The sequence below is a fragment of the Williamsia herbipolensis genome (assembly GCF_000964005.1).
GTDB lineage: Bacteria > Actinomycetota > Actinomycetes > Mycobacteriales > Mycobacteriaceae > Williamsia_A > Williamsia_A herbipolensis.
The window spans coordinates 1-55,530 of record NZ_JXYP01000042.1 but is presented as its reverse complement, the minus strand read 5'-3'; the positions used below and the strand labels follow the sequence as shown (position 1 = coordinate 55,530).

62 protein-coding genes (1 of these 62 only partly in view) are annotated in these 55,530 nt (G+C 65.2%); 32 read left to right on the top strand and 30 right to left on the bottom strand.

Annotated features, from left to right (window positions below; genetic code table 11):
• Together TU34_RS21745 and TU34_RS21740 are read left to right on the top strand one after the other, a co-directional pair.
• Positions 1 to 513, top strand: the 3' portion of a protein-coding gene (locus tag TU34_RS21745; protein ID WP_150116662.1) for a hypothetical protein. It extends 1,104 nt beyond the left edge of the window; only the last 513 of its 1,617 coding nucleotides appear in the window; the start codon falls outside the window, past its left edge; the stop codon is at positions 511 to 513.
• A 340-nt stretch (positions 514 to 853) separates the two neighbouring features.
• Complete coding sequence (locus TU34_RS21740; RefSeq protein ID WP_052689184.1) at positions 854 to 1,711, top strand: hypothetical protein; 858 nt, start codon at positions 854 to 856, stop codon at positions 1,709 to 1,711.
• A gap of 222 nt (positions 1,712 to 1,933) precedes the next feature.
• On the opposite strand, the gene TU34_RS21735 is transcribed toward TU34_RS21740, so the two are convergent.
• Genes TU34_RS21735 through TU34_RS22605 form a run of 3 tightly spaced genes read right to left on the bottom strand, consistent with a single transcriptional unit; the run spans position 1,934 to position 3,130 of the window.
• Positions 1,934 to 2,248, bottom strand: a complete 315-nt coding sequence (locus TU34_RS21735) for a hypothetical protein (protein ID WP_045825010.1) — start codon at positions 2,246 to 2,248, stop codon at positions 1,934 to 1,936.
• A gap of 28 nt (positions 2,249 to 2,276) precedes the next feature.
• Positions 2,277 to 2,633, bottom strand: a complete 357-nt coding sequence (locus TU34_RS21730) for a hypothetical protein (RefSeq protein ID WP_045825009.1) — start codon at positions 2,631 to 2,633, stop codon at positions 2,277 to 2,279.
• Entirely contained in the window at positions 2,630 to 3,130 is a 501-nt protein-coding gene (locus TU34_RS22605) for a lysozyme family protein (protein WP_150116661.1), read from the bottom strand. The genes TU34_RS21730 and TU34_RS22605 overlap by 4 nt, the downstream gene beginning before the upstream one ends.
• A gap of 277 nt (positions 3,131 to 3,407) precedes the next feature.
• Between TU34_RS22605 and TU34_RS21720 the strand changes: the two genes are divergently transcribed.
• The 4 genes from TU34_RS21720 to TU34_RS21705 all read left to right on the top strand — a co-directional run bounded on the left by TU34_RS21720 (position 3,408) and on the right by TU34_RS21705 (position 9,577).
• Positions 3,408 to 6,347: a Tn3 family transposase gene (locus tag TU34_RS21720; RefSeq protein WP_203225514.1), complete on the top strand. Its 2,940-nt coding sequence runs from the start codon at positions 3,408 to 3,410 to the stop codon at positions 6,345 to 6,347.
• Between the two features lie 342 nt (positions 6,348 to 6,689).
• Positions 6,690 to 7,091, top strand: a complete 402-nt coding sequence (locus TU34_RS24710; RefSeq protein ID WP_476756166.1) for a hypothetical protein — start codon at positions 6,690 to 6,692, stop codon at positions 7,089 to 7,091.
• 90 nt (positions 7,092 to 7,181) lie between these two features.
• Positions 7,182 to 8,309 carry a PLP-dependent cysteine synthase family protein gene (locus TU34_RS21710; protein ID WP_045825006.1) on the top strand — a complete coding sequence of 376 codons (1,128 nt, stop codon included), beginning with the start codon at positions 7,182 to 7,184 and terminating at the stop codon, positions 8,307 to 8,309.
• Entirely contained in the window at positions 8,306 to 9,577 is a 1,272-nt protein-coding gene (locus TU34_RS21705; protein WP_045825005.1) for an MFS transporter, read from the top strand. Before TU34_RS21710 ends, TU34_RS21705 begins: the two co-directional genes overlap by 4 nt.
• A gap of 63 nt (positions 9,578 to 9,640) precedes the next feature.
• Here TU34_RS21705 and TU34_RS21700 read toward each other — a convergent pair whose 3' ends face one another.
• The 4 genes from TU34_RS21700 to TU34_RS21685 form a co-directional block, all read right to left on the bottom strand.
• Positions 9,641 to 10,243, bottom strand: coding sequence for a methyltransferase family protein (locus TU34_RS21700; RefSeq protein WP_045825004.1), 603 nt, complete (start codon positions 10,241 to 10,243; stop codon positions 9,641 to 9,643).
• Between the two features lie 43 nt (positions 10,244 to 10,286).
• Complete coding sequence (locus TU34_RS21695; protein ID WP_045825003.1) at positions 10,287 to 11,285, bottom strand: cation diffusion facilitator family transporter; 999 nt, start codon at positions 11,283 to 11,285, stop codon at positions 10,287 to 10,289.
• Positions 11,286 to 11,391: 106 nt separating this feature from the next.
• Positions 11,392 to 12,105 carry a cation diffusion facilitator family transporter gene (locus TU34_RS21690; protein ID WP_045825046.1) on the bottom strand — a complete coding sequence of 238 codons (714 nt, stop codon included), beginning with the start codon at positions 12,103 to 12,105 and terminating at the stop codon, positions 11,392 to 11,394.
• The gene (locus TU34_RS21685; RefSeq protein WP_045825002.1) at positions 12,105 to 12,434 is read right to left on the bottom strand and encodes an ArsR/SmtB family transcription factor; all 330 of its coding nucleotides are present in this window, start codon (positions 12,432 to 12,434) and stop codon (positions 12,105 to 12,107) included. The genes TU34_RS21690 and TU34_RS21685 overlap by 1 nt, the downstream gene beginning before the upstream one ends.
• A gap of 190 nt (positions 12,435 to 12,624) precedes the next feature.
• Between TU34_RS21685 and TU34_RS21680 the strand changes: the two genes are divergently transcribed.
• Positions 12,625 to 13,242, top strand: coding sequence for a recombinase family protein (locus TU34_RS21680; protein ID WP_045825001.1), 618 nt, complete (start codon positions 12,625 to 12,627; stop codon positions 13,240 to 13,242).
• A 222-nt stretch (positions 13,243 to 13,464) separates the two neighbouring features.
• Here TU34_RS21680 and TU34_RS22600 read toward each other — a convergent pair whose 3' ends face one another.
• The 15 genes from TU34_RS22600 to TU34_RS21605 form a co-directional block, all read right to left on the bottom strand.
• On the bottom strand, positions 13,465 to 14,067 hold the full coding sequence (locus TU34_RS22600; RefSeq protein ID WP_160298574.1) for a DUF4913 domain-containing protein: 603 nt from the start codon (positions 14,065 to 14,067) through the stop codon (positions 13,465 to 13,467).
• A gap of 32 nt (positions 14,068 to 14,099) precedes the next feature.
• The gene (locus tag TU34_RS21670; protein ID WP_238981430.1) at positions 14,100 to 15,854 is read right to left on the bottom strand and encodes a type IV secretory system conjugative DNA transfer family protein; all 1,755 of its coding nucleotides are present in this window, start codon (positions 15,852 to 15,854) and stop codon (positions 14,100 to 14,102) included.
• Positions 15,851 to 16,534: a hypothetical protein gene (locus tag TU34_RS21665; RefSeq protein ID WP_150116659.1), complete on the bottom strand. Its 684-nt coding sequence runs from the start codon at positions 16,532 to 16,534 to the stop codon at positions 15,851 to 15,853. The genes TU34_RS21670 and TU34_RS21665 overlap by 4 nt, the downstream gene beginning before the upstream one ends.
• Positions 16,512 to 18,212, bottom strand: coding sequence for an ATP-binding protein (locus TU34_RS21660; protein ID WP_045824998.1), 1,701 nt, complete (start codon positions 18,210 to 18,212; stop codon positions 16,512 to 16,514). The genes TU34_RS21665 and TU34_RS21660 overlap by 23 nt, the downstream gene beginning before the upstream one ends.
• A gap of 2 nt (positions 18,213 to 18,214) precedes the next feature.
• Positions 18,215 to 19,699 carry an SCO6880 family protein gene (locus TU34_RS21655; RefSeq protein WP_045825044.1) on the bottom strand — a complete coding sequence of 495 codons (1,485 nt, stop codon included), beginning with the start codon at positions 19,697 to 19,699 and terminating at the stop codon, positions 18,215 to 18,217.
• Complete coding sequence (locus TU34_RS21650; protein ID WP_045824997.1) at positions 19,699 to 20,091, bottom strand: hypothetical protein; 393 nt, start codon at positions 20,089 to 20,091, stop codon at positions 19,699 to 19,701. Before TU34_RS21650 ends, TU34_RS21655 begins: the two co-directional genes overlap by 1 nt.
• Positions 20,088 to 21,983 carry a hypothetical protein gene (locus TU34_RS21645; protein ID WP_052689178.1) on the bottom strand — a complete coding sequence of 632 codons (1,896 nt, stop codon included), beginning with the start codon at positions 21,981 to 21,983 and terminating at the stop codon, positions 20,088 to 20,090. The genes TU34_RS21650 and TU34_RS21645 overlap by 4 nt, the downstream gene beginning before the upstream one ends.
• Positions 21,980 to 22,702 carry a DUF8175 domain-containg protein gene (locus TU34_RS21640; protein ID WP_045824996.1) on the bottom strand — a complete coding sequence of 241 codons (723 nt, stop codon included), beginning with the start codon at positions 22,700 to 22,702 and terminating at the stop codon, positions 21,980 to 21,982. The genes TU34_RS21645 and TU34_RS21640 overlap by 4 nt, the downstream gene beginning before the upstream one ends.
• A 16-nt stretch (positions 22,703 to 22,718) precedes the next feature.
• Positions 22,719 to 23,459 carry a DUF8175 domain-containg protein gene (locus TU34_RS21635; RefSeq protein WP_045824995.1) on the bottom strand — a complete coding sequence of 247 codons (741 nt, stop codon included), beginning with the start codon at positions 23,457 to 23,459 and terminating at the stop codon, positions 22,719 to 22,721.
• A 31-nt stretch (positions 23,460 to 23,490) separates the two neighbouring features.
• On the bottom strand, positions 23,491 to 24,000 hold the full coding sequence (locus TU34_RS22595; protein ID WP_052689177.1) for a hypothetical protein: 510 nt from the start codon (positions 23,998 to 24,000) through the stop codon (positions 23,491 to 23,493).
• A complete protein-coding gene (locus TU34_RS21625; RefSeq protein ID WP_052689175.1) occupies positions 24,000 to 24,335 on the bottom strand; it encodes a hypothetical protein in 336 nt (111 codons plus the stop codon). Before TU34_RS21625 ends, TU34_RS22595 begins: the two co-directional genes overlap by 1 nt.
• Positions 24,336 to 24,354: 19 nt before the next feature.
• The gene (locus TU34_RS22590; protein WP_150116657.1) at positions 24,355 to 25,086 is read right to left on the bottom strand and encodes a hypothetical protein; all 732 of its coding nucleotides are present in this window, start codon (positions 25,084 to 25,086) and stop codon (positions 24,355 to 24,357) included.
• On the bottom strand, positions 25,083 to 25,748 hold the full coding sequence (locus tag TU34_RS21615) for a hypothetical protein (RefSeq protein ID WP_150116656.1): 666 nt from the start codon (positions 25,746 to 25,748) through the stop codon (positions 25,083 to 25,085). The genes TU34_RS22590 and TU34_RS21615 overlap by 4 nt, the downstream gene beginning before the upstream one ends.
• Positions 25,726 to 26,793 carry a C40 family peptidase gene (locus tag TU34_RS21610; RefSeq protein WP_045824994.1) on the bottom strand — a complete coding sequence of 356 codons (1,068 nt, stop codon included), beginning with the start codon at positions 26,791 to 26,793 and terminating at the stop codon, positions 25,726 to 25,728. Before TU34_RS21610 ends, TU34_RS21615 begins: the two co-directional genes overlap by 23 nt.
• Before the next feature lie 157 nt (positions 26,794 to 26,950).
• Positions 26,951 to 28,438, bottom strand: a complete 1,488-nt coding sequence (locus TU34_RS21605) for a cutinase family protein (RefSeq protein ID WP_238981429.1) — start codon at positions 28,436 to 28,438, stop codon at positions 26,951 to 26,953.
• Positions 28,439 to 28,868: 430 nt separating this feature from the next.
• On the opposite strand from TU34_RS21605, the gene TU34_RS21600 reads away from it, so the two are divergent.
• On the top strand, positions 28,869 to 29,315 hold the full coding sequence (locus TU34_RS21600; RefSeq protein ID WP_052689190.1) for a helix-turn-helix domain-containing protein: 447 nt from the start codon (positions 28,869 to 28,871) through the stop codon (positions 29,313 to 29,315).
• A 389-nt stretch (positions 29,316 to 29,704) separates the two neighbouring features.
• Positions 29,705 to 30,277 carry a methyltransferase domain-containing protein gene (locus TU34_RS24690; RefSeq protein WP_082080522.1) on the top strand — a complete coding sequence of 191 codons (573 nt, stop codon included), beginning with the start codon at positions 29,705 to 29,707 and terminating at the stop codon, positions 30,275 to 30,277.
• Here the strand turns inward: TU34_RS24690 and pgfA are convergent.
• Entirely contained in the window at positions 30,218 to 31,219 is a 1,002-nt protein-coding gene (gene pgfA / locus TU34_RS21595; protein WP_082080521.1) for a cell envelope lipid trafficking protein PgfA, read from the bottom strand. The two genes, TU34_RS24690 and pgfA, sit on opposite strands and share 60 nt — an antisense overlap.
• A 38-nt stretch (positions 31,220 to 31,257) precedes the next feature.
• Between pgfA and TU34_RS21590 the strand changes: the two genes are divergently transcribed.
• From TU34_RS21590 to TU34_RS21570, 6 genes are all read left to right on the top strand, one after another.
• Positions 31,258 to 32,262 (top strand): hypothetical protein, encoded by a 1,005-nt coding sequence (locus TU34_RS21590; protein WP_045824992.1) that lies wholly within the window; start codon positions 31,258 to 31,260, stop codon positions 32,260 to 32,262.
• A gap of 163 nt (positions 32,263 to 32,425) precedes the next feature.
• Positions 32,426 to 32,623 (top strand): hypothetical protein, encoded by a 198-nt coding sequence (locus tag TU34_RS21585; protein ID WP_045824991.1) that lies wholly within the window; start codon positions 32,426 to 32,428, stop codon positions 32,621 to 32,623.
• 217 nt (positions 32,624 to 32,840) lie between these two features.
• Positions 32,841 to 34,952 (top strand): hypothetical protein, encoded by a 2,112-nt coding sequence (locus TU34_RS23765; RefSeq protein ID WP_160298573.1) that lies wholly within the window; start codon positions 32,841 to 32,843, stop codon positions 34,950 to 34,952.
• Positions 34,840 to 35,655 carry an NRDE family protein gene (locus tag TU34_RS22745; protein WP_045824990.1) on the top strand — a complete coding sequence of 272 codons (816 nt, stop codon included), beginning with the start codon at positions 34,840 to 34,842 and terminating at the stop codon, positions 35,653 to 35,655. The genes TU34_RS23765 and TU34_RS22745 overlap by 113 nt, the downstream gene beginning before the upstream one ends.
• Positions 35,656 to 36,007: 352 nt before the next feature.
• Positions 36,008 to 36,595 (top strand): ParA family protein, encoded by a 588-nt coding sequence (locus TU34_RS21575; RefSeq protein ID WP_045824989.1) that lies wholly within the window; start codon positions 36,008 to 36,010, stop codon positions 36,593 to 36,595.
• Complete coding sequence (locus TU34_RS21570; RefSeq protein WP_045824988.1) at positions 36,592 to 36,819, top strand: plasmid partition protein ParG; 228 nt, start codon at positions 36,592 to 36,594, stop codon at positions 36,817 to 36,819. Before TU34_RS21575 ends, TU34_RS21570 begins: the two co-directional genes overlap by 4 nt.
• Before the next feature lie 254 nt (positions 36,820 to 37,073).
• On the opposite strand, the gene TU34_RS21565 is transcribed toward TU34_RS21570, so the two are convergent.
• A protein-coding gene (locus TU34_RS21565) for an IS3 family transposase (protein WP_150116669.1) occupies positions 37,074 to 38,494 on the bottom strand; the annotation gives its coding sequence in 2 pieces (ribosomal slippage) (positions 37,074 to 38,150 and positions 38,153 to 38,494; 1,419 coding nt in all).
• 195 nt (positions 38,495 to 38,689) lie between these two features.
• On the opposite strand from TU34_RS21565, the gene TU34_RS22575 reads away from it, so the two are divergent.
• Positions 38,690 to 39,289, top strand: coding sequence for a hypothetical protein (locus TU34_RS22575; protein WP_052689168.1), 600 nt, complete (start codon positions 38,690 to 38,692; stop codon positions 39,287 to 39,289).
• 492 nt (positions 39,290 to 39,781) lie between these two features.
• The gene (locus tag TU34_RS22570; protein WP_052689166.1) at positions 39,782 to 40,372 is read left to right on the top strand and encodes a TetR/AcrR family transcriptional regulator; all 591 of its coding nucleotides are present in this window, start codon (positions 39,782 to 39,784) and stop codon (positions 40,370 to 40,372) included.
• Positions 40,373 to 40,505: 133 nt separating this feature from the next.
• Here the strand turns inward: TU34_RS22570 and TU34_RS21545 are convergent, their stop codons facing one another.
• Positions 40,506 to 40,715 carry a hypothetical protein gene (locus TU34_RS21545; protein ID WP_045824985.1) on the bottom strand — a complete coding sequence of 70 codons (210 nt, stop codon included), beginning with the start codon at positions 40,713 to 40,715 and terminating at the stop codon, positions 40,506 to 40,508.
• Positions 40,716 to 40,864: 149 nt separating this feature from the next.
• Here TU34_RS21545 and TU34_RS24005 point away from each other — a divergent pair, with 149 nt between their 5' ends.
• A complete protein-coding gene (locus tag TU34_RS24005) occupies positions 40,865 to 41,026 on the top strand; it encodes a hypothetical protein (protein WP_160298572.1) in 162 nt (53 codons plus the stop codon).
• 107 nt (positions 41,027 to 41,133) lie between these two features.
• On the opposite strand, the gene TU34_RS21540 is transcribed toward TU34_RS24005, so the two are convergent.
• Positions 41,134 to 41,691, bottom strand: a complete 558-nt coding sequence (locus TU34_RS21540) for a TetR/AcrR family transcriptional regulator (RefSeq protein WP_045824984.1) — start codon at positions 41,689 to 41,691, stop codon at positions 41,134 to 41,136.
• A gap of 77 nt (positions 41,692 to 41,768) precedes the next feature.
• Here TU34_RS21540 and TU34_RS21535 point away from each other — a divergent pair, with 77 nt between their 5' ends.
• On the top strand, positions 41,769 to 42,941 hold the full coding sequence (locus TU34_RS21535; protein ID WP_045824983.1) for an MFS transporter: 1,173 nt from the start codon (positions 41,769 to 41,771) through the stop codon (positions 42,939 to 42,941).
• Between the two features lie 26 nt (positions 42,942 to 42,967).
• Entirely contained in the window at positions 42,968 to 43,411 is a 444-nt protein-coding gene (locus TU34_RS21530) for a GNAT family N-acetyltransferase (RefSeq protein WP_045824982.1), read from the top strand.
• A gap of 223 nt (positions 43,412 to 43,634) precedes the next feature.
• On the opposite strand, the gene TU34_RS21525 is transcribed toward TU34_RS21530, so the two are convergent.
• Positions 43,635 to 44,369 carry an SDR family oxidoreductase gene (locus TU34_RS21525; protein WP_045824981.1) on the bottom strand — a complete coding sequence of 245 codons (735 nt, stop codon included), beginning with the start codon at positions 44,367 to 44,369 and terminating at the stop codon, positions 43,635 to 43,637.
• Between the two features lie 55 nt (positions 44,370 to 44,424).
• Between TU34_RS21525 and TU34_RS21520 the strand changes: the two genes are divergently transcribed.
• Complete coding sequence (locus TU34_RS21520) at positions 44,425 to 44,808, top strand: winged helix-turn-helix transcriptional regulator (RefSeq protein ID WP_045824980.1); 384 nt, start codon at positions 44,425 to 44,427, stop codon at positions 44,806 to 44,808.
• 264 nt (positions 44,809 to 45,072) lie between these two features.
• Here the strand turns inward: TU34_RS21520 and TU34_RS23300 are convergent, their stop codons facing one another.
• Positions 45,073 to 45,987 carry an Abi family protein gene (locus tag TU34_RS23300; protein WP_082080518.1) on the bottom strand — a complete coding sequence of 305 codons (915 nt, stop codon included), beginning with the start codon at positions 45,985 to 45,987 and terminating at the stop codon, positions 45,073 to 45,075.
• A gap of 282 nt (positions 45,988 to 46,269) precedes the next feature.
• The gene (locus TU34_RS21515) at positions 46,270 to 46,473 is read right to left on the bottom strand and encodes a hypothetical protein (RefSeq protein ID WP_150116654.1); all 204 of its coding nucleotides are present in this window, start codon (positions 46,471 to 46,473) and stop codon (positions 46,270 to 46,272) included.
• 120 nt (positions 46,474 to 46,593) lie between these two features.
• On the opposite strand from TU34_RS21515, the gene TU34_RS21510 reads away from it, so the two are divergent.
• The 11 genes from TU34_RS21510 (at position 46,594) to TU34_RS21490 (ending at position 54,827) form a co-directional block, all read left to right on the top strand.
• On the top strand, positions 46,594 to 47,061 hold the full coding sequence (locus TU34_RS21510; protein WP_150116653.1) for a multiubiquitin domain-containing protein: 468 nt from the start codon (positions 46,594 to 46,596) through the stop codon (positions 47,059 to 47,061).
• On the top strand, positions 47,058 to 47,441 hold the full coding sequence (locus TU34_RS21505) for an E2/UBC family protein (protein ID WP_052689163.1): 384 nt from the start codon (positions 47,058 to 47,060) through the stop codon (positions 47,439 to 47,441). The genes TU34_RS21510 and TU34_RS21505 overlap by 4 nt, the downstream gene beginning before the upstream one ends.
• Positions 47,438 to 48,889, top strand: coding sequence for a ThiF family adenylyltransferase (locus TU34_RS21500; protein WP_045824977.1), 1,452 nt, complete (start codon positions 47,438 to 47,440; stop codon positions 48,887 to 48,889). Before TU34_RS21505 ends, TU34_RS21500 begins: the two co-directional genes overlap by 4 nt.
• Positions 48,886 to 49,236, top strand: a complete 351-nt coding sequence (locus tag TU34_RS24705; protein WP_476756165.1) for a ubiquitination-like system serine protease family protein — start codon at positions 48,886 to 48,888, stop codon at positions 49,234 to 49,236. The genes TU34_RS21500 and TU34_RS24705 overlap by 4 nt, the downstream gene beginning before the upstream one ends.
• A complete protein-coding gene (locus TU34_RS21495) occupies positions 49,233 to 50,192 on the top strand; it encodes an SDH family Clp fold serine proteinase (RefSeq protein WP_160298571.1) in 960 nt (319 codons plus the stop codon). Before TU34_RS24705 ends, TU34_RS21495 begins: the two co-directional genes overlap by 4 nt.
• Positions 50,193 to 50,694: 502 nt before the next feature.
• On the top strand, positions 50,695 to 51,573 hold the full coding sequence (locus TU34_RS23295; RefSeq protein ID WP_203225513.1) for a glycoside hydrolase family 25 domain-containing protein: 879 nt from the start codon (positions 50,695 to 50,697) through the stop codon (positions 51,571 to 51,573).
• Positions 51,574 to 51,629: 56 nt separating this feature from the next.
• A complete protein-coding gene (locus TU34_RS23290; protein ID WP_082080516.1) occupies positions 51,630 to 51,851 on the top strand; it encodes a hypothetical protein in 222 nt (73 codons plus the stop codon).
• Positions 51,749 to 52,534 (top strand): DUF4232 domain-containing protein, encoded by a 786-nt coding sequence (locus TU34_RS24680; protein ID WP_082080515.1) that lies wholly within the window; start codon positions 51,749 to 51,751, stop codon positions 52,532 to 52,534. The genes TU34_RS23290 and TU34_RS24680 overlap by 103 nt, the downstream gene beginning before the upstream one ends.
• A gap of 56 nt (positions 52,535 to 52,590) precedes the next feature.
• Positions 52,591 to 53,949, top strand: a complete 1,359-nt coding sequence (locus tag TU34_RS23280; protein ID WP_160298569.1) for a DUF4185 domain-containing protein — start codon at positions 52,591 to 52,593, stop codon at positions 53,947 to 53,949.
• A gap of 81 nt (positions 53,950 to 54,030) precedes the next feature.
• Positions 54,031 to 54,177, top strand: coding sequence for a hypothetical protein (locus TU34_RS24000; protein ID WP_160298568.1), 147 nt, complete (start codon positions 54,031 to 54,033; stop codon positions 54,175 to 54,177).
• Between the two features lie 44 nt (positions 54,178 to 54,221).
• Entirely contained in the window at positions 54,222 to 54,827 is a 606-nt protein-coding gene (locus tag TU34_RS21490) for a hypothetical protein (RefSeq protein ID WP_045824975.1), read from the top strand.
• A gap of 2 nt (positions 54,828 to 54,829) precedes the next feature.
• On the opposite strand, the gene TU34_RS23755 is transcribed toward TU34_RS21490, so the two are convergent.
• Entirely contained in the window at positions 54,830 to 55,111 is a 282-nt protein-coding gene (locus TU34_RS23755) for a hypothetical protein (protein ID WP_150116652.1), read from the bottom strand.
• Positions 55,112 to 55,530: the final 419 nt, after the last annotated feature.

The window sequence follows — 55,530 nt, the reverse complement described above, 5'->3', positions numbered from 1 at the left end:
GCAGCCGACGAGACCGAAAACCTACTGCTCGCGATCGCGGTCGACCACATGGTCGACGCGCTGCGCGCTCGCTACACCAGTGTTCGTGACACAGCCGGACAACACCAAGCCTTCTCGCCGAAACAGCTGTCCGACCTGCGTCAGGACATGCTCAGCCTGAGCCTCGACCTCGCAACGACCGCCAGGGAGATGGCGGCGTGGTGGAACGCACCGGGCGTCGGCGTCCCACGATTCAAGTTCCGCTACCTCGACGAGGACGAAGCACGGTTCGACTTCACTGAGGAGCTTCGCGACTCGCAACTCGCAACCCTCACCGACCTCGTCGCTGCGGAGACGTCGTTGCGCGGCATCCTGTCTACCGTCGCGACGCTGGGTGCAGCACGAGCCGCACACCGAACCGGCCGCCTCGCTCTAGGCGTGTCGGCCCTCAGCCTGTCGACAACCCTGCTGCTCAGCAGTCCCGGCCCGCACGCCGTCATCGCGGTCATCGTTCGCTGGTTCATCGACAACTAGTGGGCCTCTCGGTCGCGGGCTACTCCTGTTCCCCCACCCTTCGGCAGTCTGTGGGCGATGCTCGCGACAAGCACGACGCCCCCTGGCTCAGGGTTCGGCCGAAGCGCCCCCAGGACGCGCCAGGGGCGCTGGTGGAAAAACGTATCGAGAAGCCCCAACTCCTCCTTAGAACCCGCCAGCGACGACGCCGGGGGTGAAATCGGCAGTTCACGTGTCGCATCGTTGATCTGATATGAGTCGCACGTGTATCGCACCGGCGTCTCACAGTGAGGCCTGGGCCCGCAATTGAGGCCGATTGCGCCGGAGACTGACGACGACCGGTGGTGGCACGCTTGTGCCCATGAGTGACGACACAGACACCGCCGACCCGGGCGATGACAGCACCCCCGCGACGCCGGAAGAGACCCGGCGTATCGGCTTCACCGAGTGGTCCCCCCGCCTGTACAGCGTCTATCGCCACGTGCTAGTCCAGCGTCCCGGTACAGGCATCCGTGAAGCTGTTCTCGGCACGATGGTGACCGCCCGACAGCACCGCGCCTTGGTTCTCTATCTCCTGCTGGTGGGGTGGTGGCCCTGGCTCCAGAAGTACGAGACCCCGCTGTCGGCCGACACGTGGCTCCGCGCGCTTCGGGCCACCGGGAAACACGCGGCCACCGGGCTCACCTGGTCGGCGTCGTCGCTGTCGCGGACGTTCAAGGACCTCGAGGATCTCAAGCTCATCGAACCCCGCGTCCGAACCAAGCGCTATGTCCGCGTCGTGCCCCGCCGCGAAGACGGCGCGGCCGCGTACACGATCCCGAGCGGGGCCAGCGACGATCCCTACTTCACCCTGCCGCACGTGTTCTGGACGAGCCAGATGTTCGCGACACTGGGCCTCCCCGGTCTCGCGGTGTTGCTGATCATCCTCAAGGAAACCAACGGCCAGGACGACGTGTGGCTCTCGCGCACGGACATGACCGCCTGGTACGGGATCTCCGACCGCTCGGTCACTCGTGGCCTCGCCGAGCTCCGCAACAACAAACTCCTCGGCGAGCGGCTGGTCACGGTCAAGGCCCCGATGGCTCCCGGTGGCGTCACCGTGCGCACCCACTATTCGCTGCTTGGCGACTACAGCCGCGCATCCCGCGACGCACAGCGCGCGGCGGCCAAGGCCGTCCGCGACGCCGCCGCATCCACGACCACGAGTGCTGCCGAGTGACACGGGAGGAGGTGATGACGATGTTCCGTGGACCGAAAAAGACCCTGGACCCCTGGGGGCCGGTGAGTGCCTTTGCCCAGGTTGCCAGGGTCCTGATCGAGCTGTGTCGCTATCTGACAGATCGCTGATCTGTTCGGCGAGAGCGTCGTTGCCCCGACGTCCTCGCGCCATCGACGGTAGCGCCGGTATCGGCCTACCTCAAGTGTCGACTGCCCGCCCGGACTACAGATCCGGGCGGGCAGTTGCACTGATCTGGCAGCGCACACGGTTGAGTGCGGCCCAGTTGGGGGTGTTGACGTCGAGGTCGCGCATGACCAGCGACAGGCTGGCGTTGATCTGGTCGGCGACGTCGCGGCCGGAGAGTTCGCGGACGTGGTTGCACCAGTTGGCCGGGTTGCAGCGGGCGAGGACGTCGCCGATCTCTTCTAACGTTGCGGCGGTCCCCGGCCGCGTCTCAGCGACTGCGGCGTATTCGTAGTAGCCGCGGGTCAGGTTCTGGAGCGCGGCGAGGATGGCCGCGGCGGGGGCGTAGTTCATCGCCGGACCTCACTCTCGATGCTGTTCGTCATCGTTGTTCTCCTTCATCGGTTGTCGACGGCCGACCGTCCTCGGGCGCGGTGGTCTCCGGGAGCTCGTCTCGGCACAGCGCTGCCCCGGCCGCGTAGGCACCACCGATACCGCTCACATGCCAGCCGCACGTGGGCTGAGGTGGGTGCGTGAACTGCCACGTTGCGGCCACGACGACCGCGACCGAGATCAGCAGGGTCGTCACCGAACCGCCGGCCGAGCGGGCGCCAGTAGCCCACTGCACCGCGGCGGTGACATCGGTGGCCACCACCAGCAGAGCCCCTGCACCCACCAACGTGGCGATGCGTCGCCGTCGGCGTCGCTCGTAGATCTCGTCGTTGAGGTAGTTCGTCATCGAAGGACCTCCCGCGCCATCGCCCGCACAGTCGGGTCGTCGACGCTGTGCAGCCCTCCGACGTAGGCGGCGGTGATCGACTCCCTGTCGGCCGCGTGGCCGCGGTCGAGAAGGTGGGTGGCCAGTGCACAGTCGGCCCGCACCAGAGCAGATACGGCGTCGCCGATGTCGAACGGCGATGCAACACCGTTGTGGTCGTCGTCGGCTCCGTACACCGCGAACGCTGCGGGGGTGAGCTGCGCAGGGCCCTGCGCGCCGGCCGCGGACGCCGCGAGACGGTCGAACCCGGACTCTCCGCGAAGCTGCGCGGTGATGAGGCCGGAGTCGACGACGTCGTGCCCGCACAGCCTCAGTGGCGCCGTGGCCACCGCCCTCGCGTAGTCGGCCGGGACCGGGTCGGCCGGGTGAGCGGCCGCGACGGGCGCGGCGAGGCACAGGGACACCGCCATGGCGCACACAGCAGCGGGTAGGGGTGGGATGCGGCGAAGGGCGGTCATGGGATGCCTCTCGGTGTGATGGGTTGCGCTGTCGACGGTGTGGGTGGCGGGTGTGGCCGGAAACTCGGAAGGTGCTGTGGGGCTGGGGAGCCCACTCACCTCTCGTGCCCTTGGTTCCGGCCACACCCACCTCGCCATCGCGTGGTCCGGTCGAGACTGGGAGTGGGACGCACTCGATGGCGGGTTCATGGGGTGCCGTTAAGGATCGTGTCATCAGGTACATGAAGGCCGCGAAAACCCAGTTGCCAAGGGGCAGTGCGGTGTAGCTTTCGCCGTGATGAGGGAGCTCGACCAAGATGAGTTGATCGATCGGTGGACGCTGGTCGATGAGGAACTGGGGCTGGTTGCGTCGAAACGCGGCCCGGCGAAACTCGGGTTCGCCCTGATGCTGCGGTTCTACACCGAGACGGGCCGTTTCCCGCGAGGCCGGAGCGAAATCGGTGACGACGCGGTCGAGTACGTGGCTCGTCAAGTCGGGACCATGCGCACCGACATCGCGTTCTACGACTTCACTGGGCGGACGAGTAAGGCCCATCGTGCCCAGGTTCGCCACGCGCTGGGCTTTCATGAGTGTTCGGTGGCCGACGCCGACGCGCTGACCGACTGGCTGGTGGACAACCTCACCCAGGTTGCGCGGGGCGCCGATGTGGTGCGTGAGGCTCTGTTGGCGCGCTGCCGGGGCGAGCGGATCGAGCCGCCGACGGCCGGGCGGGTCGATCGTATCGTGCGTTCGGCGTTGAGCCGGGGCGAGGAGCTGTTGTTCGCGCGTGTCTCATCCCGGCTGCCCGATGATGCAGCCGACCGGATGTTCGCGTTGATCGGTATCGGGGACAGCGACGCCGAGATCGAGGACGGGCCAACGGTGTTCGCGGCGATCCGCTCGGACCCGGGTGCGGTCAGCTTGAACACGATGCTGACCGAGATCGCGAAGCTGGAGGCGGTGCGGGCGATCGGTGTGCCCGGTGACGTGTTCGCCGATGTCGCGCCGAAGATCGTGATGGGCTGGCGGGCCCGGGCGTCGGGCGAGTCGCCGAGCCACCTGCGCGAACACGCCCCGGAGGTGGCGTTGACGTTGTTGGCGGCGCTGTTGCACTGCCGGGCGCGGGAACTGACCGACACCCTTGTCGAATTGCTGAATTCCACGGTGCATCGGATCAACGCCCGCGCCGAGGTGCGGGTCACCGAGCAGCTGATCAAGGAGTTCAAGCGGGTCACTGGCAAGGAGAACCTGCTGTTCAAGGTCGCTGAGGCGACCGTGGATGCCGGGGATGCGCTGGTGCGCGACACGGTGTTCCCGGTCGCCCCGCAGCAGGTGCTGCGCGATCTGGTGGCCGAGTTCAAAACCTCGGGCCCGACGTATCAGCGGACGGTGAAGGCGACGCTGAAGGGCTCCTACACCAACCACTACCGGACCGGGATGATCAAACTGCTGTCGGTGTTGGAGTTCCGCAGTAACAACACCGCCCACCGCCCGGTGCTGGATGCGCTGGAGCTGATCGGCCGCCATGCCTCGGGTGCCCTGCGCTACTACCCGGTCGAGGAAACCGTCCCGGCGCATCGGGGGGTGAGCGCGGACTGGCTCGAGCTGGTCTATCACACCGACAGGCGCGGCACACAGCGTGTGGTGCGGATGGTGTATGAGGTGTGCACGTTCCAGGCGTTGCGGGAACAGTTGCGGTGCAAGGAGATCTGGGTCCTCGGCGCGGGTAAGTGGCGCAACCCGGCTCAGGATCTGCCCACCGATTTCGAGGAACGCCGCGTCGAGCACTACGAGGCGCTGCGCAAACCACTCGACGGTGCCGAGTTCATCGCGTCGATGCAGGCCGAGATGGGCGCCGAACTCGATGCGCTGGCCGAGGCCGTACCGAAATGCGAATGGCTCGAGATCAAAGAGCGCAAGGCCGGTGCGATCAAGCTGGCGCCGGTGCCCAAGCAGCCCGAGCCGACGAACCTGCGCAAGCTGAAGAAGGCCGTGCGTACCCGGTGGGGACAGGTGCCGCTGATCGACATGGTCAAGGAGACGGTGCTGCGCACTGGGTGCCTGAGATCGGTGACCTCGGTCGCGGACCGCGGATTCATCCCCGAGGACGTGCTGGCCGAACGCCTGCTGCTGGGGATCTACGCCTACGGAACCAACACCGGCATCCGGTCGGTCGCCGGTGGCGATCACCGCCACAGCGAGGAGGACATCCGCTACGTACGTCGGCGTTATCTGACGGCGGAGGCGGCGCGGCAGATCGGCATCGAGATCGCCAACGCCACCTTCCGGGTGCGCAGTCCCAGCGTGTGGGGCGAGGGCTCGACGGCGGTCGCGTCGGATTCGACGCATTTCGGGTCGTGGGATCAGAACATCTTCACCGAGTGGCATTCCCGCTATGGCGGGCGTGGCGTGCTGATCTACTGGTCGGTGGAGAAGGGATCGGTGGTGATCCACTCGCAGCGGATCAACTGCTCCGCCAGCGAGGTGCACGCGATGGTTGAAGGCGCGGTCCGCCACGGCACCGAGATGAGCGTCGAATCGAACTATGTCGACAGTCACGGCCAGTCCGAAATCGGGTTCGGTGTCACGAAACTGCTGGGGTTCGATCTGCTGCCGCGGATCAAGCGGATCAACAAGTGCAAGCTGTATCGACCGGCCGCCGGACAGGCGGATCTGTGGCCGGAGTTGCGGCCGGCGATGACGCGCCCGATCCGCTGGGAGTTGATCGCCCAGCAATACGACCAGATGGTCAAATACGCGACCGCGATCCGCACTGGTACCGCCTCGACCGAAGCCATCCTGCGGCGGTTCATGAAGGCCAACGCCAACCACCCCACCTACCAGGCGATGATCGAACTCGGGAGGGTGCAGAAGACCATCTTTCTGTGCCGCTACCTGCGCAGCCGAGAACTTCAAAGGGAGATCGAGGAAGGGCTCAACGTCATCGAGTCCTGGAACCGCGCCAACAGCGTGATCTACTACGGCAAGACCGGGGAGATGGCGTCCAACCGCGCCGACGAGCAAGAGCTGAGCGTGCAGTGCCTGCGGATCTTGCAAGCGTCCCTCGTCTACGTCAACACCCTCATGATCCAAGACGTTCTCGACGACCCCGACACCGGCGACATCCTGACCACACCGGCCGACAAACGCGGAGTGACCCCGCTGTTCTGGGAACACATCCTGCCCTACGGCGAGGTGAAACTGAACATGACCAGCCGCCTCACCCTCAGCGGCTGAGCCCCCCCGGCTGAAGGGGGTACGGCCGCTGCGGGTGTGCGACACCCTGTTCTGAGGCGGGGGTGGGTGAGCGTGTACCGGGCGCAGCGCGGCGATTCCCGCTCTCACTCGGCCGAGGTAGTGACGGGTGATTCCGGTGTGGCGGTGGGGCGAGGGTGCGTGGTGGCGGTGCGCGAAATCGGCGGTCGAGCGGGGCCGGGCCCCGTGTCGTCGAGGGGTCCGGCGCCATGGCCAAGTTGCCGAGGGCACTGGCTTCGGCCTGTTCAGAGCGTGGGAGCCGGGTGTTGACCGGAGTGTGATGGTGATCATGATCGCGGTGGAATCGGCGTAGGATCGGCGGCCGTGAGCCGCTGCGTCCGCCCTCCGGTGCTGGTGAGCGTCGTGGCGTTGATGCTGACGGTGCTGGTGTTGGTTCTGGGGGTGAGCGAGTGCCGGGCCCTGGCGGCGGACGGGCGCGCCACCGCGTCGGTGGCGGCCACCCCGAATGTGCCCGTCGTCGGCGGGAGTATCGATCACGCGGGCCGTGAGGGGGATCGGTGCGAGCACGCGGCACACGAATCGCTGCTGGCGGCCACGACTCTCGGGCGCGAGGAGAGCACCCGCGGGTGGATGGTCCCTCCGCTCGTTGCGGTGGCCGGGCTCTCGGGCCGGCCCGCGCTTTCGCGGCGGGGTCCACCCACGACACGCCGTGCCGTGTGCGGCGGTGCGGGAATTCTGATCCGTTTCTGTATCTGCCGACGCTGACCGGTCAGCGTCAGGCCCGGGTGTGAGGTGCCCGCCCGGCCGGTGACCGCTGCCCGGTCAGCGCTCTGCCGAACAGAACGGACTTCTTTCATGAACGACGCTGTGCTCGACACCCTGCCCACCACCACCGCACTGGCCTGCGCGGGCCGCTGCGCACGGCCCGAAGCCCTGGTCGGCAACACCCCGGTCCTACGGATCGGACCACCGTTGGCACCGGCCGGCCACGGGTTCTGGGCCAAGCTCGAAGGCCACAACCCGGGCGGGATCAAGGATCGGCCCGCCCTGCACATGGTCGAACGGGCCCGCGCGCGCGGGGACCTGTTGCCCGGTGCCCGGATCATCGAATCCACCAGCGGCACACTGGGTCTCGGATTGGCGCTGGCAGGGGTGGCGTACCGGCATCCGGTCACCCTGGTCACCGACCCGGGCATGGAACCGCTGATGCACGCACTGCTGGGCGCGTACGGGGCGCGGGTGGATCTGGTCACCACCGCGCATCCGGTCGGGGGCTGGCAGCAGGCGCGCCGCGAGCGGGTCGCACAGTTGCTCGTCCGGGACCCGGGGGCGTGGTGTCCGGATCAGTACAGCAATCCCGACAACGCCGAGGCCTACGACGGGCTGGCCTTGGAGTTGCTGAACCAGGTGGGGCGGGTGGATGTGCTGGTGTGCGCGGTCGGCACGGGCGGGCATTCGGCCGGGATCGCGCGGGTGTTGCGCCGGTTCCATCCGGGGATGCGGTTGATCGGTGTGGACACCATCGCCTCGACGATCTTCGGTCAGCCCGCCGGGCCCCGGCTGATGCGCGGACTCGGCTCGAGCATCCACCCCCGTAACGTGGACTACGGCGCGTTCGACGAGGTGCACTGGGTCGCCCCGGCTGAAGCGGTGTGGGCGGCACGAACATTGGCGAGCACGCATTACGCCACCGGCGGGTGGAGCGTGGGAGCGGTCGCGTTGGTGGCCGGGTGGGTCGCCGGGCAACACCCGCTCCACACGCGGGTGGTCGCGGTGTTTCCCGACGGACCGCACCGCTACACCGACACCGTCTTCAACGACCCCTGGTGCGCCGAGCACGGGCTGCTGGACGCCGATCCTCCGACCGAGCCCGACACTCTCGAGCACCCCGGCCAGCGGGTGGTGCGCACCTGGACCCGCTGCGCGGTGGTCACCGATCCGCGCGCGCACACCATGCGCACCGAGGCCGAGGTGGCACGGTGATCGGTGTACTGTCCGCCTACCGCACTTTCGATCGGCCTGCCCGGTTGTTGATGGTCAATCAGTTCGGCATCAACCTGGGCTTCTACATGCTCATGCCCTATCTGGCCGGATATCTCTCGGGCTCACTGGGTTTGGCGGCCTGGACGGTCGGGCTCGTGCTCGGGGTACGTAACTTCTCCCAGCAGGGCATGTTCCTGCTCGGGGGCACCCTGGCCGACCGGCTCGGCTACAAACCGTTGATCGTGGCCGGGTGTGTGCTGCGCACCGCGGGATTCGCGCTCCTGGCGTTCGCCGACACCCTCCCTGCGCTGCTGATCGCCTCGGGCGCGACGGGACTGGCGGGCGCATTGTTCAACCCGGCGGTGCGCGCCTACCTCGCCGCGGACGCCGGGGAACGGCGGGTGGAGGCGTTCGCGCTGTTCAACGTGTTCTACCAGGGCGGGATGCTGGCGGGACCGCTGGTAGGGATCGCGTTGCTGGGTGTCGATTTCCGCCTCACCGCGCTGTGCGCGGCGGTGGTATTCGCGGTGTTGACTCTCGCGCAGCTCGCGGCGCTGCCGCAGCATCGCGCGCACCCCGACGCCGCACGCGAGTCGGTGTGGCGGGACTGGCGCGCGATCGCGGGCAACCGCCCGTTCGTGCTGTTCTCGGTCGCGATGATCGGCGCGTACGTGCTGTCCTTCCAGGTGTATCTGGCACTGCCACTGCACGCGGAAAACATTGTGGGACAACAGAACACGAGCGTGCTGATGGCGGTGGTGTTCGTGGTGTACGGCGGGCTGTCCGTCGCGGGCCAGCTGCGCATCACCGGGTGGTTCAGCGCGCGGTGGGGCCGGCGCGGTGGACTGATCATCGGGGTGGTGGTCCTGGCCGCGGCGTTCGTGCCGCTGCTGCTGATCCCCACCGCGGACACCTTCGGCACCGCGGCGGCGATCGGCGCACTCCTGGCCTGCGCGGCGGTGCTGGCGATCGGTGCGGCGGCGGTGTTCCCGTTCGAGATGGACACCATCGTCTCGCTGGCGCGTGAACGGCGCGTGGGCACCCACTACGGCTTCTACAACACCGTGGTCGGGATCGGGATCGGGATCCTGGTAGGCAACCTCGGCACCGGCGCGCTGGCCGGTGCCGCGCACCGCGCCGGGCTGGATGCGCTGCTGTGGGCGGGGCTGTGCGCGGTCGGGGTGCTGTGCGCGACGGGCCTGCACCTGCTGCGACGCGCGGGAGCTCTCGATATCCCCGCGCCCGCGCCGGTCTCGGCCGCGCGATAACCGCAGGTGGCCGTGGGCTGCCCGCACGTGGTGCGGGCAGCCGCCACCGGTTTCGGGTCCGGGTCAGCCGCGTCCGAGACCGGGCACGAACCGGCCCACGGTGCGCGTGTACTCCCGGTAGGGGGTGCCGTGGCAGCGCGCCAGATACGGTTCTTCCACCACACGGACCTGCACCTGGATGCAGGCCAGCAGCAGTGCCACCGCGAGCAACGCCACCGGGTTGGGGATCATCCCCGCGATCCCGATCGCGAAGAGCACCATCGCGGTGAAGATCGGGTTGCGCACCAGCGCGAACACCCCGCCCCGCACCAGGGTCGTGGTCTCGGTGGCATCGACTCCCACACGCCACGACTCGCCCATATCTCGCTGGGCATACATCGTCGCGGCGATACCGGTCACGGCCAGCACCGCACCCAGGACGTGAATCGCGGTGGTGTCCAGCACCTGCAGGGGTGTGAGCCACCCGAGTAGTTGCCCCACCGGCGCCGCGACCCCGGCCGCCAACGCCACGACGAACCCTGCACCGGCCAACCACTCGGGCGACCCGGGCGCACCACTGATTCCACGGAACCCGCTCGAGCCGGTCCGCCGGTGCTGTTGCCAACTGCGCCAACCGAATCCGAGAACACCGAACACGAGATAGAGAACGAACGCGAGGACCACCATGAGAGTGCCTTCCTCCAGTGCCCACCGGTAGGTGGAGTGTGCCTCAGCCGATGCCCGGGTTGCGGTGCGCGGGACCGTGCGAATCCTCGCAGTGCGCGCCGGGCTGTGCCTGGCCCAGTTGCAACAACTCGGGTTCGGCGTGATCGACCTGCAAAGTGGCGTGGTCGATGTGATAGTCGTGCTCGAGCAGCGCCGCGAGCGCGGTGCGGGCGGTATGGCAGTCGCTACCCGGTTGCACCAGCACGTGCGCGGACAGGGCCGGGGACCCGGAGGTGATCTCCCAGATGTGCAGGTCGTGCACCTCCACCACCGCATCGACCGCGGCCATTACGCGACCGACCTCGTCCGGGTCGATGTTCGCTGGAGCGGCCTCGAGGAACACCCGGGTCGAAGCGCGCACCAGGCTCACCCCGGCCTTGAGCATCAGCGCCACCACGACCAGCGACGCGATCGCGTCCGCGCGTGCGAACCCGGTCACCAGGATGACCGCACCGGCGATCGCGGTGGCGATGAACGCGAACAGATCGTTGAGGATGTGCTGGAACGCGCCCTCGACATTGAGGCTGGTGCGGTTGGCACGGCTGATCATCGCGCTTGCGGCCACGTTCACCACGACACCGACCAGTGCGGTGATCAGCACCAACCCGCCGGTCACCTCCGGGGGGTTCAGCAGCCGCCGGATCGCCTCGAACCCCAGCCAGCCCGCCAACACCAACAACGTCATACCGTTGACCTGCGCGGACAAGATCTCCGCGCGTTTCCACCCGAACGTCATCCGCCCCGCCGCCGGGCGCGCGGCCAACGCGATCGCCCACAACGCCAACGCGATCGACGCGGCGTCGGTGAGCATGTGCGCGGCATCCGACAGCAACGCCAGCGACCCGGCGATCACACCGACGACCACCTCACCGGCCATGAACACCACGATCACCGCCAACGCACCGCTCAGCCAGCGTTTATCGCTGTCGGCGCTCGCGCCGTGCGTATGGCCCCCGTGCCCGCCGGCTCCGTGTGCGTGCCCGTGATCGTGTCCGGCACCCATTGGCCGCCCTCTCCCTCGCTGTCAACAACGGTCCACACCATATGCACGCATCGCAATAAATGCAATCGTCCGGGAGGGCCGGATCGGCCCACCCCGGCGGTGCGTCTCAGTCGCAGCAGTCGCAGTCGCGCTCAGGTGAGGTGTTCGCGCCCAGGGCGGTCGGCGCCGGGCAACAGGGGTCCCCACGCCAGGCGTTGAGGCCTTCCTTGACCGCGATGACCGCGATCACCAGAGCCGCGATCGGGTCGGCCCACGACCACCCGAACACGCTGTTGAGCACCAACCCGACCAGCAGCACCGCCGAGAGATACGTGCACAACAAGGTCTGTTTGGAATCGGCGACCGCGGAAGCGGATCCGAGTTCGCGCCCGGCGCGTCGCTGCGCGGCGGACAGGACCGGCATGACCGCCAAGCTCACTGCGGCCAGGGTGATGCCGATCGGTGAGTGCCGGGCCTCGCTCACGCCGAGCAGGCCGCGAACGGAGTCGATGGCGACGTAGGCCGCGAGGGCGAAGAACGAGAACGCGATGATCCGCAACGCGATCTTCTCCCGCGCCTGCGGGTCGCGGCCGGCGAACTGCCAGGCCACCGCAGCCGCCGAGGACACCTCGATCACCGAGTCCAAGCCGAACCCGATCAGCGCGGTCGAGGACGCCCGCGCACCCTCGCTCAACGCGATGATCGCCTCGAGGACGTTGTAGGTGATGGTCGCAGCCACGAACCAGCGGATCCGCCGTGTCAGCAACGCCCGCCGCTGCGGCGAGGGGCCCGACAGTGTCACGGCCGAGGGCAGTGAGGGCATACCGAGCGGAGCCGACATCAGCAGCACTCCTGGGTGTCGGTGGCCGCGCAGCAGGCCGGATCGACGGCCAGGACCAGGCCCAGCAGATCATCCAGGGCGTGCCCGATCCGGCGATCGGCGAGCTCATAACGGCTACGCCGGCCTTCCGGGACCGCGACGACCAACCCGCACCCGCGCAAGCAGGCGAGATGGTTGGACAGGATCTGGCGCGATACCCCGATCGTCTCGGCCAACTCCGACGGGTAGGCCGGGCCGGTGCGCAGGCTCAGCAGGATCTGGGTGCGGGTCGGATCCGAGAGCGCGTGACCGAAGCGGGCCAGCGCGTCGCGGTGCAGCAATGTTTCCACCACTCAAATAGTACAGAAACAAATGTATTCAGGAACCCCTGAACTTTTCCTCTGGCGTAAGTGGTGTTCCGTAAGCCGATCGGCCAGCGGAACACCCGGCCACGCCGGTTCGACCCCAGGTCACGGGTGTTCCGTAAGACTGTTCCGCGAACCGTTCCGGTGAACCCCCGCTATCCGGAACAATTCGGCCATGGGTGAGCCATTTCGGGTGGGGTACTGCCGCTGCTCCACCGACGAACAGGACCTCGAGATCCAGACCGATCAACTGCTCGCGCTCGGCGTACCGCGCGAACGGATCTTCATCGACAAAGGCTTCTCCGGCACCACGCGCAAGAACCGCACCGGGCTCGATAACGCGCTCGCCGCGGTCACCGCGGCCGCCGCGGCCATCACTGGGCGGCAGGTGGTGCTGACGACAACGAAGTTCGACCGTTTCGCACGGAACATGGCCGAAGCTGGGGAGATCCTGACCGGTCTGCGCGAGCGCGACGTGCTGTTCGGGCTCGGCACCTCGATCTACGACTGGCACGACCCGTTCGGCAAGCTCTTCCTGCAAACCCTCGCCATGGTCGCCGAATTCGAGGCGAACCTGAACCACCTGCGCACCCGCGAGGGCATGGCCAAGGCCCGCGCGAAAGGCCGCCTCAAGGGCAAACAACCGAAACTGCCTCTCGCAGCACGCAAAACGATCCACCGCCGCTACCACGACCCCGACGACAACGCGAGCCTGGCCGACCTCGCCGAGGAATACAGCGTCGGACGCTCCACCATCCACCGCATCATCAGCGGAGCCGCACCGCGGGCATAGCGCCCACAGCGTTCATCCACCCGGTGCTCAGCACCCCGAACCACTCGACATCACCGCTGGTCAAGCCATTGTCGTTGTTTTCCTCACCAGTCCGGAACCCCGCCATGCGTGGCATCACCAGCCTCCTCGGTCCGGAAGCCGACCGGCGCTGAGACGGCGCGGTCGTTCATGTACCTGGTGACACGATCCTTAACGGCACCCCTTCATGGTGGCGGCGGGTCGTCAGCCGGCGACGGCGCGCAGCCCGGGGGCGCTTGTGGGCAGGTACCGGCGGTCGTGGGCGTTGGGTGGGCTGTGCTTTTCCGGAGTGCAGGCGTGGAACGGGCCACTGGCCCCGGTGAGTACCCCGACGTGGTGATCGAAGTGGTCACGCAGATACCCCGACAGCGCCGATGCGCCCTCGTCGGCGGCGATCAGTTGCTGGGCGCGCAGCGCCCACAGTCGGGTGATCGCCTCGGGGTGCAGGTCCCATCGGGAGCACCATCGTGTTCCGCCGCCACCGCCGGCGGCGACCTTGCGTTCGCACCAGTCGCTGACGTTGGCCATCACCCACGGACGCAGCACGTCGAGAACCGGGGCCCCGTTGTCGGCCGCAGACAGCACGTCATGGCCGCCGCTGTTGTCACCGGCCTCGTCGGGCTCCGGTTCGGCTTCGGATTCACTCGACAGGCCGGGCTCGGTGCCGGTCTCGCCAAGCGTCAGCAGCGTCGATTCGAGTCGGGCCATCCCTTCGGCCTGGATCTCCGACTGGCTTGTGACGTCGTCGAGCTGCGCGCGCAATGCCGCCAAAGCATCGCGGAGATCGCCAATCTCGTTGTCACTCATCATCACCACTCCCCTCTTGTGCGCTTCGCGTCCTAGACCGCGCTGAGACGATGGCGCAGCCGCGCACCGAGCGGGTTGTCGTCGCCGAGCTCGCGGATCGCGCTGTCGCGTACTGCCGAGGTGTACTCGCGGGCATGCTTGGTGATCGCGGCAGCGCTGTCGGTCTCGCGGTACCACGGCAGCAGATCGAGCATCACCGGGCGGGAGCCCTGGCGGATGAGTAGCGCGTGGTTGCGGCTCATGCCCGCGACGTCCTCGAGCGGCATGATCGGTTCGCGAACGAGGCTGCGGTTCTTGGTCTTGCCGCCGGGGCCGATGCTGACCGATTCCTTCCACACCTCATGGGTGCCGACGAGGTCGGAGATCATGCGGGCGTCGTCGACGTTTTGTAGACCGGCGCCGATGATGCGGCAGGTCGACGCGCCCCACATGGCGGCCATGCCTTCGCGCCCCCACACCCCCATGCCCTGTTGGTAGGACTGCAAGATCACGTCCACGAGAACGCCTTTCGACCCCAGGTGCGAGGCTTTCCCGGGTAGGTCGGGAATCCGGCAGATGTTGGCGGCTTCGTCGAGGACGATCACTGGTTCGGGGCTGATGCGTCCGCCCGACGCCGATGCGGCGAGGTCACCGAGTTTGAAAATCTGGTCGACCATCGCTGCGACCACCGGGCCGGAGGACTCCGCGCCTTCTTGGGTCATCAGGTACAGCGTCGGCGCGGCCTTCTCAGTCGGGGCAAAGATGGTCCACAGGTCCAATTCGGGGATGTCGCGGGTGGGTGGGGTCTCCCACGTCTCGGGTGGGGTCACCCAGCACAGGTCGGACTCGTCTTGCAGCGACTCCAACGCCGCCGAGGCGCCACCTTGGATGCCGCCCAACGTTTCCTGCGGTAGGCCCCACTGGGCTTCCAGGGCGCGGGCGTGACGGTGCAGGCCGTGATCGCGCAGCAGTTCCACGGGTTCGGCGGAGTAGCCGTCGATCCACTCGATGACGTCGCGCATCGACTTGCCGGACACCGCGGCCGCGAGCAGGGTCCGCGACAGCATCTGCTTGGACGACGAGTCGAAGAATCCGGAGTTGCCGCCGTCGGGATTGTTGGTGCCGACCGCGGCCATGAAGTGGGTGGCCACCCGTTTGGCCGACTTGTAGTCGACGACGGTGGACAAGATGTTCCACCACCACATCTGTTCGACGAACGCGATCCGGCCCGGGTCGTAGGCGTAGATCGGTCCGACCTCCTTGCGCAGCGCGGCGGTCAAGATCCACAGATCGGGTTTGTTCGAGGTGGCCACGACCGCGCCGCGGGCGGCGAGGATGCGTGGAACAGCCTGCGAGCTGGTCTTGTTCGACCGCGGCCCCATGATGATGAGGGTGAAGTCCTCCAGGGTCTTGTAGACCCGCTGTCCACCTTTGGTGGTGCCCTGGCGGCGGACAACGCCGATCGCCATCGCCACGTCCTCGGCGGTGAGCCCGGAGCGAGCCGGATCGTCGTCGTCGAGGCCCCGGAGCTCTGCGCCCTTGTCGATTGCTCCGGTTCCCATGACGTCGTCGAGGTCGCTGGCGTCTCGCAGCTTGCGATCGGCGGGACTCTGCGACCACCACGAGCGCGTCGCGTACGCCCCGGCACCGACCGCGGCGAGGAGCAACACCACCGCGACGACGGGGATCCAGACCGGCCACCCCAGCAGGTTGTGGCCGATGATCGCGGCACCGATGGCCCCCATGACCGCCATTCCGGCGATCCCGAGGGCCTGCATCTGCCGATCGGTGGATGGACTGTCGCTCATGCCACCGACCCCCGCTGTGTCTGCGCCGCTGCGGTGGGTGCGGTTGCGGCGAGGAGCAGTACCCGGTCGGCGAGGGCGTGGCCCAGGGCGGTGTCGTCGGTGTGCACGATCACCGTGGCCGATCGGGCACCGCGGATCTCGCGCCACACCCCACTCCCGCCGGCGTCGTAGCCGCCGGTCGGGCCGGTGATCGCGGCGGCCGCGGCCAGCAGAGAACGCCCCGCGACCGCGGCTGCGTAACGCACCAGATCCCGGTCGGGCGCGAGGTCGCCCGCCGCGGCGGCCACGCACAGTGCGAGGTCGTCGTCGCCGTCAGCGCCGAGCAGCTCGACGATCGTTGGGATGGCCCCGGCGTCGAGGATGTGGGCCACGGTCACCGGTGGCCACCCGACCAGGGCCGCGGCGTGCAGCGCCCCGGTGAGGACCGTCGCTGCGTCGGGGATGGCGAACCGCAGGTTCGAGGGCAGGTCCCGGGTGAGGTGGTCGGCCACGGTCGCGGCCACCGACTGATCGGCGCACACGTCGAGCAGTGGCCACCAGGCCCGCCGGTCGGCGGTCACCGCGGCCGGGTCGGGGCTGATGACGGTGGCGTCAGGGTTGAGCCGTAGCTGGGCGGCCAGAGCGGTGCGGGTGGGTGCCACCAGCACCGCCGGGCGATCAAGCGACGTCGGAGTCTGCACGGGTCGGTCCTTTCGTATCGAAGCTGGCGGTCACGCCGTTCCAGGCGGTGTCGGTGTTGTAGAGGGCGGCTTCGGCCGGATCGAACTCCATGACCACCGGAAGCCCCATGCGGGCACCGGACTTCACGAGGTACTTCCCCCGGCCGGGATGGCGTTGTCCGGGAACCCAGGTCGGCGGTGCTGACCAGCTGGTGACCATGGCCCGTTCCCGGCTGGTGAACGGGGTCAGCTCATGCAGGCGTTTCATCTCCTCGCCGTCGAGGCCGCCGAGGACCTTGATCGCGTTACGTGCGGCCATACCGCGGGCCTTGGCGCGGTCCTCGACGGTCGCCAGGGCGTCGAGGTCGGACAGCGAGTGCGTCGACTGCGCCGAGACGATGCCGCGGTGCCGGTTGAGGCGGGTCATGCGATCGGTCTTCTCGACCAGGCCGGGTCCGGCCCGCAGTCCGCGCCACAGCTCGTCTTGGGGTTGGAAGATGTTGCGGCGGTTACCTGATGCCTGTTGGGCCTCGATCACCGCCGCGCCCCACGTCCAGGAGCAGAGCATCGCCGCGCCGACGACGTCGTCGCCGTCGTCCTCGATCGCCGACAGTGACAGCGACACCGCGGGCAGGTCCTTGGTGACCTTGATCGTCGAGGGCCGGTCGAACATCCCCTTGATGGGCCCGTTGTCGGAGCACAACAGGTGCAAGGTGTTGCGGAACTCCCGGATCTCGCGCTGGTAGGTCATGTCCTCGACACCATCGATGGCGGCCGGGACGGCCATGATCTTGCGCAGCGCATCACTGCCGTGGTCGAGGGCGCGCAGCACGTCGGGGATGGTCGGTTCCTCGATGCCGGCGGCATCGTCGGCGATCGCCGTTGCCGTGCCCAGCAGCAGCCGTTCGGTCGGGGTCAGCTCGGCGCGGCCGACGATGGCCAGCAGCGACTCCAACAGGGCCAGGCGGCGGCTGTTGGCCAGCGACTCGAGCTGGTCACGCTCAGCGCCAGTGGTGCGGGCGATGACCGCGACAAGCGGGCCACGATCGAGCGGGTTGAGCGAATGCAAGCCGCGGCCGATGCGGAACACCTCGCCGCCGATCGCGTCGACGAGCGGGGTGTATTCGTCCTTGAGGTCGCCGGGGATGATGCCCATGAACCCGAACCCGACCAGCCCCATCAGCAGCCGCTTGAGGAACGACGACTTGCCGATACCGGGCTGGCCTTGGACCCAGATCCCGGTATTGGTGACCAGGCCGTCGACGAGCCACTGGGCCGGGTCGAGACCGATCGGTTCTGCGGTGTGCAGGTTGCGCCCGATCGGCACGCCGCGGACCCGCGCCCCACTGGGCGCGGGGAACGGATAGAACCCCGGCATCTCTGCCGTCGTCGACTGCCACCAGGTCCCCGGTTCCACGTTGGCAGCCCAGCCACCGAACGGACGCCGGAAGCCTTTCGCCGGCGGGCGCGGCCCCAGAGCGGAGTTGAGGACATCGAACGGCAGGTCGGTGGGGATGTCGTCGAACCCCACCTCGCCGGGGGTATCGGCGACAGCGTCGGGGTGCGGCCCCAACCCCAGTGACCGCAACACCTTCTGGCCCATCGAGAGCCGTTCGGCCTCGACCGCCACCGCGACGTCGACGTCGGGCAGGTGCGAGGGCCGCGCAGCGACAGCCTCGATGATCGAATGCGTTCCCATACCTATGCTCCCCACCGGTCAGCGGCGTTGCGCGACAGCCCCGATGCGGGGTCGACCCCGACACCGAGCGACGCCATGAATGTGGCTTCCTGGGCCTTACGGGCACGCCGCCAGCGGCCCTTGCTCTGGCCCTGGCGTTCCTCGGCGTCGGCGCATGCCGCAGGCAGCGTCGTCTCATTGCGCACCGTCGTGGTCAGGTAGAACGTGAACCGGCCCAGGCCGGCACCCAACGACTCCTGCTGCGCGGCACGCCGGGTCTTGACCCGGTCGTCGTGCTCGCGCTGGGTCTCGTCCTTCTTCGTCTTCTGCGCCCAGATCCGGCGGAACACACCAGCATTGACTTCCGACTCGACCTTCTTCGAGGCGTCCGCCGCACTGTAGGGGCGGTAGATCATGCACAGCCGACGGTGATAGCGGCCCGGGGCCACCAGCGGCAGCAACGACCGATACCGCACCACCCCGTTGGGCGGCGCGGTAAACACCCAGGACACCGAGTAGCCCGAATCGTGCGCGTAGACATCGGGGTTGGAGCCCTCGGTGCGCAGAGGACCGGCGTCCTTCCAGTGCCACAGCTCCTCGGTCTCGTCGAGCTCGGTGGTGCGGATCGCCGGATCGAACGCCGCCCGCAGATACCGGATCAGTCCGGCGCGGGTCATGCGGCCCATGACCGTCATCCCGCACGCGGCAAGCGACGACTCAAATCGCGGCAACATGTTGACGACCTCGGCCGCGCCGCGCTGCAACGTGTCCGGGACCGGGGTCGCCTTGGACAGATCGAAGTTGATCGTCACCAGGCAGGTGACCTCAGCGGTGCGCGCCCGCGACTGGTTGACCAGACGTTCGAGCACTCCCCGGCAGAACTCCGGTGCATTGGTGTTCTTGTCGAGCCGGTCAAGGGTGTAGGCCCGCTGGTTCATCCCGCCGGCCGGTGCGGTCTCGGTGATGAACGCCAGCGAGTCGACCAGCGGCATGTGTCCGAGCTCAGCGAGCAGGCCACCGAAGTTCGTCACCCACGTCATAGCGTCGGCGTCGTCGGCGAGGGTCAGCCCGACGGGCGCGACCAGCAGCGGTGCAGTGAGTAGCCCAGTCTGGCGGTTCCAGATCAGGGCCTGGGTACCGCCGCGGCCGTCCTCGACCTCAATCGGGCACAGCGGCGCCAGCGGGCCGGGCAGGTTCTCGCCCCGGGGGAATTCCTCGAGCGTGTCGTCGGCGTACGCCGAGGCGTTCCCTGCCCCGGCGAAACGGAGCTGAAACGCCATCGACGTCAGCACCGTGCGCCCCGAACCGGTTACGGGCATCACGGCCAGGCCAAACACCAGGACCGCGACCACGGCAAGCATGCCCGTAATCACGAGATTGCCCAGCATCGGGGAGAACGCCACGATCGTCACTGCGGCGAGGGCAATGATCGTCTCTCGCGTGCCGAGCTTGCCGATCCCGAAACCACGTGCTCGGCGGTAGCCGGAGTACCCCGGGTTGGTTGTCATCACTGAATCTCCTGTCGTGCAGACGATGTGCCGGTTGTCGACCGGTGGTTAATGAGGTGGCGGCTTCGGCGGTACAACCGGTGCGGGATGGCTTCGTAATGGCCGCAGCCGGAATTCGCGGAGACCACGATCTCGGCGAGCCCGTAGAGGTTCACGAGTACCGACACCGGAAATGCGACCCAGGAGACCGTGATCACCCACTGCGGCTCGTCGCCCGCGTACTCCCAGGCACTGATGGCGACTGTGACGAGGAAGCACGTCGCCCAGATGAGGAGAAACCCGCGGGTCAGCACCAGTTCACCCCCGCGGCCAGGCCTGGCGCGGCCCCGGCCACTAGACAGGTGGTCGTGAATCGACATGGTGTTCTGCTGGTTGGGATCTCGGTGGGTCATCGCATGTCCGGTCCGGTGTCGTCGGTGGTCTCGGTCATGCCGTCGGCCATGCCCTGAGCCATGCCGTTGATCGAATCTCCGGCCGAGCCGATGGCGTCCTTGGCGAGCATGGCGCCGGCGACGTAGGGGTTGCCGCCGGATTCGGCGGCCACCGCGCCCATTTCGCCGCCGCCGACACCGCCCGCTGCGGCACCCTCACCGCCTGCGCCGCCGGAGACGGGGATGCCGCCGCCGTCATCGCCGCCGACTCCGCCTGCGGCGTCGGTCGACTCGGGGCCGACGTCGGAGCCACCGAGATCGGCGACGTCCGCGCCGCCACTGGCCTCTGCGCCGCTCCCGGAGCCGTCGCCGGACCCATCACCGCCGCCGGGGCTGTTACCGGGGCTTGGGTCTGCCTCAGGGCCGGTCGTCGACGACTGCGGTCCGGTGGCGTCCATGTAGTTGGACTGCCCGTCACCGCCCGATGCGCCGAACGAGCTGAGCATGTCCCCGCCGAGCTGTCCGGCCAGGCCGGCACCACCGGCAATCCCGGCCAGTGCTGTTCCTGCCGAGCCTCCCCCGGCGATGGCCGGGGAGATGAAGGCGAAGAACTTGAGCATCACCGGCAACGCCAGCATGGTCAGAGCGATCACCATCAGTCCGACCATGACCGCCGACAGCGAGTGATCGGTGCCCATCAGTTTCCAGCCGAGGGAGTACATGATCGCCGCGGCCGGTTTGTAGAGCACCAGGGCGATGAGCATCGAGCAAATCCGGGGGAACCACTGTCGACCCCACGACGACAGTTGTCCGGCGGCGGCGAAGATCAGCATTGCGTAGAGGACGACGATCCCGGCCTGGCGGACGAACCCGAACAGCCACTGAATGCCGGAGAGGATCGCGGCGACGATGCCGAGGAGGAGCACCCCGCCGGGGTTGTGGAGGGTGGCGATACCCAACATCTGCTGCATCTGCGGGCCGAACTGATCGGCTCCGTCGGCGGTGACCTGGCGGGCGAAGTCGTCGCCGGCGTGCATGGCCCCGGCGAGGATCGTGGTCGACAGCGAGGCGATGAGGACGAACTTGATTGCGCCCATGCCCAGTTCCGCGGCCGGACCTGGCCGGCGGGTCAGCACCATCGTGATCGCCGAGCCGATGATCCCCAACGCAATGATCATCATGACCACGGTCTGCACCGCGCGGCTACCGGTGATCGCCAGCCCGGAGGTGACGTCGATCGATCCGACCTTGAGCCACCACGACATCGACAGCGTCAGCAGGTCGCCGGCGAACTTGCCCACCGACTCACATGCTTGGGCGAACCAGTTGTCGAGTTCTTTCTTGGCCGCCGCAACAGGATTGAGCTTTTCGAGGTCAACCTTGTTCGTGACATCACCCGCGCCGGGGGTCACAGTTCCGCCCTGGGTGAGTCGCTGGAACCGGCCGTTGGCGTCGTACTGCATCGGCTTGGACTGTTCCCACCCCTCGGGCTTGTCGCAGACGGGAATCTTGTTCTTGGCCGTCGCGCAGTCGAGCACGTTGTCGCTGTTGAGTAGGCCCTTGTGGTCTGCGTCGATGGTCGCCGGGGCGGTGGCGCTGACACCGGCGAGTTTGCCGGTGGAGTCGTAGATGTAGCTGCTGAATCCCTTGGAGTCGTCGGCGCCGCCGTGCGAGGCGCAGTCACCGAAATCGGGGTGAGTGGCGCACTGGATGGAGCTGAACCCGGCGTGGCCGTCGATCGGCTTGAGCCACGTCTTTTGTTCGCTGGTCAGCGGGCCGGGGTCGGCGGGCAGCCACCCGTCGGTCGTGGCGGGATCTGCCGCGGCCGAGCCGGTGAACGTCGCGAGGAGCACGATGGCGGCGCAGATCGCGGAGATGATCGACGCGGCGAGACGTGTTGCGCGGCCGGTCATCGCAGGCTCCGATCCCGGAACTGATGCCAGGCCGGATCCCCGGTCACCGCGGCGGCGGTGACCGGGTCCGGGGGGCTTTGGTAGTAGTTGGGCTGGTACTTCCAGTCACCCGAGATCCACACCACCGTGAATCGGAAGATGTTGTATTGCCCGTCGTCGGTTGCAGTGGCGATGTCGTAGGTGGCGAGCTGGTCGTCGTAGGGCTCGTATGCCCTCCACGCGAACGCGCGCGGGAGGACCTGGTTGGCGTCGAGGCTGGCCTGCAACCGTGACGCCTGGGCTCGGACTTCATCGCGGGCGTCGTCATCGCCGAGGACCTGGTCGGCGATGATCTGATCAGTGCCCGACAGGGCGTACACCCGCAGCGGGATTTGTAGGGCCGCGATGAGCGCGCCGTCGGGGGTGTGGGCGTAACCGCGAGCGGTGACGCCTTCCTGGACCCGCGGGCCCGCGGAGTCGGAGAACGGCAGCTGCACAGGGCCGACCTGCAACCACGTCACCGGGCTCGAGGTGACCGTCGACGGCGATGCGTTGGGCGAGGGCGTCTGTCCCCCGAGGGGGCCGGTGGTGTCGCTCTTGCCAGAACGGGTGGCCACCACGATCACCACGACGGCGACGATGGCCAGGACGACAACGATGACTGCGGCCACAGCGATGCGATGACCGCGGCGGTGCCCGCTGTCGGGGGTCTGCCGGAATTCGGGGCTCGTGAAGCTCATGGGTGGGTCCTCGTGATCAGAAGCGGGTGAACGTGGCGGGCAACGGCGCGTCAGGCAGTGGCGGGCTCTGGGAGTCGAACTGGTCGCTGTAGCGCCAGTCGCCGCCCTCCCAGATCAGCGCTGAGCGCGAGAACCGCACCTGGTTGCCGGGGGTCCGTGGGTAGGCCAGGTAGACCGTGGCGTGGTTGTCGGCGAACGCCGACACCCGGAACGCCACCGGCGCGGAGGCGAACTGGGAGATCAACGCCGGATCGGGTTGCGGGCCCGCGGCCCGGGCAGCGATGAGCTGTGTGCGGGTGGCATCGCTGACATCGGTCTGGGCGTCGACGACCGCCTGATAGTCCGGGGAGAACGCCAGACGGAACGCAATCTGCGCGGCGGCCAGGACCGCGCCCTGCGGAGAGTTGGAATACCCGCCGGTCACCGCGCCCTGGATGCGGGTCGGCCCGTCGGTGGCCGAGAACGGCAGCGGCACCCCGTCGACCCGCTGCCATGAGATGCCCTTCGGTGCCGCGGTGAGGTAATCCGGATCTGCCGGGCTCAGGGTGCGGTGCGGGATCTGCGGTACCAGTGACCCTTTCGCCGACATCGGGGCCGTCGACGACTGTCCCAGTGCACCGCTGTCGGAGGTCGGATCGGTGCCGCACGAGCGGACCAGCAGTGTCACCACCACCACTGCCACCACCAGTGCGGCGATGATCGCCCACCCCCGGCCGTCGAGTCGGCGGCGGCGGAACTCTTTCGTGGTCATCGCCATCAGCGGTGTCCTTCCTTCGTCATCACAGGGGTCAGTCGGGAATGCCGGCGGCGAGCAACAGCCCGCCGATCGTCGAGGCCGATCCCACGAGCAGGCAGGCGGCCCATATCCAAATACTGGATTCCAGTGCGGTTTTTGCGATCGTCGAGCGGCCCTTGAAGCCGACGATCATCAGGCTGAACACGACCAGCCCGCCCAGGACGGCGGCGATGCCGAACCCGGTCAGCGAGTAGCCGACGATCTGGGTGGAGAACTCGTCGAGGTTCTTGGCTGCGCCCTTGTCGCCACCGCCGAACTTCTCCCAGTGGATCTGGCCCTGGTCGGGGGTGCCGAACTTGATCTCGTTCTCCCCGTCGCTCGAGGAGTCGGTCGAGGGGTCGGGTGCAGCGGCCCCCGACGACGGGGCGGGACCGGTCGACGGGCCGGGCACGCTCGGCACGACAGGATCGGCCGAGGCGACCCCGACACACGGTGCGGCGAGCAGGAATGCGGTGAACAAGACCGCGATCGCCGTCGCGGCCCACCGCCGGAACCCGCCCATCAGGTGAACATGTCCAGAAGGCCAGTGAGGCTTCCCATGCCGATGATCCCGCCGAAAATCCACGGGAAGTGGCTCACAGCGTCTTTGGCGAAGTTGGAGCGGCCGCGGGCACCGACGATCATGCCGGCGAACACAAACAGTCCCGCGCCCACGGCGAGGACGTAGATGAACGTCTTGACCATGCCGAGGATCTGGTTGACGCCGTTTTGGGCCTTGCTCGGCAGCGGGACCGGCTTAGGGTCGGGGAAGTTGCCGTCGGCGAGGTTGATGCTGTGGGGACGGTGGGCCTCCCACAGAGTGGTTGCGTGGGTGAGGGTGTCGAGTGCGATGGACATTCGGGTGTTCCTTGTCTTCTCAGGAGGTCCGGCGCAGACCATCTGCGCCGGTCGAACCGATTGCGGTGTAGCGGGCCTGAGGAGGTGGCCCGTGTGGTCCCGGCCGCGGCGGTGGCGCGTCAGGAGCCACCGTCCAGTGGTCGGAGCCCGTCGCCGGCGGCGGCGGGAAACTCGGTGCCCGGGTCGGGACCGGGGCGCTCGGCGCGGTGTTCGCGCGCAGCGGAGGCTCGTACGGCGGGGCCACCTCCGCAGGGGCGGCGGGCCGCTCGTCAGGGGCCGGCGGCACCGGCGCGGCGTCCCCACTGGGGTCGGTGGTGAGGATCGCTGTCACCGCCGCAAGCAGTTCCTCGCGACGAAGCCGCGCCGCCATCGCCCACCGGGGAGGGTTATCGGCGCAGACCGCGTCGCGGGCAGCGGTCGCGGGATCGGCCACCTCACGCAGCGGAGCGAGCCATGGAATCCAGATGACCGCAGCGACGTTCGGCTCGAGCATGTGCGCCCGGTCGCGCACCGCGGCGGGCGCTTTCTCGGCGCAATCGGCGACGATGACGACGACCGGGGCCGGGTCGAGCGTCGCCGCGGCGCGGGTCACCGCGGCGAGCTGGTGGGCCACCGATCGGCACACCAGCACATCGGCGGCCATTCCCGGTTCCCACACTCCGGCGTCGGGAGCACCGAGGAGGCCGGCGACGACTGTGGTGCCCACTCCCCCGGCCATGCCGGCGATCAGTGGTGGTCGCATGCGGGTCATCGGGTCACCACCCCGCATCCGTGCTGGCCGTCGTCGGTGACCGACCACCCCGCGCTGTCGCGGGTCATCGTCACAACCGCGACTGGATGCCGGTCGGGCAACGGTTTGTCTGCGGTGAACTCCTGGGTGACCGCGACGACCCGCACCGCCGTGGTGGCGGAGTCGGCGGGGCGTTCTTCACTTCCGATCGTCGCGGTGGCCTGCACCCGGGCGTGCACACGAGCCAGGGCGGTCCAGTCTGCGTCCGGGGACCCGGTCGGGGGTGTCGCGGTGATCCGCTGCGCGCAGCGCTGCGTCATCAGCGGTGTCGCGCGAACCGCCGCCTCATACGGGCTGCGGTCGGTGACGGTGTCCCACCCGAACCAGATCCGCGCGGCGGCCGTGGCCACCGACGACGGATCGGCGCGGTTGGCGCGCACGCCTCTCGGCAACGCCGAGGGCACCGGCGGTGGGGTCGGGAACGTCGCTGAGCGCCCCGGCCAGGACTGCACCGACGGCGGGGTGAACGGCGGCAACGACACCGTGGCCACCGCAGACGACTTGTCCTGCCCGGTGGTGTCGGTGCCCGAGCACGCGGCGAGTGCGGCGGCCGCGACCGCTACCCCCACCACTGCACCCCAGGTGCGAGTGCGGGTCGTCTTAAGATCCGAATCGGCGGACATACATCTCCTCTCCGTTCCATCCCGACAGCGGCATGATCGACACGGTTTGCCCCGACTGGGGGGCGTTGAGCAGCATGTCGACGCCGTTTTGCTTGCCGTAGTAGATGCCGACGTGGTGGGTGTTTCCTCCACTGCCGAAATAGATTTCGTCTCCCGGTGCCTTCTGGTCGAACGGGATGTCCTTGCCGCGCGGGTCATAGAGCTGGCCCGGGTTCGAGTGGTCACCGGTGTAGTGCGGCAGGACGACCTTGCCGTCGGTGGCCTGGGCGATCGCGTAGAGCGTCAGGCCTGAGCAGTCGAAGCCGGTCACTCCGACGTCGGGGGCTGATCCCGGTGACGGGCCGTCCTTCGTTCCGCCGGCCCACGCATACGGGGTACCCAGCCACCGCATCGCGGCCTGGATGATCTTGCGGTTGATCGGCCCCGACAGCCGCGAGCTGCCACCACCGGCGCCGACCGCGGCGTACTTCGGGATGAGGCGCTTGATCTTCGGTGCGTAGGACTCGGTCTCGCCGTTGTTGATGTTCGGCCCGCCGTTGGCGAGCACACACCCGTACCCGCAGTTATAGGCGTTGAGAACGATGTCTAGGAGGTCGCCCTTGATCCGGCCCGAGGCGATGTCCTTGCGGGCCTGCGCTGCGGTTTTGCAGTCGAAATTGGCCTGGGCCATGATCGCGTCCGGCGGATCGAACGGGGAGATGGTGCCGTTGTGGTTGGCATCCTCGCCGTACGATGGCCACGTGTAGGGCATGAACTGCGATAGGCCCTGCGCCCCGGCAGGCGACACCGCGGCGGGGTTCCATCCCGACTCGACCTCGATCTGCGCGGCGATGACAGGGGCGGAGATGTCGGAACACACCTTGCCGGCCTTGATGACCCACGACTCGAACTCCGGTGGGACAGTGCCTGTCTTGAGTCCGGCCTGAGTCGATCCCCCACCGAGATCGTCGGAAGGCTTGTTGAACGGCGCAGCGAAGACCGTCACGATGATCACCGGGACCAGGAACAGAATTCCCAGCACCAGTGCCAGTGAGGTTTTTTTCACCGCCTACACCTTCCCCAGCTTGTGTCTCTCCGGTGACGCGGCCTGAGTGCCGACGCCTGGTGACCGGGCGAGATCTTGATCCGCTCTGGCGGAACCGTCTGTCGCGCACTCCCATACGCTTCATCCGGTCCCCGCCAGGCGGGGTGTCGTTGTTCGGTTAGCTGCTCTCGATCCGTCCGAGAACCCATTTCGCTAGCCACTGAGTGGCCGAGTCACCGCGGCTGTCGACCGTGGTGTGGGCGTACGCCTGATGCGCGCCGAGAAGCGCGTAGGACGCCACTTCCACTGCCTGCGTCGCCAACTCGTCGGGCTTGGTCAGCGACAGGAACGCGTCGTACTCCGGCATGTCGACGACCTTGCCGATGTCGGAAAGCATCGACGACGCGAACACGACCTGGGCGAGCTCCAACGGCAGCGACGCCGGGTTGACCGCGGCGGCGATCGAGATCCGAGTAACGGCGCTGATGACCGATTGCACGGCCTGTTGGATGTCGGCCGGGTCGGCGTTAGCGACGTGCTGCAACAGGGTCAGAGCGCGGCCGGTGACGTACGGCCCGATGTCCTCGCTGCGCAGGTTGAGCAGCGGCACCACCGCGGCGATCGCCTTGGACTTGCCCGACAGGGCGCAGATGCTGTCCTGCGCACCGCAGAACGATGTGACCTTGTCGGCCAGCGTGCCGAACCCGTCCGGGCGGGCACCGACGACGCCTTGTCCGACCACGTTCGGGCCGACGAAGCTCTCCGCGCCGGGCAGGCTCACCGGCTGAGCGGTCGGCTGATCCGAGTCAAGGTTCGAGGTGGTCTGTGTGCGAGCCGGGTCCGAGAGCAGCCCGCCGGCGATGATCGCCGAGTCCGGAACCGGTCCCTTGCCGTTGCCGATCGCCGAGAGGACGTCACCGGCGATGAGTGCACCCTGCGAGTAGCCGAGAAGGACCTGCTTTGCAGTCGGGCACTGCTGCGCGATCGCCTTCATCCGTGCGCTCACCGCATCGGTGCCGGCCTTGCGGGACTGGCCCAACGTGAGCGGGTCGCCCTTGACGACGCCGGCCAGGGGGCCGCCGACCTGGGCGACGTAGGGAACCTGCTCGAAGCTGACCGACTTGCCGATTGACCCGCTGGCAGCGTCACCGGTCGGTGCGGATGCCGCCGCGGTGGTCGTGGTGGTCTCGGCGGTAGTCCCGGCCGAGGGAGCGACTGCATCCCACAGTCCCCCGCCCGACGACGACGTCGTCGGGGCGTCGGCCGTCGTGGTCGACGTCGTCGTGGGTGCAGCTGCACCCGTACCGCCGATCCCGTCGTTGGTCAGGTAGTCATTCGCGCCAGCGTCGTGCGGGCCGCCCTCGTCCGGAAGCGCAGGGCTTCCCGCCGACGGCGTGGCCGTCGATCCGGCGGCGTTGTTCAGTGCCGAGGTAGCGGCGCCACCGAGGAACGACCCCAGTCCTGACGAGTCACCCGCGCCCTGGCCCATGCCTGCTGTTGGTGCCGCACCGATTTGGGCGGGCGCGATGCCGGGCGCAGAAATCGGTGTGCCCTTCTCCACCGCCGCCTTCAACGGGTTCGTGACACTCGCCAACATCCCCGGCACCACGGCCGGGTTCGCCTTCGCGTTTGTCTCCCACGTCCCCGGCACCGCTAGAACGAACACGTCCTTGCAAGCGATTCGACTTGCCGGCGCGGCGTCCGCTTCGCCGACCGCAACGGTTACCGATGTTGCGGTGACAACCGAGCAGAGCGCGGCGATCGAGAGCGCACGCAGCTGCAATTTCTGCGCGATCGTCGGTTCATTCATGCGACGGGCCTTCCTGGGCCGGATGAAGTGCGACCGAACCGCCTACCCTGGAAGGTGTCGACGGGCCAGTTGCTGGTCAGTTGGCATCCGCCGGTTCGGGCGCCTCCGAGTCGCCAAACTTTTGGCGCCCGAACCGGCTTCTTTCTTTCGAGTCAATTCCTCCTCAGGGCTGCAACCCTGGATCGGAACAACTCCCCTGTACTCTATAACAGTTATCTATCACGGTACACTGTGACGGCACAGGTGGGAATGGGGCAAAGTGAACTCCTATGTGCGGGCCCCAGGCATGAGCAGGCGAATACTGCGTGGCTTCCGGCCCGAGATCATGGCGGATCGCCGTATCGCCCAGGGGCTTTCGCGCGGCGAACTGGCCCGTCAGGCAGGAGTCAGCACGGGCGCGGTGGCGAAATGGGAGACCGGACGTTCGACGCCGGCGGTGGACACTCTCGCCCGCGTCGCCACGGTTCTCGGCGTGTCGATGCAAGATTTGATCGTTGTGCCCGCGCACGAGCGATACCTGGGAGATTTTCGATCGCTGGCAGGCTTGACGCAGCCCCAGCTCGCCGCGCGCATCGGCTTTTCGAGCTCGACTGTCGCCGACCTCGAGCGCGGGCACGCGATCCTCACTGACGTGCAGGAAGAGCGCATCGCAGGTGCTGTGGGAGCGAGTAGGGCCGAGGTCAGAGCCGCATACGACCGGGTCCGCAACCGTCCACCCGGAGCGCGGCCTTAAAGCAAGAAGTTTCATGTGGGTTCCCCTAGTGATTCGCATCGTTTGGCGGGAACACTGATAACGCTCCGGTCCAAAAGGCCAGGGCAATACCAGTGTTCGGCTCAAACGCGGGCGGCAAACCTAGGGGCTTGCTGCTGCACACAACTGAGTTGTGGCGCGTTACCGGGTTGAGGTGCGGGGCTCAGCGCGTACTACCAGGGCGCTGTACCTAAAGTGCGGTCAACTCGATAAATACGACGATAACACGACACCGGACACGGTCGTAAGCATGGTTCACTGCCCCTGTGCATCGGACTCTTGCAAAGTACGCGGCAACCCAACTCGGACATCCGCACGGCCTCGGCGGCCTCGCCCTGGCGCCCCTACTGAACTGGCAGAACCGGCCGTGGATGGACGCCGCCATTGATCTGCTTGCCCCCGATGAAGGGGACCGCGTGGCCGATATCGGCTTTGGGGGTGGATACGCCCTCGGCAAGCTTCTCGGCCGCGTTGGGCCGACAGGACAGGTGATCGGCGTAGACCCATCCTGTGCTGCTGCTGCGCGAGCCCGACGTCGCTACCGTCGCGCGCTCCACGACCAACGGCTTAACCTCAGCGTCGCAACGATGGCAGAGACACACACCCGCGCCGCACCACACGGACTCTCAGGCGCCATTTCAGTCAACACGATCTACTACATAGAGAACCTCGACGCCGCCCTTGCGAGCGCACGAAACGCGCTACACGCAGCAACCGGCTCGTTGGTTCTTGGGTTGGGCGACCCCGGCTACATGGCGCGCATGCCGTTTGCGAAGTTTCTGATCCTCAGGCCCCTGACGGACATTTTCGAAGTGTTGCACCGCAATGGATTTGGGATACAGACCCACGTGCGCACCAGCGACGATCCACGCGCATTCCACCTTCTACGCTGTAGTCCTGACGTGTGGGCGACTACGTCCAACTATGACACTCCCCAGCACTAGAAAAACTCCGCCGAGAATCGCCAAAATAATTGGCAGCCAGAGCGTCCCCCAGCGCAAGAGGTTGACGTTAGAGCGAGCCATCGCCGCAGCGTCGTCGACACTCGCCTTGGAAAAATTGATGTTTGCCCGCAGGGACGTCACTCGGGACGGTCCCGATACGAGCTCACGGTGGATTTGCTGCTGCTCGTCAACGATCTGGCCAGTGTTCGGCTCGACCCACAGATCGCGGCGCACCGAGTAGATCAGGTCGAGCCGGACCAGCCGCTCCGCCGGCCGCCCGACCGCGCCGCCGGGCACGGTCAAACTCGCAACACTGCCCAATCTCTCGTAGAGATTGTCGTTAGAGATCACCTGGCGAAAGTGAAACAACTTGACCCCGTCGACACTCCGCTGGTCGTCGATGTAGCTAGCGTCGGGCGAGGTCTGAGTCTCGGTGTCGTACAGCGGATAAGAACGCCGCGCCACGCCCAACGGGAAGTTGTACTGGAACCCGGTTCGCGGCGCCGCCTTGGCGGTCCCTGTCGCCTCCCGGATGATGGCCGGCGTCGGCGATTTAAGAGGCCGCGCTGTCCGACGGTTGAGGGAAACCCGGTCGACGTACGCGCTGACGATCGCTGCGTCTCCCTGGCGATCAGTCCGTGCGGTCCGGGCTGCCGCCGACACCGTCACCTGACGGTCCGATGTCGGCGGTTCGGATCGAACTCGAATGTCGACACGCAGCGGCACCCCTCGCTCAGTCGCCACTTTGCCGCCAGCCGCCACCGCCGCCGAATCAAGCACTTCTGCGTTGTTCGCGGTCGCGACGATGGACTGTGAAATCTCCGCCGGCAATCGCTTCGCCCCGGGGACAACCACGGTCGGAAGCAAGATTGCTACCGCCACGAGGCCTGCCCCGACCGCAATGCCCAGGAACCCAACTGTCCGTTTCGAGGTGACCGCCATGACCGGTACGCTACAGAGCTGAATGAGAGGCCGGTCATTTGAACGAGCAGGTCAATGGCGATTGGTTCCTCGTCGCGCGCGACGGGGCCGGAGAGCTCCGAGTCGTGTCTCGCAACGCAGAGCCAGTCGAGTGGCGACGACTCACCAACGTTCTCCGGGGCTGGAAACTCAAGGCAGCGCAGAACCTGATCGCTATTTGCGACGAGACCGGGGCGCCGGCGGCCGGACAGGGTTACGCCGCGCCGGTCATGGACCCCAGCGACAAGACCGCTCACGCCTTTCTGGTCTCCCTCGAGTCGGCGAATCCGGCTGGCGTCCCCGCCGTTGGTACATGGACCTGGGACTTTTCCGACACCGCGGTCCCCCCGGTCCTCCACTTCTCGGCAGACGCCCTGGAACTACTCGGCGTCTCACTCGATCACCGAGACCGCACGCTGTACGGCCCAGCCGACTTCTTCACGCGGAGCATTAGGTTCGCGGACATCCTCACTCACACTTCATTTCTCTATGACGCCGAACCTAACTCCACCCGCAACGCACGGACAGCGTTCCGGGCCGACAACGGTGAGCTGCGCGATCTCTACATGTCCGAGGTCGTCGACGTCACCGGAGACGCGCAGGTCATTCGCGGCCTCGCATGGGCAGTCGAAGACGCCGACCCACGGCAGCGTTCAATCGGTATTGCCGACACGGAGTTGGCGATCCTCCTCGCCAACAACAGCGATCAACTGGTTCTCATCGGCGACATCCGTTTCACCACAGCGCCATACGTCCTGAAATGGGTGACCCCGCACCCCCCGGGCATCGGCCACGGCGCGAGCACGGGCCAAGCACCTGGTCTACATCCCGACGACCTCGGAAAGCTCGTGGAGTACGTCATGCTGTTGGGAACCCTGGCGGCTGATGATCCCGTCCCGGAGATCTCAGGGATTCGAGTGCGCCGCGCGGGTGGCGGATGGATGATCGGCCGCGGCCGCGGGTTCCGTCCGGATCACGAACACTTCCCCACAATCTGGGTCGCTCTCGTTTCGATGTCGGACTGACCCCCGTCTGCCGCGTTCCTTACCTGCGACCGGGCAGCTGTCCCCCTCGCGACTTGAACCAGGTTCGCCCTCTCTCGGCGTGTCTCCCGAATGCTGAACCAGGTTCGTGCAGAGTTGCACCTGGCGACTCGGAGTTTCTTGTCCGACACGAAGGGAGAAACTTGTGCCTCAGCGGAACAAGGGTGAACGCAAGTACGTACCTACGCGCATCCTGACCAACGTCGATCCTGACGCGCTCGCACGAGCCGCCGGCTACAGCATCACCGGACAGTGGGTCGCCGACCTCGTCTATCGCGAGGCCCAGCGCCCTGACCTAATGGAAGGCCCCGACGTGAAGGAGCAATTGCCGTTGACCGCATGACGCCTCGAAACCCCGTGACAGGTAGATAGCGGAAGTCTCAACGACAGACGAAAAAACCCCCGGTTGCAGCCGGGGGCTTTCGTAACAAAGTTTGTGAATCGAGTTCCCGCTCGATTCAACTGCTGAGACTTCGGCCCAACTCCTCAGAAGGACTGTCTTGTCTGACAGAGCCGATAGTAGCGCGCACCCAAAGGGTGCTGCAATCGCTCAACACACCGTGTCGGATCACGAAACCGACACGGGACCCACTACCCCCTACGCCGAGCTGCATCGCGTCATGCGAGGCCCCGGCCCCCTGGGGTACGCGTTCACCATCGCCCCGCCCGTCTCTGGCGTTCCCAAGGGTGCCCCGATCGATTCCCACACCGATCCCGCAGTGCTCATGGCGCGCGCAGAAGCCGTCGGCGGTGGCCACGCGGCCGCGGCGGTCTGCGGCGCGGTCCGCGCCGAGCTGCTAATCGTCGACATCGACAGTTGCGCCGAGCTCGCCAAGACCCAGGTCATCGATGCCGCGACCGACGCAGGAGCCGTATGGGGGTACGAGGCAGCCTCGGGGTCACCCGACTCCTGCCACCTCGGCTTCGCCGTAACCCCCGCCGTCCGCGTCGCCGCCGCCGCCGCGATCGCAGCGGTTCGCGCTCTGCACGGCCTCAGCAAAACTGACGTCGACGTTCGGTCAAAAGACCACCACCTCCGCTACCCCGGATCTGCTTCGCTGAAAGGCACCGGCCGCTGCGTCCCCGTCACCGCGGAGGGCGCCCCCATGACGGCAATCGCGGCCGCGAAGCGACTCAAGGCAGCTCTGGCGGCCGTCGACGACGGAGCCCTCGACCTCGAGGTAACCCCGTCGTCCGCAGCGGGCCCGCGCCGTCCGACCGCTCCCCCACCCTCCGCAACGGCGCCGCCGGTTCCTGTCGTAGACGACGAGGAGCTGGAGATCAGCCGGTGGGATTTGGAGCCTGAACGTGCCTGGCGGGCACCGACACCGATCGCCGCCGAGGGCTACCAAATTCTGGACAGATCGGTAGACCCCAAACTGCGGGAGCGGATCATGCGGGATCGCACGTCAGCAAGCTATACGGCGTCACCGGCGGACAAGGCCCGATGGAAGCGTGAGAACGGCTCCCAGCTGGCCACGGACGGGGCCTGGGTGGTCTACCGGTCGGGGATCAAGAGCTGGAAGCTCGCGCGGCCCTACTACCGCCGCTACCGGTGCTTCGCGAAGTTCGCTGCACTGGACGCTGCGGCCCGGGCCGCCGGTACCCCAGCCGTCCACAGCTTCAAGCACTGGCAGAGCGTCAAAGAGCGCGCCGAGTCCTGGCGACCCGCCATGCCGGCACCGGACGCCGCGTTCATCGCCCAGGTGCTCGACGAGATCGCCCGATGGGATGACCCAGATGCAGTCGCCGCCGCGGCCCAGATTGTCCACCAGCGCTTCGCCGATGGTCACGGCGCCGATATCCCCCGACCACTCGCCGAGCGCACAGTGGCTATCTGGCTGTCGGTATCGCCCAGCACCGCTCGCAAGCGCCTCACCACTCTCGTCGACCGCGGGCTGCTGTCCCTTGAAATCCCCCACGACCGGCACTCCAACCGTCATGAGGCGCACTGTTATCGGCTGCGCCTACCGTCACCGAAGTACCGCACGGAATGCGTGCATGACGTCACACGGGGGGGCACCTACACCCACCCCCTCTGGGGGGATCTAGGTCAATCAGCTCGGTACGTATACGACTGTTTGACCTCTGAGCCCTCGTCCACCAGTCGGTTAGCCGCTCTCACTCATCAACAGGTCGGAACTAGCACCTACGGCGTCCTGAGAGTGCTCAGGGCGTTGCAAGCCGCTGGCCTGGCTGACCGGCACGGCAGCGGAAATGCAACTACTTGGTGCCGGGGGCCTGCGTCCCTAGACGACGCTGCGCTTCAGGTCGGCACCATCGATCGGCACACCGCACTCGTCGCCACCATCAACACTGAGCGGAAGGCCTGGCACGCCACCACCCCCCGCACCAGTTACGCGGCGCGGTCCCGCCTGTCCTACCTGCGCAAACGACAGCACCACAACTACCGCACGACGGCGCCGGCGAACGACCAGCTGCGGCTGTACCTAGCTCCGACGGTCGACGATGCGGTCAGCACACCGCGGTACACGCTGGTGACTTCCAGTCCTGGCGCCGCCTACCAATCACGCTCCGCTACCGAGGAGGATGTAAGCCATGTGCCTGGCCCTGATCGCCTGGAACGTCGTTCCGGGTCACCGACTGATTCTCGCGAGCAATCGAGACGAGTTTCACTGGCGTCGAACCGAACCACTCCACCAGTGGAATGACAGCCCGATCGTCGCGGGCCGTGATTGCGCCGGCGGCGGCACATGGGTAGGAACCACCGCAACCGGGTCAGTGGGCCTGGTGACAAATGTTCGCAACGGCCTTCCGCTGCCGTCGAAATCGCGTCGTGACGCGCCCGACCGGTCCCGCGGACTCCTGATCAGCGACTACCTGGAGTCCCCCGAGTCCGCCACCTCGTTCGCACGCCAGTTGGAAGAGTCCGCAACTCGCTACGCGCCTTTCAACCTGATGGTCGGTGATGGCGAAGAACTGGTGTGGGTCTCCAACTACCGACAGTTCACAGCTCAATCCCTTGCACCAGGCTTCTATGGGCTGTCCAACGCCGAACTTGATAGTGACTGGCCAAAAGTGCAACGCGGCAAGGCCGAGTTCCAACGACACCTCGAATTGAATCCCCCTGGCGGGGGTCCAGCCTGGGAGTCGGCGATGTTCAACATCCTCGGCAATCAGTTGCGGCCGGATGACGAGGAACTCCCCTACACGCACGTCCCGCGCCAGATCGAACGGATGGTCAGCCCACGGTTTGTGCAAGCCGGCGTCTACGGCACCCGTGCGAGCACGCTCGTCGACATCCCCGACAACGGATTCCCACGCATCGTTGAGCGGCGTTTTGGATTATTCGGCCGGCGCCTTGGCAACGACGTAGCCATCTCCGCGGACCCCGGTCGAGCCACGAAGAGCTGAACGCCGGGCGGTGGCGAGGCCGCTGTGCACGGGGCTATCCAACAGTTCAGGCGCAGCAACGTTGCTTCACTCGATTGCCTTACCAGCCCGGATAGACCGTTAGCCATACCGCAAGACCGCTATCCCGCAAGCGGTTGAGGGGTCAATCCCGCGTGCCCGCTATACCGCAAGCGGTACATCTGCGATACCATCAATCCAGCAAACCAGATTGCGGGATTGATGGATTGCACGCTTTCCCGCACTCCCTCTTGCTGGCATTACCGCAGTACCGCGTTACCGCTTGTGGGAACGCGCGCAACACCGCTACACCGCATGACCGCATGCGGTATCAACCGCGAAGGGGAGTGGCCGAATGATTGTCTCGGTCGTCAACACCAAGGGCGGGGTGGGGAAAACCACCTCTAGCCTGTTCATAGCCAACGAATTCGCCCTGCAAGGTAAGACCGTGACCTTTGTCGACCTCGACAAACAGGGTTCGGCGACCTCCTGGGCCGACAAGGCGTCCGACCGCGGAACGCCCCTGCCGTTCAAGGTCGAGGTGTCCAACACCAAGCGACTGGGGCGCTGGAGCGAGTCGTTGGACCCGGAGTCAGTCCTGGTCATCGACACCCCGCCAGGGGATAGCGCGATCATCGATGCTGCGATCGACGCGGCAGACTTCGCAGTCATCCCCACCCAGCCGTCCGCAGCGGACACCGAGCGAGTGTGGGAGACCCTTCCGTCGCTGCCCAAGTCCACCATCTACGGCGTCCTCGTCACCGGAGCAACCCTGCACACGAAGCTCCTCACCACCACCCTCGCCGCGTTCGATGAAGAAGACATCTCACGCTTCGACACCGTCGTGCGGTTTCGGCAGGTCTACCGCCAGAGCTTCGGGCACCGCCCGCCACACGACAGCACCTACTCAGACGTCGTCGACGAGATCGTGGGTGCACTGTGAGCATCAAGAAGCCGGGAGACCCGAGCACCGAGGACATGCGGCCACGCAAGGCGGTGGCCACCAGCTTCATACGGCCATCCGACGGCGGGTCTCAGTCGCAACTGACCGTGCGAATTGATGCCGGGCTGCACAAACAGTTCAAGGCCGCGACCGCCATCGCCGACCAGTCGATGTCGGAAGTAATCGAAGACCTCATCCGTGAATGGGTCTCCAGCAAGCGGTAAATACCGCAACACCGCACGCGGCCCTGGCGGGCGTCGCCAAACTGACCCGCCAAGGCCGCTGACACAGACAAGGACTGTGCTGATGTATGACTCTACGAGCCCCTGGGTGCGCAAGTTGGCGATCGTCTACGCGACTGCGGTCGCCGTAGGTATCGCGATCGCAGCGTTCGTGCTCAGCTTCTCCGCCCTGTGGGACGTCGCCACACGCGTCTGCGGAACTTGTCAAGGTGTTTGAGTCCAGTGGGTGTCTAGTTTTAGGCGGCGATCGTGGTCTCCCGGTCTGTGTCAGGTTCGTCGGCGGGTTGATTGATCCAGGCGGCGTCGGGTAGCGCAAGTATTTTCGGTACGACACGCTCTGTGCTGAAACGGTGTGGATGCTGGGCGCGTGCGTTCTCGAGCACGGCTCGGCGCTGTACGTCTCGGTCTTCGGCCAGACCGTAGTGGATATCGGCGGGGGTGTGCAGGCCGATCCCGCTGTGCCGGTGTTCGTGGTTGTACCACTCGGTGAACTGGTCCATGAAATGTCTTGCCTGACTCAGCGATTGGAATCGTTCTGGGAATGTTGGTCCGTATTTGAGGGTTTTGAACAGTGATTCGGAGTAGGGATTGTCGTTCGAGACCCGTGGCCGCGAGTGGCTTCGGGTGACCTCCAGATCGGCGAGCAGCGTGGCCACGGTTTTGCTGGTCATCGAGGTTCCGCGGTCGGCGTGGACTACCTGTGGTATGCCGTGAACGTTGAAGATGTGTTCCATCAATTCCTTTGCCAGTACACCTGATTCGTGGGTGTGGACGTGTACGCCGACGATGTAGCGGGAGTAGATGTCGATCATCACGTAAGCATCGAAGTACTGGCCCTTGATCGGGCCGGCGAGCTTGGTGATGTCCCACGAGTACACCTGCCGTGGGGCGGTTGCGACCAACTCCGGACAGGCTCTGGCTGGATGCCGTGCTTGCCGTCGCCGGTCTTTGACCTGCTTGTTCTCGCCCAACACCCGATACATGGTGGACACCGAACACAGGTAGGTGCCCTCGTCGAGGAGTTGGGCGTAGATCTGCAACGGCGCCTGATCGACAAACCGTTCGCTGTTGAGGATCTGCAGAATATGTAGCCGCTCAGGGAGGCCGAGTTTGTTGACTGGCTCAGCACGTCGCGGGGAGATCGGCGGTGGTGGTGCCGCAGCCACTGCCCGGCGTCGTGCGGCGGTCGAGCGAACCATCCCGGTCAAGACGCTCGCGGTGCGGGTGCTGACCGTGGCGCGAAGGAGTTCGTCGTAGGCGGTGGTCACCGTTTGTAGTTCTTGTTGTCCGAATCCGCGCTCTCGGAGAGACTCTCCAAGAGCGCGTGTGCTTTTCCCATGATGTCGAGGGCTGCTTCGGTGGTCGAGAGTCGTTTGTTTGCTTTCGCCAACTCGCGACGCAGTTTCGCGATCTCGGCCTGTTCGGCGGTCAGTTTCCCCACCTTGTCGCCCGGGCCCTTGCCCTCAAGAACGCCTGCGTCGCGGTGCTTGCGCCATTCACAGATCAACGACGAGTACAGGCCCTCACGGCGAAGGTAGGCCCCGCCCTCGCCGTCGTGGCAGGCTTGTTCGTAGGCGGCCACATGCGCAGCCTTCTCTGCGGCGGTAAACCTCCGGCGGCGTCGGGGGCCATCTGCTCGCGGATGTTCAGGATCCATTCGTTCATTGTCGCTGGCCGAGGTGGCCATGGTCGTGGTGCTCACGATGTGCGTTGATTCCGTATCTCGCCCTGCATCAGACGGGGTTGCTATGAACCGATGTACTCAACTCACCCTGACACACAGGGCTGGCCAAATCGCCACCTGTCGTGGCTCGGACCGGCGATCGTCGACTCCACAATTCTCCAAGCAACCGTGAGCCTGGTCGTCGTCGCGCACACGACCAGGTCCTCCGAGCGGACCTACTTCTGGTCCCTGCTCGTTGGGGCTGCACTAACCAGCATCGCGGGCAATGCCCTGCACGCACTCATTCCAGCCGACCAACCCCTTCCGGGCCTCGTCGCCGCCGTAATCGCAACGATCCCCCCAGTGTTCCTATTGCTCTCAACCCACTCGCTCACGCTGCTCATCAGGCGGCGGCCGGATCGGATCGTCACACCGGTGTCGAACTACGGGCTGGCCGAGGCTCATGACCCGTCTGCGGGCCACACCATGCCGGCCGGCCTCGACGACGGGGCAGCAGTCAGGGCGCCAGGGGAGCGGCTGGCAGTGCTCGATCCTGTGTCGGCGCCCGGGGATGCGCGGCCTTTCCTCGATCCAGCGCGTGCACTGCGTGAGCGCCACAACTTCGACACCCCCACCAGCCGGATAGCGGCGATCCTGCACCACTTCCACACCAATCCCGAGGCCTCGAACCGCGAGCTGGGAGCGGCGGGCAACGTCCACCACAACACCGCCGCCAAGATCGTCAACGCCTACCGCGACACAGAACTTGTTTCGAACACACGTTCGTAGATACGGTGGTGAAGGTCCTGGGCCGCGCGGAGGGAAGCCGCAACGCCCGGGACCCTCAACCTTTCAACTTCTGTCGCGGAAGCTAAGGCCCCAGGTGGTCAGTGACCGATGTCTACAGATTCCAGGCCAAGATCGTCCGGGTAAGGGTGGGGGAGTGGCGCGAAACAGCACCGCGGCGATGTCCAGCGGCCGACTGCGACCTCACGCTGCCCCGCGCAATGCTTGTCGGCTGGGACAGTGGCATCGACCCACCGCATCGCATCTGGATATGCCGACGGTGTGAAGCAGTCATCCACAACCTCGCACCTGGTCAGCATCATGAAACGATGCGCCCGGTTCGGCTCGATCACTGCCAGCCTCACCAGCTAACTGACCACCGAGATCCGCACGAGGTGGGGGAGTAGGCGACGAGGGGCGGTCGAGCGAGGTGCGCGAAACCATTGCAGGACTGGACTCGAACCCTACGAAGCGCCCAGAACAGGAGAGCGACCAGTGACCTACAAGCAGCCAGTCAAACGCGGTCGCGGCCGACACGAGCTCATCGCATCCACACTGCGGTCGATCGCCTCGCGCGGACTGCACGCAACCACGTTGCGTGACATCGCCGCCGGCGCAGGTCTGTCGCTGGGGTCGACGACCTACCACTTCCCCGATCGCGCCGCTCTCATGGTCGGTGCGCTCGAGGAACACGTCACCGACACCGAACGTGTGATCGCGGCCGCGGACGTAATCTCCCGCGAGCGCCGCGACGCCCGAACCGATGGGGGAGTGCACTCCGCGCTCACCGCGCTTCTGGCCGATCGTGACCGGGTCCTCATCCGCCACGAGCTGCGCCTAGAAGCCACCCGCGACCCCGAGTATCGAGACCTGCACGTTCGTAGCCGCGCCGTGGTGCGCCGCATCGTGGCCAGCGCACTGCGCGCCGAAGGTCAGGCAGTCAGTGACGCCGCGGTCAACGCGCTCGCCACCGCGCTCGAGGACGCGGCTATCGAGGCCGCGGTCGACGACGAGGACCCTGCCAGCTTCACCGCCGCGATGACCACCCACCTCGACGAGGTGTTCGCCGCCAGGATCGCCGGCTAAGCCTCGGCAATGGTCGGGGAGTTGCCCACCGGTGATGGACTGCCGACACCGGGGCTGGTGGACGGCCTCCGGCTACCGCCGGGCCTGCACCCGACCACAACCCCGCGCCAGACCCACACCCGTGGACACCACCTCAGGCGCCGGCGAGCGGTTCAACCTCAGCACCCATCGCCGCGGCGTAGCGCCGCGCATCCTCAGCCTCGGCGGCGGTGAACGCCTGCACCGCGGCCGGGCGGCCCGCAGGCCGCACGATCAAAGCGAGATCAGACAGCGCCACCCGCGCCCGTTTCGGCGGCTGTGAGCTCGTCACCGACGCTCGCGAGGTGTCGACGGGATCTGTCATCTTCGGAGAATAAACCGAACGTCAGACAGCGAATGAAACGGTGTTGTCGGGCCTGCTGAGCAGTCGAATCGAATCCCCCGCCGGGGGAGCGGTCGGTCCCCCGACCACCGACCCGCGAAATGTCAGCCCAAACGGCCACACTCGTCGCCATGACCCCGACCCGCCTAGACCTCGACGACATCGTCGCCGTCGCCACAATTGTCGAAGCCATGCTCGGCCGACCCATGACACCCAACGAGTCATCGCGGCTGAAATCGGCCTACCAACGCGGCGGCACGCTCGCCGGATTCGCCGACGAAATCGCCGCCTGATCAGATAAGCCCAATCCCATTGTTGCGCAATTGATTACTGGTAACGAGACGTGTTGATGTAGGACGAGTTGTTGTTGCAGGTGAGGGCCGTCAAAGTCACTGAGTTGTTAGCCAAGGAGCTGTTGCGCGGCCTGGCGCGCGTCGGTGCCGGCGGTCGCGTTCGGGTCGATGCACGCGACCACACTGGCGCCTTCAATGAGAAGTAGCAGTTGACGGGCGGTTCGGTCGGGATCGGCCACATTGGCATGGGTCAGCATCTCCCCGAGCAGGTCCAGGTATCGACCGAGGTGTCGGCGGGCGATAGCGGCGATAGCGGGGTCGGCGCGGGTGTCGGTGACGGTGTTGACGACCGCGCAACCGTTGTACCCCGGTTCGGCAAACCAGTTGACCAGTAGGTCGAACAAGGCCATGACCCGCTCGGAACCCGCTGGAGCATTGTCTGTTTCGCGCCGCAGCCATCCATGGATTTTGTCGCTGTGGGCTTGCAGCATCGACTCGACCAAGATCTCTTTGGACGGGAAGTAGCGGTAGATACTCAGTTTCGACGCGTGGGCAGTCGCAGCAATCTCGTTCACCCCGACAGCGTGAACCCCTCTGTCGTAGAACAGCTCTGCGGCGACGCCGAGAATTCGGTCACGCGTCGCCGTCGTCGTCGTTGGTGCCACAGTCTGCTCCTACCCTCGTCTTCGCGTAGACAGTAACACTCTGTACTTATTAGGTACCGATCTGTACTGTCTGCGAAATGTTGCTGACTGAGCGCGTGCCGGTGAGACGACTGTGGTTCGCCATTTTGTGTGGCTATCTGGCGCTCGGTGCGACTCTGCAGCAGCTCCCCGGTTACCTCGTGTCCCGGTTCGATGCCGGGCCGTTTGTGGTTGGCACGGTTGTGGCAATTGCGTTTCTGGGTACCGCGGCAGCGCGTCCCTACGCGGGCCGCGCCGGCGACCTCGGGTTCAGTCGCGATGTGGCCGCAGTGGGTTCGCTGGTTGTGGTCCTCGCTGCGGTTGGCCATCTGCTGGCGCCCACCATCGCCCTGTTGATCGTCGCCCGTCTGGCGATGGGCGTAGGGGAGGGGATGCTGTTCTCGGCAACGTTGCCGTGGGTGCTCACCGCGACACCCGCCGATCGCAGGGGACAAGTGGCTGGATGGTTCGGGCTGTCGATGTGGTCGGGACTCAGCGTCGGCCCTCTACTAGCCGGACTTGCGGGTCATGTCGGCGGTGATCGTGCTGTGTGGTCGCTGGTCATCGCACTACCTGTGTGCGCGGCGGGATTGCTGTTGTCCATTGGTCGCCAGGGACCCTCGACGCAGTGGCGCCGGATCGTCTCTGTCGATCCGCGAGTTCTCGTGCCGTCTGGCGGTGGGGGACCGGCCGTGTCCTTGGGGTTGTCGGCGTATGGGTACGGGACGTTGACAGCGCTACTCATCCTGTACCTGTCCACAGCGAAACTGGGCGGTGAGGCGGTTGCCCTGTCGCTGTACGCCGCAGCATTCCTTATTGCACGCACTATCGGCAGTCCGCTCGTCGACCGCTGCGGCGCGCGGCCGATCGCTGTCGGAACCCTGCTGATCCAAGCCACCGGCCTGACCGTTGTTGCGCTGGCGGCTAGTACCCCTGTGGTTTTGATCGGTGTTGTGCTCACCGGCGTTGGAGTGGGAAGTATCTACCCGGCAACCAGTGCGATGACTCTCGACCGCACGACGAGCACCGGGCCAGGAGTAGCAATGGGCACGATGACCTCGTTGTGGGACTTGGGAATTCTCATCGCCGGTCCAGTCGGGGGTCTGCTCGCCGCGGCCACCGGCTACCGCTGGGTATTCGTCGCCGCAGCTGGGGGCGCCCTATTGGCGTGCCTCGCCGCCGCCCTGACCAAGTCCCCCCACCGGTCACCGCTACCCACTCGCGGTGCCTGATGTATCAGACCCGACGAAAGGTAGCTATGGCGACAATCCGCCCCATCGAATCCAGAGATTCCGACCAATGGTCCCCAGTGTTCGAGCAGTATCGAGCCTTCGATCACTTAGCCCCAGATCCTGCGGTGATCAAAAAAGTTTGGGGCTGGCTCTCCGATCCGCAGCACAACCTCGACGCCCTCGTCGTCGAGGACCACTCCGAAATTGTTGGCTTCGCGCTCTATCGACAGTTCCCGCGACCTGTCACTGCAACGACAGGGGTCTACCTTGATGACCTCTACGTCGTGCCTAGCAGTCGCGGCCGCGGGCACGCCCAACAGCTGATAACCGCCGTAACCGACATAGCCAACGCGAATCACGCAACCCTCATCCGTTGGATCTGCGCCCAAGACAACACCATTGCGCAGCACCTATACGAACGGATCGCCACACGAACCGCCTGGATCACCTACGAGGACACGATGCAATAGCCCGCAGATGCCAGAGCAAGTAGCCCCTCGACGACCTAAGCCACTTGCTGTCCACCGTCGCACCCACGACATGCCCACAGCGCGACCTGCCGCCTGCGACGAAAGCCGCAGTGCAGCAACGTGATACTCGTCCTATTTTACTGGTAACGAGACGTGTTGATGTAGGACGAGTAGATCAGACCAGCTCAGAGGCGCAATCGACGCCAACGCGGAAGGTTCCGTTCTAGGACGCGAGGTAGTCGCTGCCGCCGACGAATACCGTTCGCGCGACGGTGCCACCTTGTTCGATCTCGTCGCATACGGCCGCCGAGAACTCGACAATCGTCGGCAGCGGGCCCAGGCCGCGTCGCTGGTCGACCGCTTCTGAGTTTCGACGGTGCAGGAGCTTTACGATCATCGTTCCTTCGATCATGTCTCCCGATACCACTGACAGTCCGATGCCGCGGGTGGCGAGCTCGGTGTGGCGTTGTCGCACTGCGTCTTCACCCGCACGCTTGCTCGTGGCCACCGGCAGGTAGCCATCGGGTGCTGCCCGGGAGCCGATGAAGTGCGCTTGGTGGCTTGTTACATATACGACTCGAGATCCAGATTTCATCAGCTCGCGGGCGGCATCAAGGACGCGCAACTGGGCGTCCCGGTTTATCGCAAGCGGATACGTCGGGTCGGCTCCACGCTCGAGGCCGCCTGAAGCGTTGAGCACGATTGCATCGAGTTGGCCAGCTGCTCTGGCGATTTCGTCAATCATCGCGGCTACCTGGGACGTGACTGTCAGATCGGCGGCGATCGCGACTGCCGATCCGCCCGCCGCGATGATCTCGTCCACCAGGTTCTCGGCTCGTTTGCGCTTCTCGCGGTAGTTGATTACGACGTGATGACCCCGGGCTGCCAACATTCGTGCGGTTTCCGCACCCACCCCTCGAGAGGCTCCGGTCACCAAGATGGTCTTCTGTTTCGGCATTCAACCCGACTCTCAGTAGTGCTTCTTGTTTAGAAGCGAAGTATGCTAGTTCGAAATGAGAAGCACAAGTGCCCTCGGGCCGGGGGTTGGTGAGCGCGAAGCTGGCGTCTATGCGGTGATGGATTTGCTTGGCCAGCGTTGGATGCTCCGCGTGATCTGGGAGCTGGAGCCGGGACCCTTGGGGTTTCTGGAGTTGCGTCGCCGGATGGGCAACTGCTCATCGAGCATGTTGGCCGATCGACTTGCCACCCTAGTGCTCGCCGAGGTCGTCACGAAGCTGCCAAACAAGTCGTATGAACTCACTCCCATTGGCGAGGAGTTGGGGGAGGCGCTCGAGAATGTGTGGAAGTGGGTCGACGCCCGACCCGCTCCTTTGATCCAGGCCGCGCGAGACGCAGATGTTGGCGCCAACGCGCGACGACGCGTTGATCCGGTCTGACATACAGCAATTTTCGGTACGACGGGGAGCTCGGCCAAGGTCTACCTGGCGGCCCGACACGACTCGATCCAGGCGCATCGGAATGACGAAAAGCGTTGTGCGCCATGGTCTGGACTCGTCCTAGTTGCGTGCCGATAATTTATATTATGTCAGGTAGTGGTCGAAACCCGCTGTTGGAAGCGTTGTTTGGGACCCAACTTGTCTTCTGAAAACCGATTCTGGCTGCGGCGGTGTTGGCGTGGATTTGCGTCACCTGCGTGGCTTCTAGGTCCATAGTGGGAGTGCTTCCCATCCAGCGGGAAATCCCATCTCTGCGGTGGTGCGGTTGTCGAATTGGTCGAAAGACGTGGTGACCAGCTCTTTGACCTGTTGTGTCCAGGTGCTGCCCGGCGATGTGGTCCGAAGTAGGACGCCAATCATGCACAGAGTTCCGAATAACTTCTCGGACTGGTCTGTTGGTAGACCCTCGAAGCCCTGTAGAGCCCGCAGTGCGGCTGTGGTCGCTGGTGGAAGTTGTCGGTTCCACAGTCTGCTGTGGTGAGCTCCGATGTTGCGGACAACACTGAGTTGGAGTAGCCAACTTTCCAAGGCGGGGTTTTGGCGCCATTTGCGGCGCTGTCGGCGTTGAGCCGCTGAAGAGGCGGTGCCATTGGGTGGCGGAGGCGTTATGCCGAACCATGTGCTGAGCGTTTGCTGGTCGGCGCTGCGCATCCCGGCGAACAGTTTCGACAGGTCGGCAAAGTCCAAGACATCAGTGAGAACCCAGATCGGGAGTTGGCCACCGTATTTCGTGAAGTGGTGATCAACGAAGGCATCTCGTCCTCGGCTGCGGGCGATCCGCCCGCGAGCGGTCTGCAGCCATCCTGCGTGATCGAACCCGGGTCGGAAGTTGCCGGGGTCCTCGTGCGCCATCGGACTGATTTCGCCGAGGATGTGACCTAGCTGGCTGCGCATCGCAACCTCGACACGCTCGATGCCGCTGTGGACCTTGCTCTTGAGGTGGCGGTCGAACTCATACAGTCTGACGACCTCATCAAGCGAGGTCCCGTCGCGGAAGGTGTCGAGTGGGCGGAGGCGATTGGCGGGGTTTGCTTCCCGAAATGGGTACCAGTATCCGCTGAGCCTGTAGTAGCCGACAGCAGAAAGCCACTGCGTGGCCACTGCGTCGTCAAGGGCCATCCCCCGGTCCCGTAGGCGTGCGATTTGGTCAGCGACAGGAAGGAAAGGTTTGGGAGGTAGCGGCGGGTGAGATGGCGTCACCCTGCAAATATAAATCCGGCCCACTCCCGGGACAGTAGGTTCCGGGGCGGGCCGAACGATTACGACTGATGATAAGGGGCAGTTGGCCCAGGCGCAAGAAGACGGGCTGACGGCCAGTGCGACCTGTCTCACCGGTCGCACGAAACTGGTATCGCACGTTGCCGGCCGACTGCGACGACGCGAAGACGTCGATGCCTGCGCCTACTTCCGTAACAGCGATTGGGCGCGCTCGATGCGCTCTCGGAGACCTTGCTGAAAGTTCTCGTCGCCCGCCACGGTGCCGATGTGGCTGTCGATGGCTGCGCGGATGACCTCGGATACGGGCTGATTCGACACGCTGGCAACCGTTTCGAGCATCTCGGCTTGCTCGGGGGACAGTCTGATGGTCATGGCCTTGTGCGACATGGCGCAAAGCATACTCCGGGCCACCACATTGGAGAAGCCTTCTAGGTAGACTGGTTGCGTGATACCGTGGTATCACGGTGCCAAGAGGTGCTGCCCCATCTCCAGCCTTAGGAGCTGTTCATGACCAAGCCCACACACCCACGCGAGGTTGTGCTTCACATCGACGGATCTCAGTACCACCACCCGGCCGGCCCGATCACCCCTGCCCAGATCCGTCGGATACCAAATCCGGACATTGCTCAGGACAAGCAGATCTGGCTCGACATCGACGATGCCCAGGACCGGTTGCTCGCCGAGGATGCGCAGATACAGCTCGGCGGCGGCGAGCACTTCTACAGCGAGGTTCCTGCCATCACTCTCACATTCGATCGCTCCGCCTACGAGGTGTCGGTCCGCAAGATGACGGGCGCCGAATTGCGGGTTGTCCCCTCCCCGGACGTGGCAGCGGATCGGGATCTGTGGCTGGACGTGCCGGATGCGCGGGACCGCAAGATTCAGGACGAGGACGTCATCACCCTCGTCGACAAGATGCGCTTCTTCACTGCCCCCGGGCGCATCAATCCGGGTGCGGCAGGTGTCGACCGATGAAGCTGCCAGCAGTCGACGCACGGTTTCTCAACGACTCCGGAATCTCGTACAGGACCTTCGACGACGGTTCCGGAATGCTGAGCGTGGAACTCCTCGACCTCCCCCTCCCGCAGGGCTTGAGCTCGGAGAGCGCGAACGTGCTCTTTCGGCTGTCCGCGAACTATCCGGACGCTCAGCCTGACATGTGGTGGCTGATCCCTCACCTGACCACGGCAACTGGCGGCGTCATCGCTGCCACGGAGATTCAGGAGACATTCGACGGCCGGGTGTGGCAGCGTTGGTCGCGTCACTTGGACGCCGGCGCATGGCGACCCGGTGTTGACAGCCTCGAAAGTTACGTGCGGCTGTTGCGCAACGAGCTGTCGACGGCCGCGGCATGACCGCCGGCGGAGACGGACTCGGCGCCACGGCTGGATCAGCCGCGTCGGTCATTCGTGTGACCGAGGCGGTTTACAGCGAACTCATCTCCATGGCGAAAGGGCCCGTCGAGTCCGCTGCAGTTCTCCTCGCCCGGGTCGATGATGAGGGAACCGCGACACAAATTGTCGTGACGGCGGTTCACCCCGTCCCCGAATACGCCTACCACGTCAGGACCGACCGGAGTCTGGAAGTTTCCTCCGATGGTTACATGCCCGCACTGGCGGCTGCGGAAACGCAGGGCGCGGTCGCGATCTGGGTGCACACTCACCCAGGTGACGGTGCGAAAGTCGCCCCCAGTCGTCACGACCTACAGGTCAACTCCGAGTTGTTGCCGGTCTTTGCTCTTCGCTCCTCGCCGGCCGCCTACGGCTGGATGGTGCTAGGGCACCAGGACGGCCACCTCTCGTTCACCGGTGCCCTCGAATTCGAAAACGGTGCCGCCCATCCCGTGACAAGGATGTCGGTAGTGGGGGCCAGGTTTCAGCGGATCGTGGCCCAGGACAACCGGGACCGGCCGGCCGGCCGCGAAGAATCCGGCCACGAAGCCAACCTGCCGGATCTGTTCGACCGCAACATCCGTGCTCTGGGGACGGAAGTGCAAAAAGTCATCAACGATCTCACTCTCGCCGTCGTCGGCGCCGGCGGCACAGGGTCCGCCGTCGCCGAGCAGCTCGTCAGACTCGGAGCTCGTCACATCGTGCTGATCGATCCCGACACACTCTCTGCCAGCAACACCACCCGGGTCTACGGTTCCACCCCTGCCGACGTCGGCAGACACAAGGTGGACGTGCTTGCCGACCACCTCGCTCGTATAGCCCCGGACCTCGATGTCCGAACGGTCGTGGGCTCAATCACTAAGCAGTCGGTCGCACGCCTTCTTGCAGAAGCAGACGTGGTGTTCGGGTGCACCGACGACAACGCCGGACGTCTACGCCTGTCGCGACTCCCGTACTACTACCTCATCCCGGTCATCGACTGCGGCATCAAACTCGATTCGGATACCGACGACATCATCTCGGGCATTTTCGGGCGGGTCACCATCGTGTACCCCGGAACAGCGTGTCTGCTGTGCCGCGACCGCGTGGACACGGCGATGGCCGATGCCGAGGTACGGACCGCCGAGGAGCACGGGAAGCTGATGAAGGAGGGATATGCGCCTGCACTACCCGGCGTCGAACCTGCGCTCGTTCCGTTCACCACCATGACCGCAGCCTGGGCAGTGTCAGAGTTTCTTGAACGACTGATCGGCTACGGCGAAGATCCCTCACCGTCGGAACTGCTGATGCTCATCCACGAGCGGCGGATCAGCGGTAACGCACAACGCCCCACGGTCGGACACTATTGCGACCCTGACACCGATTTGGAGTACGACCGCGATATGTTCCTCGGCATGAACTGGTCGTTGTGAGCACGATTCGAGGTGGCCTCCGGAGCTGCGTAAGGCACCTTCATGCACTCCTGTTCCGGCCCTTACGGATACAGAAGACCCCGTATAGCTCCGTGGTTACTGTGCCCGAGCGACTTCCTCGGCGATCCGTGGCCTTAGTTCGCAAAGGCGGACAGGATCAATGGCTGGTGTTCGACTGCCCATGCCGCGCGGGGCACCGCGTGATGCTCGCACTTGATCGCCGGGTGCGACCCCACTGGACCGTGACCGCAGCGGACCCTCTGACGTTGTGCCCTAGCGTCGACGAACATAGCGACAACAGACGATGCCACTACCTAATCAAGCAAGGAAAGGTCATCTGGGTATGACGGACTCACCGAAGGCTCCCCTTCCCGACGAGGTCGTCACCGACAAGCCGCCGCTCCCCACGCCAGCCACCCCGTCCCCTGCAACGACGACCCCCTCCGCAGGTCGTGCCATGCGACGAACCCCGCTGTTCGAGGCAATTAACGCCGCCCGCTATTCACGCCAGACGCTGATACGCGAGATCGAGGCTCAGACTGGAAACACATTGCTCTGCATCGTGTCTGAACACGGTCAGATCGCAAAGTCGCACGCAACCGCCGTCGTTGATCTGCTGCATAATGTTCCCAACGGCGCCGACATCGATCTCCTGCTCAACTCCCCCGGTGGCGACATCGACACGGCCGAGAAGCTGACCACCCTGGTCAGGAAGAAGGCCGGTGCAGGCACCATCCGCGTCATCGTCCCGGACTATGCGAAGAGCGCCGCGACACTGATCGCTCTGGGCGCCGACCAAGTCGTCATGAGCGACACCTCTGAACTCGGACCCATCGACCCCCAGGTCACCCTGCCGGACACCGCCGGCGGCGGAACTTCAATTCACTCCGCCAGGAGCTACATCGACGCGTACGAGCAGCACGCGCAAGCCCTGCGCACCGATCCCGAGGATCCGGTCGCACGGCTCATGCTCAACAAATTCGATCCGGCTGTTCTCGAGAAGCTGACACGCGCATCGAAGCGATCCACCGTCATCGCATCAGAATTGCTGCAGACTGCGATGATCAAGCGCAAGGACGATGCTGACGCACTCGCGGCGAAACTGTCGGACACCGCGCAATGGCATTCGCACGGACAGATGATCGGGCACGAACACTGTTCCGGCTTGGGGCTAACGGTGACCTACCTCGATCCCCGAAGTGACCTCTGGGAAACGTTGTGGCGACTGTACTGTCTCCAAGCGTATTCGCTCCCAACCGGCGGGACGTTGTTCGAGAGCAAGGTGGCCTCTCTCCCGCTGTGAGTCCCGGGGTCGCCCCCGGTGCCATGTGTGTCGACGCCAGCGGCGACCGGTCTTCCGGCGGAAACGGCGTGCCGTACGCGGCTGACGGCGCTCAAACTGGCGCTACAAGCCCGCAGCGTCGAACTCTACCGATTGCCAACTCCCGGCATCGTCAGTGCGTTCAAATGAACATTTAACGAACTCCATCGCGGCGCGGTTGTTGAACGATCGGTGCTTCGCTGTTGCGAACCGGTACTTGCCGTGTTCCGTGCGATTTAGGCCCACACAGTGCAGTCGGACTGCTGCAAACACTGTTGTTTACGAGCCAGCATTGCAGTGACGCTCGTGAAGCGGGAAGGCCGCATTTCTGAAACCAGGCAAGAGACGTAAATCGCACGAAACAGAACAAAAGGACAAAGTCAAAAAAAGTTGGGCACATTTCTCCGATACAGCCTGCAACGGGGTGCTTACGGTGTTTAACTAAGTGTCCGCTGGAACCACAGTCAAATCGGAGGAGGCCCCCGTGCCAGCCGTTACTCATGCCTATTTTGCCGATGTGTCCGCAAGTCAATCGGTCGTTGACGACAGATACCCCTACCAGGTGCTTTCTATCAAGTCGAACGACGGCACAATTGAAGACCCAAACTTCGCGGCAAACTACAAATGGATGCTGGGCGCTATCCAGTCCGGGAAACTCACCTTCGGGATTGTCTACTTCTACTGGGAAACAAACTGGCAAGACTGCGTGCGAATTCATGAACAAATGATCAACGCAAACGGCGGATTAAGCCCTCGGGTTGTCAGCATGATTGACGTGGAATCAGGCAATGGCCAGATCACCGGTGACCAGTCGGCGGCCCTAAACGCTACCTACAACGCGCTCGCGCAGTACCATGGAAATACCGCGGCGAGGGTTATTGGTTACTGCAACCCAGGGAACGGCGACTTGAACACGCTGTGGCCGAATAGACCGTCCACCCTCAGTTTCATTTACCCCGCGTATGGGACGGATGACCCAAGCTTGCCAAACGAAGTTGCTTGGCAATACACCGACGGCACAATCACCCCTCCCGCCGGCAACCCCATAGGCGCGCCACCGTTCGGTAATTGCGACATGAATCGCTCAGTCAAGTCTCTGACGGAGTTCGCATTTGCCTGCGGCATAGACAGCAGCACGCCGACACCTCCACAGCCTGGCGGCGGGATACAACCGGCGTCTATTAACAAGTTCAAGTCGGGCTTTATGGGGCCTGTGTCGTCAGACGTAAAAGACGTTCGGCAGCAACTCACGGGCGGCCGCGACCAGGGGCAGTATCCAGGGTGGCCTCAGCTGGGTGGTCGCTCCCTTACCGACGGTGTCGCAGCCGTACTGCAGGCAATTCAAAACCGGCCACCCGGTTAAGAGGCTGGACCTGAACCAATCTGATATTCAGTCAAAACAACCAAGGAGAACACAACATGTCCGACGTAGATCTCGTAAATCAGTACACCGCAAAGTTTGACGGACCTATCGGCAGCGACGTGAAGGATATTCGGCAGCAACTCACGGGCGGCCGCGACCAGGGGCAGTATCCAGGGTGGCCCCAGCTGGGCAACCGCAGCGTCACCGACGCTCTCGCGGCAATCGGAGCGCACCTGGGCATATCCGGGTTCTACGATCCACTTGCCCGCAACACGTGACTGCCTACACTGGTTGCTTACGTCACACCGTTGGTAGGGCCCCGTTTTTGCTAGCCCTCTGCACGCTCCCACTCCTCATCGCAGGCGTGGGAGCGTGTGGATCGTCTACAACGAGCGGCGATGATCAGCATGTCAAGACAGTGGCGTCGGCGCCTGAGAATCCAGATGGTCCCCAGTCGTCTGCTCAACAAGCAGACGGCGATGACCGCGGGGAGTTGTCCTCAGGTGCGCCATCAGCCAAAGCTGACACGGCGACACCTCCGTGTGAGGCCGGCAGCTTAAGGGCGACTCTGGCGGCACCCGACAACAGCGCAGGCACAAGTCGCACGGCAATCATTTTTACGAACGGCGGTATGAACGCATGCTCGCTGCAGGGGTATCCAGGTGTCTCCTTCGTTGGTAACGGTGACGGGACTCAACTGGGCTTGCCTGCCGCTCGTCTCGCAGCAACCAGCTCCCAAGCGATTGTTCTCGAGGCAGCAGGAAAAGCCGCGGCGGACCTGGTTGTGTCGAACGGTGCGGTGACCGCAGATTGCGAACCAGTCAAGGCGGATGGAATCCGAGTCTACCCGCCGAATAGTACTACATCGCTATTTGTACCCGCCCTTGCTGCATTCAAAACATGCAGCACTAAACAAGTTCCAGTGTTGCGGGTCGGCGCAGTGCATGCTCTGTCGAACTAGCTGACTCTTTTACGAGGCCGTTACAAATGTATAGTGCCCGATACAGATTGGTAAAGATGAGTACGCCAACATTTCCGTTGCCAGCCGGCTACTACTACGGTCCGGTGAATGGTCCCCAGCAATCAATTTCAGGTCAATATCAGACCGACAAGCCCGAGTGGGTAGCTGGTTTAAAGTTGTGGCAACAATCGTTGGGCATCGAAACCACCGGAATATGGGATGAAGTAAGTCGATGTCACGCGCAACTTCTGCAAGTATCTAAAGGATGGCAGGCGCCACCAGGTAATGGGTATATATACCTGAAAGAGTGGAACGAAGTAGTGCAGGGAGGTTGGCGACCGGAGGTGGGTAAGTCGCCGCAGTTTGCCCGTTTCATAGGCGATATCACTGGCGTCCCGATCACTGGTCAATTTGGTGTTGGCGGCACCGATTTAGGAATCCCATTCCGCCTTGGTAATGGCTCTGTGATGTACCTCTTCGGAGACACTTTCGAGGGCGAAAAGCCCGGTTCGGCAGGTTGGCGGTCTCCAGTGGGATTGAGGTCGCAAACCGGTGCCACCGCCGGAACAAGTTTGGCAACGGGAGTCCGATGGGACAACGCCGCTGGCGGTGGATACGCCAAGGAGCTCACCGAGAACTATCACCAGACGAAGATCGCGGTGGGAAAAGGCGGTGCATACTCATTTTCTGAGTACTCAGTGATCCCATCTGGCGCCGTCTACGTGAACGGCAAGGGATACATGTTTACTTCGTCCGTGCATGATTGGAATTCAAAAAACTGGATCACCAATTTCTGTTTCGTTTCGACCTGCTCAGATATCTATGGAGAGAACTGGAGTAGGTCAGACACGTTTTGGCCGAATAATGGCCGTGCTGATCTGCATCAGCAAATAACCGTCGCGGATGGTCGGGATGGATATATCTACGCTGTTGGCAGTAGTTTTTCCCGCGCCATCCCCGGAATGCTTCTTATGCGAGTAGAAGCAAACGAAGCATCGCTTCTCGATATTGGATCGTGGAACGAATGGGGTTTTCAGAACAACATGTGGTCCTGGGGTCCGCCTGGTCACGGAACGCCATTCCTGTCGGACTCGTGCGGCGAAACAAGCCTGCAGAAGGTGGGCGATAAGTGGGTTTTCGCATACTTTGACCCCGACCGCTACAGCGTGGTCATACGAGTTACTGATGAGATCGATCATGTTTGGTCTGACCCGGTGGCGTACGTTCATGGCGGAGATTGGTTGCCTGCCTACGATCGTGGCTATGGCTATCCCGCGGGATCCTATGCACAATTGTATGGCGGGTACATTCACCCAGACTCAACACCCGATAGCCTGTTTTTGACAGTTTCGCAGTGGAATACAGGCGCTGGCCACCCGTATAGAGCCATGCTGTTCGAAGTGTCCCTGCCGTAGCTGTGCCCGCAATGGTCTCGCGCCTGTATCGTCGCAGGCGCGCTGAACCCCCACTTCTGCGCGGTGTCGACGAGGTCGCCGGTGGCGGCCGACAGCATCTACGGCGAAGTCCAGGAGGCTTTCGCGGAAATGAAACGACTCCGGAAGGTGCCACGCAAGCTGTGGACCGACGCTCGCACACTGCGGTATCTCAACGCCATGGCCACGGCCGGCCGCGTCTTCGATTGATGTCGGATCGTAAACCGGCGCTGGTCACACACTCTGCGCGGACGATGACGGACTTCCGCATGTCCCACGGTCACCCGTCCCCGGAGGACGCAATCCACCTCGCCACCAGACGAGCCGACGGCCTCGAGATCTGGCAGACCGACAAAACCGACATGCTCGACCCACCCGAGTGGCCGCGCGGACCTCGCGGCGCGGTCTTCTACCGCGGAATCGCCGCGGCCAACGTCCCCACCGTCATGACTAACGGCATTGACGTGCCGCCCAAGGCAGCGTTCTTCCTCACTGACTCAAGGGCGTACGCCTGGGAACATCCGATGGGGTCGGCTCCGCGAGCGCTACTTCTGTATGACAGACAGCACCTGCGACGCAGCTTCGTCCGCGAACCAAATCCCAGGCCCGCTGACTGGACAGTCGACAAAACCCTCTACCCCAGCGAGTACATCGATCCCCACACCGACACCCGAGTTCACACACGCTTCGGCGACCGCCACTACTTTCCAGGGCTAGCAGCAGAGTCGCTGTACGGCTACTGGTCCCCGGCCGATCCCAACGACGCGCTGTTGGGCGTCATTGTCGGTGGCCCCATCGAGCTCGTCACCGACCTACTCGCACCATTCGACCTCGACTGGCACACGAGGCAGACCTCGTAACCTCACTCGCCTAACACAGCCGGCGGAACCGAAGGCCCCGCCAATCCCATCGCCTGATCCGCCGACAACACCGGCGAGTAATCCGGACGCGCATCCCGAACAGTGACCTCAGCCGGTCCACCCGCCTGGATAGATGGCTCGGTCCACACGACGTTCGAGTGCTCGTCGAGAACCACCCGAAACCCCATCGGGCCTGTGATCAACCGATAGGTATCGCCGGCAAATTCCGTGGTCGCTCCATCACGGTTCACGATGACGATGTGTTGCTGTGTCGATCGACTCATGCACACGACCTTAGCGACTCACAGCAACGCAGACAGCGCACCAGACACGCTGGAGCTACCGCGACACCGGCACCCTCCCGGACAAACGCCGCTCCCGCACAACTGGCTCCCAGCCCGGCCGCGGTCGAGCTAGCTAGATAGCTCTCTTGCCGCCAGCACCGTCGGGCCGGGGCGAACTGGGTGATGCTGCGCATCCCCACTCGGAGCTCCCTGCGGTCGCACTGCCAAGAGCTTTCCTGTTTTCCCTTCTGGCCGTCCGATTTTGACCGGCGTCGTCCGCCGCACAACAGCGCTACGCGGCCTCCGGCGGGACCGCCACCACTTTCCAGACCCCTCGCGATGCTCGGTGGAAACTGCCGTCGGCTCCCCTGTTGTGCTCTGTCCTCCTATGCCGGTCTTTATCTCCCTTGCCAGAAGGG

Excerpts from the sequence above, each read along its gene's own strand:
- TU34_RS22600 (WP_160298574.1), bottom strand. The coding sequence starts at position 14,067 with ATGAGTGACAACGAGATTGGCGATCTCCGCGATGCTTTGGCGGCATTG.
- TU34_RS24005 (WP_160298572.1), top strand. The coding sequence starts at position 40,865 with ATGACCCCGACCCGCCTAGACCTCGACGACATCGTCGCCGTCGCCACA.
- TU34_RS21510 (WP_150116653.1), top strand. The coding sequence starts at position 46,594 with ATGACCAAGCCCACACACCCACGCGAGGTTGTGCTTCACATCGACGGA.
- TU34_RS21520 (WP_045824980.1), top strand. The coding sequence starts at position 44,425 with ATGAGAAGCACAAGTGCCCTCGGGCCGGGGGTTGGTGAGCGCGAAGCT.
- TU34_RS21635 (WP_045824995.1), bottom strand. The coding sequence starts at position 23,459 with ATGGCGATGACCACGAAAGAGTTCCGCCGCCGCCGACTCGACGGCCGG.
- TU34_RS21730 (WP_045825009.1), bottom strand. The coding sequence starts at position 2,633 with ATGACGAACTACCTCAACGACGAGATCTACGAGCGACGCCGACGGCGA.
- TU34_RS21515 (WP_150116654.1), bottom strand. The coding sequence starts at position 46,473 with ATGTCGCACAAGGCCATGACCATCAGACTGTCCCCCGAGCAAGCCGAG.
- TU34_RS21700 (WP_045825004.1), bottom strand. The coding sequence starts at position 10,243 with ATGGTGGTCCTCGCGTTCGTTCTCTATCTCGTGTTCGGTGTTCTCGGA.
- TU34_RS21740 (WP_052689184.1), top strand. The coding sequence starts at position 854 with ATGAGTGACGACACAGACACCGCCGACCCGGGCGATGACAGCACCCCC.
- TU34_RS23755 (WP_150116652.1), bottom strand. The coding sequence starts at position 55,111 with ATGAGTCGATCGACACAGCAACACATCGTCATCGTGAACCGTGATGGA.
- TU34_RS24690 (WP_082080522.1), top strand. The coding sequence starts at position 29,705 with ATGGACGCCGCCATTGATCTGCTTGCCCCCGATGAAGGGGACCGCGTG.
- TU34_RS23290 (WP_082080516.1), top strand. The coding sequence starts at position 51,630 with ATGTCCGACGTAGATCTCGTAAATCAGTACACCGCAAAGTTTGACGGA.
- TU34_RS22605 (WP_150116661.1), bottom strand. The coding sequence starts at position 3,130 with ATGACCGCCCTTCGCCGCATCCCACCCCTACCCGCTGCTGTGTGCGCC.
- TU34_RS21500 (WP_045824977.1), top strand. The coding sequence starts at position 47,438 with ATGACCGCCGGCGGAGACGGACTCGGCGCCACGGCTGGATCAGCCGCG.
- TU34_RS21505 (WP_052689163.1), top strand. The coding sequence starts at position 47,058 with ATGAAGCTGCCAGCAGTCGACGCACGGTTTCTCAACGACTCCGGAATC.
- TU34_RS21575 (WP_045824989.1), top strand. The coding sequence starts at position 36,008 with ATGATTGTCTCGGTCGTCAACACCAAGGGCGGGGTGGGGAAAACCACC.
- TU34_RS22590 (WP_150116657.1), bottom strand. The coding sequence starts at position 25,086 with ATGACCCGCATGCGACCACCACTGATCGCCGGCATGGCCGGGGGAGTG.
- TU34_RS21710 (WP_045825006.1), top strand. The coding sequence starts at position 7,182 with ATGAACGACGCTGTGCTCGACACCCTGCCCACCACCACCGCACTGGCC.
- TU34_RS21670 (WP_238981430.1), bottom strand. The coding sequence starts at position 15,854 with ATGAGCGACAGTCCATCCACCGATCGGCAGATGCAGGCCCTCGGGATC.
- TU34_RS21495 (WP_160298571.1), top strand. The coding sequence starts at position 49,233 with ATGACGGACTCACCGAAGGCTCCCCTTCCCGACGAGGTCGTCACCGAC.
- TU34_RS21530 (WP_045824982.1), top strand. The coding sequence starts at position 42,968 with ATGGCGACAATCCGCCCCATCGAATCCAGAGATTCCGACCAATGGTCC.
- TU34_RS21525 (WP_045824981.1), bottom strand. The coding sequence starts at position 44,369 with ATGCCGAAACAGAAGACCATCTTGGTGACCGGAGCCTCTCGAGGGGTG.
- TU34_RS21695 (WP_045825003.1), bottom strand. The coding sequence starts at position 11,285 with ATGGGTGCCGGACACGATCACGGGCACGCACACGGAGCCGGCGGGCAC.
- TU34_RS21615 (WP_150116656.1), bottom strand. The coding sequence starts at position 25,748 with ATGTCCGCCGATTCGGATCTTAAGACGACCCGCACTCGCACCTGGGGT.
- TU34_RS21720 (WP_203225514.1), top strand. The coding sequence starts at position 3,408 with ATGAGGGAGCTCGACCAAGATGAGTTGATCGATCGGTGGACGCTGGTC.
- TU34_RS21645 (WP_052689178.1), bottom strand. The coding sequence starts at position 21,983 with ATGACCGGCCGCGCAACACGTCTCGCCGCGTCGATCATCTCCGCGATC.
- TU34_RS23280 (WP_160298569.1), top strand. The coding sequence starts at position 52,591 with ATGAGTACGCCAACATTTCCGTTGCCAGCCGGCTACTACTACGGTCCG.
- TU34_RS23300 (WP_082080518.1), bottom strand. The coding sequence starts at position 45,987 with ATGGCCCTTGACGACGCAGTGGCCACGCAGTGGCTTTCTGCTGTCGGC.
- TU34_RS21650 (WP_045824997.1), bottom strand. The coding sequence starts at position 20,091 with ATGACCCACCGAGATCCCAACCAGCAGAACACCATGTCGATTCACGAC.
- TU34_RS21640 (WP_045824996.1), bottom strand. The coding sequence starts at position 22,702 with ATGAGCTTCACGAGCCCCGAATTCCGGCAGACCCCCGACAGCGGGCAC.
- TU34_RS21655 (WP_045825044.1), bottom strand. The coding sequence starts at position 19,699 with ATGACAACCAACCCGGGGTACTCCGGCTACCGCCGAGCACGTGGTTTC.
- pgfA (WP_082080521.1), bottom strand. The coding sequence starts at position 31,219 with ATGGCGGTCACCTCGAAACGGACAGTTGGGTTCCTGGGCATTGCGGTC.
- TU34_RS21690 (WP_045825046.1), bottom strand. The coding sequence starts at position 12,105 with ATGTCGGCTCCGCTCGGTATGCCCTCACTGCCCTCGGCCGTGACACTG.
- TU34_RS21735 (WP_045825010.1), bottom strand. The coding sequence starts at position 2,248 with ATGAACTACGCCCCCGCCGCGGCCATCCTCGCCGCGCTCCAGAACCTG.
- TU34_RS22745 (WP_045824990.1), top strand. The coding sequence starts at position 34,840 with ATGTGCCTGGCCCTGATCGCCTGGAACGTCGTTCCGGGTCACCGACTG.
- TU34_RS21535 (WP_045824983.1), top strand. The coding sequence starts at position 41,769 with ATGTTGCTGACTGAGCGCGTGCCGGTGAGACGACTGTGGTTCGCCATT.
- TU34_RS22595 (WP_052689177.1), bottom strand. The coding sequence starts at position 24,000 with ATGGGCGGGTTCCGGCGGTGGGCCGCGACGGCGATCGCGGTCTTGTTC.
- TU34_RS21545 (WP_045824985.1), bottom strand. The coding sequence starts at position 40,715 with ATGACAGATCCCGTCGACACCTCGCGAGCGTCGGTGACGAGCTCACAG.
- TU34_RS21600 (WP_052689190.1), top strand. The coding sequence starts at position 28,869 with ATGAGCAGGCGAATACTGCGTGGCTTCCGGCCCGAGATCATGGCGGAT.
- TU34_RS21680 (WP_045825001.1), top strand. The coding sequence starts at position 12,625 with ATGGGTGAGCCATTTCGGGTGGGGTACTGCCGCTGCTCCACCGACGAA.
- TU34_RS21625 (WP_052689175.1), bottom strand. The coding sequence starts at position 24,335 with ATGTCCATCGCACTCGACACCCTCACCCACGCAACCACTCTGTGGGAG.
- TU34_RS21490 (WP_045824975.1), top strand. The coding sequence starts at position 54,222 with ATGACGGACTTCCGCATGTCCCACGGTCACCCGTCCCCGGAGGACGCA.
- TU34_RS21660 (WP_045824998.1), bottom strand. The coding sequence starts at position 18,212 with ATGGGAACGCATTCGATCATCGAGGCTGTCGCTGCGCGGCCCTCGCAC.